A 55,248-nucleotide genomic window follows, 5' to 3' on the forward strand; every position below is an offset into this window, starting at 1 on the left:
GGCCGTCGCCAAGAAGAACGGCTTTGCCAGCTACGATGATTACAACAACGTCGTCGACAATATCAGCCTCGTGCTCGGCGGCTTTGATCCCGCGACCAAGAAATATGTCGGCACCGAAGCCGTGATCAAGGCGCAGATCGCGCAGGTCCAGGCCGACAAGAAGATGCCGGCCAAGGACAAGAAGGAAGCGCTCGACGAGCTCAACGAAGCGCTGAAGACGCCGGCGCCGGAGATCGAGAACAAGGCCAACATCGACCTCGTCGGCAAGTACTACGACAAGCTGGTCGCGGCGCTGGGTGACGATGAGAATTGAACCTCTCCTCTCACCACTGTCATGCCCCGGCTTGACCGGGGCATCCAGTACGCCGCAGCGGATGCGATGAGAGCAAGCTCCATCACGCGGGCCTCTCGATACTGGATCGCCCGGTCAAGCCGGGCGATGACATCTTTGGTGACGCGAACTTTCGCTTAACCCCATCATCACTGCCCCAACAAAAAGCCCCGGAGGCATCTCCGGGGCTTTTCGTCGTTTCTGACGTCACGCGTCGCTCAGCGCCTCACGTCCGCGTCCGCATCCGCATCATGAAGCTGTCGAAGCTCAGCTCGGCGACCTGCATCCAGGCTAGCGATTCGCTGCGGAAAGCCGTCAGGCTCGCATACATCTTGCCGAAATGCGGGTTGGTCTTGGCGAGATCGGCGTAGATCTCGTTGGCGGCGCCATAGCAGCTTTCCAACACTTCCTGCGGGAACGGCTTGAGGATCGCACCGGCTACCAGCAGACGCTTCAGCGCCGGCGGATTGACGTAGTCGTATTTGCCGGTCACCCAGGTGAAGGTATCGCGCGACGCGGCATCGACCGCGGCCTGATAGTGCTTCGGCAGCGTGTTCCACTTGTCGAGATTGATGATGTTGTGACCCTGGCCGGTGCCTTCCCACCAACCGGGATAGTAATAGTACTTCGCCACCTTCACGAAGCCGAGCTTCTCGTCGTCATAGGGCCCGACCCATTCGGCGGCATCGAGCGTGCCCTTCTCCAGCGCGGGATAGATGTCGCCCGCTGCGATCTGCTGCGGCACGCCGCCGACCTTGGCGATGATCGTGCCGGCAAAGCCGCCGACCCGGAATTTTAGGCCCTTGAGATCGTCGATCGACTTGATCTCCTTCCGGAACCAGCCACCCATCTGCGCGCCGGTCGACCCGGTCGGAATGCCGATGGTGTTGTATTCCTTCAGCAGACCATTGATCAGGTCCTGGCCGCCGCCCCACTGCAGCCACGAAATGTGCTGGCGCGTGTTCAAGCCGAACGGCAGCGACGTGCCGAACGTGAAAGCGGGGTTCTTGCCCCAATAATAATACAACGCGGTGTTGCCCATCTCGACCGTGCCATTCGCGACGGCATCGAGCACCTGCAGGCCCGGCACGATCTCGCCCGCGGCGAATGGCTGGATCTGGAAACGATTGTCGGTGATCTCGGCGACGCGCTTGGCGAAATACTCGCAGCCGCCGTAGAGCGTATCGAGCGCCTTCGGCCAGCTCGCGGCATATCGCCATTTGATCTCGGGCATCGACTGCGCGATCGCCGGCGCAGCGACAGCACTTGCGGCCAGGCCCAATCCGCCTGCCGTCAGGAATTTACGACGTTCCATGCGCTTCCCTCCGTTAAGTCGATGCTTCGACCAGGGAACGATCTTGGTGTCGTCTTGTCTTCGTCGACGCTCGACGTTTTCTGTTGAGACGTTGTGGCGTTTCCGAACGGCCCTTGAGGGCACTCGTAGATGGAATTCCGATCGTTGCGGTTCCGCGGGCGAGGATGACCGGGCGCTTCGCCGGAATCAAGTCCCACGTCTCAAGTCTCATGGGCGCCTCGCAGGTGCGAACGCCGGCGTGACGCAAGTCGTGCCTGTCAACGATCTGCTATTCACTCACGCAAAAACCAGGAGGGTTGCGAATGACAGGCAAAAAGGTCGTGGTTGCCGGAGCGAGCGGTCTCGTCGGCAATGCCGCGTTGCGACACTTCGGCAAGTCGGGCGGGTGCGATGTCATTGCCCTGTCCCGGCGGAAGCCGCGCGATCTCTACGGCGCTCGCCATGTCCCGATCGACCTGACCAGCGCAGCGGATTGCCGGCGTGCCGCCTCGGAATTGAGCGGCGCCACGCATCTGATCTACGCGGCGCTCTACGAGGCGCCGCAGCTCGTCGACGGCTGGCGTGACCCGCAGCAGATCAAGACCAACGACCTGATGCTGCGCAATCTGATGGGTGCACTCGAGCCCGTGGCGCCCGACCTCAGGCATGTCGCCCTGCTGCAGGGCACCAAAGCCTATGGCGTCCACGTTCGCCCCTTGACCGTGCCCGCCCGCGAAGGCCGCTCCGAAATGTACGAGCAGCCCAACTTCTACTGGGCGCAGGAAAACTTCTTGCGCGGCCTCCAAGCCGGCAAGAGCTGGCATTGGAGCATCCTGCGGCCGGTGCTGATCGTGGGCCTCGCCATGGGCGGCGCCATGGATCTGATTCCGCCGCTTGGCGTCTATGCCGCGATGCTGCGCGAGCAGGGCAGGCCGCTCGACTATCCCGGCGGCGCCGCGCGCGTCGCGCAGGCCGTCGATGTCGATCTCCTCGCGCGCGCCATCGCCTGGTCGGGCGAGGCCGAGGCCGCACGCAACGAGGCCTTCAACGTGACCAATGGCGACGTCTTCACCTGGGAGAACATCTGGCCTGCGGTCGCCGATGCTCTCGAGATGAAGCCGGGCAAGCCGGTCCCGCTGTCGCTCGCCAGGGCGTTTCCATCCTGGGTCGGCCCCTGGGATGCGCTGCGGCACAAGCACGACCTCATATCGCCCGCGCTGGCCGAATTCGTCGGCCTCTCGTTCCAATATGCCGATTACAGCCTGCGCTACGGCCAGACCGAATCCGGTCCGCCCTCGATCGTCTCGACCGTGAAGATCAACCGCGCCGGTTTCACCGAGATGATGGACACCGAGGACATGTTCCGGAAGTGGTTCAGGCAGGCGAAGCAAGAGCGGCTGCTGCCTTGAGGCATAACCAAAGCCGATATGTCCGGACGGTTGCTGCCCGAGAACGATCAGCGGTGGAAACGCCAGCGGCATTGTGCTGGAATCTGATATCGTCGCAGCTATGGCCTAAGCCGAAGGGCGCCTCAGCCGCCCTTGTGTCCGCTGTCCATGATAAAAGCGGTCGCCACATGAACTTGCCTCGACCGCAGCTTGTGACCCATTGCAGAGTTGGCGGCACATATTCGGTCTCAATAGCGAGGTTCAACGTGATCCCGTTTCAATGTCTCTTGGAGCATCCATTGAAGACAGCGATTTTGATCTCGCTTCTGACACTACCGTTTCAGCTATCCGCTCAGACGCGTCATGGAGAGCAGCCGTCCGTTTCTCGCTTCCGAGCTTGTGTTCGGTCGCACGCACCTGATGCTCAAGCGGCGCGGGTCCGGACACCCGACGACGCCGCGCGCTACGCCATGACGGCGTGCGTGCCCTTGTTCGGGTTGTTCTTAGATCCAAACGCCTCCTCGAAAGGGGAAGTGCTGGAGCAAGTGCTTCCTCCCGGAATCTATCGCGCGGTCCTCAGTGAGGAGTGGGGCGATTTTGTTGAGCAGGGAAACAGGCAATAGGGTTTAGCTGGCCGGCAGTTCTAGCCAACGTCGGCTATTGGGCCCGTAGCTTCCTGAGACAATGTTCAGCTTGAGTCCGCAAAGCGTCGGCCAACGGACATCGCTCAAGCCGCACCAATGAATCTCGATTTATGGGTGCTCGGCCTACTCTGCGCTTGCGAAAGCCGCTTCCATTGCCTTCCGCGTCCTGATCGTCTCGTTGCCTGCGTCGAACTCGATGTCGCTCCAGCGCACGATCTCGCCATGGGCGACGTCGTGCTTCAGCTTCAGACGATGCGCAAGACCGATCGGCAGCGCGCCGGCCTTGAGGCTCGCGGCCGCCGGCACCAGCTTGCCCCACACCGTGTAGCCGCCTTCGCCGTCCAGCATCTCGCCGGTGCGCAGGTTGCGTTTTGCCACGGCGGCGACGTCGCCACGGAAGCCGTGGGGCTGCCCGGTCGGCTCGCCCCGCAGCGCGGCCGACAGCACCGAGATGTTCAGCTCGAGGCCGATCAGATGGTAGGGCTTGTACATCGCCGCGAAGCGCCCGCTGCCGTCGGTCTTCAGGCCGTATTGCCTGAAGCAGTCGGCGGCGTAGTCGTTCGGCGCCTCCAGCACGACGTACACGCCCCAGCGCAGATCGCGAAACACCGGCCTTCCGTCGCGCTCGAGCGAGGAGACCACTTCCACGATGCCCGACCGCTCCAGCACACCGCCTCTGCTGCGCGGTCGCATGATATGCGGGAGGTCGTCGACGCCGCAGGGTGGAAACAGCAGGCCCTCCGCAGGCACCTCCAGTCCGCAGGCGTTCGCAATCGCCGCCATCTCGATCGCCGATTTGGTGCCGTCGAGGAAGGAGTTGAACATCTGCGGATTCATCCCGGCCGATTGCGCCTCGCCCGCGGTCAACCCGTAATGCTGCCAGACGCCATCCGGCGTCACGTCGTGATAGGCCGGCAGATATTTTGTCCCTTTGCCGGCGGCAACGACGTGAAAACCGGTGGCGCGGGCCCAATCCACCATCTCCGCGGTCAGCGCCGGCTGGTCGCCATAGGCGAGCGAATAGACCACGCCGGCCTTGCGGGCTTCCTCGGCGAGCAGCGGACCGGCGAGCACGTCGGCCTCGACATTGACCATGACGATATGCTTGCCGGCCGCGATCGCCGCGCGCGCATGCTTGATGCCGACGGCCGGATTGCCGGTCGCCTCCACCACCACGTCCATCGCGCCGCCGGCAATGGCGCGCGCGCCGTCATCCGTGAAAACAGTGGCGGCGATCCGCGCCGCGTCCCATCCGACCGTTCGGCAGGCCTCGCGCGCGCGGTCGCGATCGATGTCGACGATGATGGGCACCTCCAGCCCCGGCGTGTGCGGCACCTGCGCCAGGAACATCGAACCGAATTTGCCCGCGCCGATCAGCGCGACGCGGACCGGCTTGCCGGCGGCAGCGCGGGCCTGGAGGAGGCGGAAGAGATTCATGGGGATGGTCCGGTGATACAGAAATTCGTGAGGCGCGTGTCTCTATCAGTTCGTCATGGCCGGGCTTGACCCGGCCATCCACGTCTTACTGCTGGCGATCGTGTCAAGACGTGGATGCCCGGGACAAGCCCGGGCATGACGCCTGAGATGTTTGCACGACTACGCTTACTCCGCGGCCTGCCGCGGCGCACGGGCGAGCCGCACCAGCGCGTCGTCCGCCACCGTCTTGATCGGCGCGAAGTCGCGATGCGCGATGTACTCCGGCCGCGTCGGGGTGCGGATGTAGTTCGAGACCGCGTTCAGCGTCAGGTACACGATCTTGCGCGGGTAGGGCGTGATGTTGCCGGCCGAGCCATGCACCAGATTGCCGTGGAACATTAGCATGCCGCCGGGCTTGCCGGTCGGCGCCACGATGCCGCCCTGCTTGACCAGCCGCGTTACGGTCTCCTCGTCCAGCGTCCACAGCGGATAGGAGGTCGTCGCAAGGTCGTGCGAGGCCTTGAGGTCGCCGGCATTCTGGCTCTGCGGCACCAGCATCAGCGGGCCGTTGATCGGCATCACCTCGTCGAGGAAGATCGCGATGTTCATCGCGCGCGGCTCGGGCATGCCGTCGTCGCGCTTCCAGGTGCCGTAGTCCTGGTGCCATTGCCAGACGTCGCCGGTGAAGGCGGATTTTGCGTTGATCTTGAACTGGTGCATGTAGACCGGCTCGCCGAACAGCTGCTCGACCGGGTCGATCATGCGCGGATGCGCACCTAGAATGCCGAACGCCTCGTTGTAGAGATGCGCGGCAAAGGCGGTGCGCGGCGCGCCGCTCTTCTCGCGCCAGACTTCCGGCCGGTTCGCGTCATAGATGCCGACCGCCTCGCGCGCGAGGAGATCGACCTCCTCCTGGCTGAACAATTCGGGCAGGAACAGCCAGCCCTCGCGGTGGAAGAACTCCAATTGCTCCTGGGACAGTTTCATGGGTCGTCCTCCTGTTTTGTCGTTTTTTCTCCCTCGTCATGCCCGGGCTTGTCCCGGGCATCCACGTTCTTCCAGCGTCGAACAAAGTCGTGGATGGCCGGGTCAAGCCCGGCCATGACTGCGACGGAGATCGTGACCTACGCCGCCGCCTCTTCCGTCGCCCTCAATCTCTCCTCGGTCATCCGTCCCGCCGTCTGCGCATGCGCAAGCGCCGCACGTTCGGCCGCCTTCGCATCGCCTGCGAAAATGTGTCCGGCAATGTCGGCATGCTCGGCCCAGGCGCTGCCGCGATAATCGAGTTCGGACAGCACCGTCGCCATCGAGCGACGCATATGCGGCCATTGCGGTGTAATCGTCTCCTCGATCACGGGATTGCCGGCGAGCCGATAGATCGCGCGATGAAACTCGACGTCGAGCGCGATCAGCTCGGCGAGCGTGGTCTTGCCATCGATCCCGCGCCCGGCGGCGAGCGCCGTCTCCAGCCGCGCGCGGCCCGCCGCATCGCTTGCAGCGCGCTCTGCCGCGAGCCGTGCCGCCAAGGCGTCGATGGCGCCGCGCACCTCGTAGAGCTGGCGGATGCGTGCGGGATCGAGCTGGGTGACTTCAAAGCCGCGTCGGCCGCTCTCGGCGACCAGCCCCTGCCGGTGCAACAGGTGCAGCGCATGCGACACCGGCTGGCGCGACACGCCGAGCCTGTCGGCTAGCTCGTTCTGCCGGATGCGCTGGCCGGGCTGCAGCGTGCGGTCGGAGATCGCCTCCAGGATCCGCGCATAGACCTGGTCGATCAAGTTCGGAAGCGGGTCGAGAGGGATCACGCCGGCAGCTCCGAGAACCATGACAGGGAATACGGAATTCCCTATTCGAAGATACGCTGAGAAGATAAAGGCGTCAAGCGCGACCAACGGGGTGTCCGACCTCGTTTTGCGCTCGGCCAAGCCATTGATATTGCTGGGGTCGGCTACTGTGCATGGGGTTGTTTTTGAGGAAAAAGAGCGAGAGGCCTCTCAGTCCGCGAGAAACGCGCTCACCACCTCGCCGAACTCCAGCGGCGCCTGCTCGAACATCCAGTGGCCGGCATTGGGGATCACGGCCGTCGTAGCCCCAGCGATGTGCTCGGCCAGCACACGCCACATCACCGACAGGCTCCCCGTCGTCGCGCCGCCGCCGATCAGCAGCGTCGGGGTCCTGATCGCGTGCGCATCCGCGAGCGTGTAGGGCCTGCGCTGCTCGTTGATCTGGCCGAGGAAGGTGATCGCGTTGTCGCGCAATTGCTGCTTCGCCGCCGCCGGCACGCGCCGCCACGAGCCGTCGCCTTCGATGCCTTCGTAGAAGTTCTGCAGCGCGCCCTCGATGTCGCCGGCGCGGATCATCTCGACCGAGCGCGCCGTGCGCGCCGCCAGCGGCGGATGCGCGGGCGTGCCTGCAGGCACCGGCAGGCTGGCATCGAGATCGCCGCCGGGCTCTGCCAGCACCAGTTTGCGCAACAGATCCGGCCGCGACTGCGCCACGCGAAACGCGACGTGGCCGCCGCGCGAGTGGCCCATCAAATCGACCGGCGCGGGTTCGACCTGCTCGATGAAAGCGATCACGTCGGCGACGTGCTGGGCCATCTTGTAGTCGTCGCCGACGGCATCCCAGTGCTCGGGAAAGAAATGCCGCAGGCTGACCGAGATCACGCGATGCGATTTCGACAGGGGGCCGAGCACTGAATACCAAGTGCGGAAATCGCCGAGCGTGCCGTGCACGCAGACCAGCGGCGGGCCTCGTCCCACTTCGAGATAGGCCATGTCGCAACCGTTGACGCGAAATGTCTGCATGATCAGCCCGCCAGAAAATCCAGCACCACTTCAGAGTATTTCTGCGGCGCCTGCTCGAACATCGGGTGCGTTGCGTTCGGGATGACGGCCGTCCTGGAATACGGCACATGCGGTGCGAGCGCATGCAGTACTTTCGGCAGCAGGCCCTTGGTGCGTGCACCGAGGATGAACAGCGTCGGCATCTTGATGGACTCCGCGTCCGCCTTCGAGAACGGCGGGCGGTTGTCGCGGACCTGGCCGATCAGCGTGAAGGCGTTGTCACGCAGGTTCTGCTTCACCAGCGCCGGCAGCCGCGGCCAGGTGCCGGCGCCTTCAAGCGTGTCGACGAAGACGGCAAGGCCGCCGTCGACGTCGCCGGTCGCGATCTTCTCCGCCGAGGCCGTGAACCGCGCCAGCAGCGGCGAGGGACCGCCGGCATAGTCGGGATCGAGGCTCGAATCGAGCTCGCCGCCAGGCTCGGCCAGCACCAGCCGCCGAAGCAGCTCCGGCCGCCGCTGCGCCACGCGGAAGCAGATGTGGCCGCCGCGGGAATGGCCCATCAAATCGACCGGGCCGAGGTCGAGATTGTCGATGAAGGCGATGACGTCGTCGACATGCTGGGCGATCGAATAGGTGTCGCCGACGCCATCCCATTGCGCCGGGAAGAAGTGCCGCAGGCTGACGCAGATCAGCCGGTGCCGCTGGGACAGCGGTCCGAGCACGCAGCCCCAGACACGGAAGTCGTTGAGCGACCCATGAACGCAGACCAGCGGCGGCCGGCCCCGGTCTTCGCCCACGTCGAAATAGGGCATGTCGTATCCGTTTACATGGAGGCTTTGCATTCTGGGCTCGCGAAAAGGAGAGGCGGAACTCCTGTGCAAGATTCCCGGAAACCGGGTGGATCGCAACTATTTCCAAGCCTAGATTTGGGCTCAGTTCACATTGGGGGCATGCGAGGGAACGCAAGCCAGGGACCAAGCCATGACTGACCAGCATTTTGCCCTGTTCGATAGCAAGATCGGCCTGTGCGCCATTGCCTGGGGTCCGCGCGGCATCAACGGCACGCAACTGCCGATGGGCGGTGAGCAGAAGATCCGCACCCGCATCAGCCAGCGCCATGCCGACGCCAGCGAAGCCGAGCCGACCGCCGAAGTGCAGCAGGCGATCGACCGCATTACAAAACTGCTCGCGGGCGAGCCGGATGACCTCACCGATATCCCGCTCGATCTCGATGGCGTGCCCGATTTCAACCGCGGCGTCTACGAGATCGCCCGCACTATTCCGCCGGGCAAGACCGTCACCTATGGCGACATCGCCAAGCAACTCGGCGGTGTCGAGCTGTCGCGCGACGTCGGCCAGGCGCTCGGCCGCAATCCGTGCCCGATCGTCGTGCCCTGCCATCGCGTGCTGGCGGCCGGCAACAAGCCCGGCGGCTTCTCCGCGAATGGCGGCGTGGTGACGAAGCTGAAGATGCTGGAGATCGAAGGCGCGCTGGTGAACCACACGCCGAGCTTATTCGATTGAGGCGATGCGGCGGCTAGATTTTCGCTGCCGCCTTCGGCCAATATTTGTCGCGCAGATGCCGCTTCACCAGCTTGCCGGTCGGCGTGCGCGGCAACTCGGCTTCGAAATCGATCGAGCGCGGGCATTTGATCGTCGAGAGGCGGCTCTTGCAGTAGGCGATCAGGTCGGCCTCCAGCTCCCTGCCGGCGCGCTTGGGATCGTGCGGCTGCACCACCGCCTTGACCTCTTCGCCCATCTCCTCGTTCGGCACGCCGAACACGGCGACGTCGGCGACCTCCGGGTGGGTGATGAGCACGTCCTCGGTCTCCTGCGGGTAGATGTTCACGCCGCCGGAGATGATCATGTAGGACTTGCGGTCGGTGAGAAAGAGAAAGCCGTCACTGTCGAGATATCCGACGTCGCCGAGCGTCGACCAGCCTTTTGCGTTGTAGGCCTTCTTCGTCTTCTCGGGATCGTTGTGATAGGTGAAAACCGGCGCATCGGCGAAATAGACCGTGCCAATCTCGCCTATCGGCTGCTCCTCGTCGTTCTCGTCCAGAATCTTGATTTTGCCGACCACGGCGCGGCCGACGCTGCCGCGGTGCTCCAGCCATTCTTTCGAGTTGCAGACGGTGACGCCGTTGCCTTCGGAGCCCGCGTAATACTCGATCAGGATCGACCCCCACCATCCGATCATCTTGGCCTTGACCTCGACCGGGCAAGGTGCGGCAGCGTGGATCGCGCCCTTCAGCGTCGAGACGTCGTAGCGGTTACGGACTTCGTCCGGCAGCTTCAGCATGCGCACGAACATGGTCGGCACGAGTTGTGACTGCGTCACCCTGTATTTTTCGACCAGCCTCAGGAAATCTTCAGCGTCAAAGTGCTCCATGATGATGGAGGTGCCGCCGAGCACGACCGCCATCATGTTGAAGCGCAAGGGAGCCGCGTGATAGAGCGGCGCCGGCGAGAGATAAGTCGTCTCCGCGTTCATGCCGCACATGTTGGCGCAGAGCACGCGCAGAAACGCGTTCGGCTCGTCGATCGGCTTGCCCTCGAACGCCTTTTTGATGCCCTTGGGCCGGCCGGTGGTGCCCGACGAATACAGCATGTCATAGCCGGCGACCTCGTCGGCGATCGGCGTTGTCGGCTGCGCGGCGGCTTCTTTGTCGTAGGAGCGGAAGCCGGCCTGCGGCTCGTCCATCATGTAGAAGACCGGCTCGCCGGCTGCACCCCTGATCAGGGCCCTGATCTGGTCGGCGCATTTCGGCGTCGTGATCACGACCTTGGCGCCACAATCGGCGATGATGTAGTCGATCTCGTCCTGCTTCAGATAGCGGCTGATCGCGGTGTAATAGAGCCCGCTGCGTTGCGCGGCCCAGCAGATTTCCATGAAGGCGAGACGGTTCTCCATCAGCAACGCGATGTGGTCGCCGGCTTTCAGCCCCAGCGAGCGGAACAGGTGCGCGCCCTGGTTCGAGAGCTCGTCGAGCTCGCGATAGGTGATCGCCTTGCCGGTCCCGGCCATCTGATAGGCGATCTTGTCGGGTGTGGCGCGGGCGTGGATGGAGGGGTGAGTCATCGCCGAGATCTCGCAACGTAAACGGTGTCATCCCGGCCTAGTGCGCAATTGCGCACGGGGGGCCGGGATCGATAGCCACCGATCCAAACTGTTGAACGCGATGTCGCCCCTGCGCAGCTTAACCACAGGCTCGTGTGGTTATGGGTCCCGGCCTTCGCCGGGACGACACCATTAGCGACGCAGCAGCTTACAGCCGCTCCACGATCGTCACGTTGGCCATGCCACCACCTTCGCACATGGTCTGAAGGCCGTAGCGCTTGCCGCGCTGATGCAGGGCATGCACCAGCGTCGTCATCAGCTTGGTGCCGGAGCCGCCGAGCGGATGGCCGAGCGCGATGGCGCCGCCATTGACGTTGAGACGCTCCGGATCGGCGCCGGTGGTCTTCAGCCACCCCGTCGGCACCGAGGCAAAGGCCTCGTTGACTTCGAACAGGTCGATGTCGTCGATCGTCATGCCTGCCTTCTCCAGTGCGCGCTTGGTGGCGTGCAGCGGTGCATCGAGCATGATCACGGGGTCGCCCCCCATCATGGTCATGTGGTGGACGCGCGCCAGCGGCTTCACGCCAAGCTGCTTGAGGCCACGCTCGTTCACCACCATCACGCCGGAGGCGCCGTCGCAGATCTGGCTGGCGCTGGCCGCGGAAAGCTTGCCGTTCTCGGCGATCAGCTTGACGCCCTTGATGCCGTCGAGCGTGGCGTCGAAGCGGATACCCTCGTCGATGTGGTGGGTGTCCTTGGAGCCGTCGGCGCGGGTGATCTCGAGCGGCACGATCTCCTTTTTGAAGTGGCCGGCCTGCGTCGCCGCGATCGCGCGCTGATGGCTGTTGTAGGAGTACTGGTCGAGCTCGTCCTTGGAGAGGCCGTACTTCTCGGCCATCATCTCGGCACCGGTGAACTGGCTGAACACGATGTTCGGATAACGCTGCTCGATACCCGGGCTCTTGTAATTGCCAAAGCCGTTCTTGGCCGGAAGCTGCGACGACAGGCCCATCGGCACGCGCGTCATCGATTCCACGCCGGCGGCGATCACCACGTCCATCGCGCCGGACATCACGGCCTGGGCTGCGAAGTGCAGCGCCTGCTGCGAGGAGCCGCACTGGCGGTCGATCGAGGTGCCCGGCACGCTCTCCGGCAGCTTCGAGGCCATGATCGCGTTGCGCGCGACGTTGTTGGACTGCTCGCCGACCTGCATGACGCAACCCATGATCACATCCTCGACCAGCGCGGGATCGACTTTGGTGCGATCGACCAGCTCGTTCAGGACCTTCGCGGCGAGATCTGCCGGATGCCATCCGGCGAGGCGACCCCCCTTGCGCCCACCGGCGGTACGCGCAGCGGCGACGATGTAAGCCTCGGCCATGTCGGTTTCTCCCTGGATTATTTTGAACGGTTGGTTGTCGGGGCGGATTTAAGGGGTGAGTGGTTGGTTAGTCAATTGATCAATTAACTCTTGTGGGGAGGCGCTGCTTGGGCTTATCTGCGGCCGCTCTCGCGCCAAAATCAGGGATCTCCGTGACTACCAGCGTACCGAACAGGCTCCCCAGCGGAAAGAATTCCACGGCAGAGAAATTGCTCGTGGCCGCGAGCGAGCTGATGATCGAACGCTCCTCGATCGAGATTTCGCTGAGCGACATCGCCCAGAAGTCTGGCGCCAACGCCGCGCTGGTCAAATATCACTTCGGCAACAAGGACGGCCTGCTGTTGGCGCTGCTCGAGCGCGACGCGGGAACGGAACTGTCCAATCTCGAATATCTGCTGGCGCAGCCGATCACGCCGACCGCGAAGCTGAAGCTGCATATCGGCGGTATCATCCGCGCCTATCACCGGTTTCCCTACATGAACCGGCTGATCCACTATCTGCTGCACGAGAGCGTCGCCGGCTCTGCGGACGAAGTCTCGAAATTCTTCGTCGCACCGCTGCTGGATTTCCATCGCCGCCTGCTCGCCGAAGGCGTCAGTCAGGGCGAATTCCGCGCTACCGATCCGGTGCTGTTCTACACCAGCCTGATCGGCGCCTGCGATCATCTGTTCTTCGGCCGGCACGCGATGTCACGCGCGACCGGCGTCGGCCCGGTCACCGACGACGTCTGCCGGCAATACATCAAGCACATGGAAACGCTGATCTGCGGCGGCATCCTCACGAATATCGAGGAAGCTGCCGCGGCCGGATGATCCGGCCAGAACGCAGAAGTCTAGAGAAGAAACGCCCAAGGAAAGGTACAAGCGATGCAGTTGAAAGACGTAGCCGTTCTCATCACCGGCGGCGGGTCGGGCCTTGGCGCCGCGACCGCCCGCGCCATGGCCGCCAAGGGCGCCAAGATCGGCGTGATCGACCAGAGCAAGGAAAACGCCGAGAAGGTTGCCGCCGAAGTGAAGGGCATCGCGCTTCACGCCGACGTCACCAACGAGGAGCAGATCAAGGCGGCGATCGCCAAGGCGGAGGCCGCGCACGGCGTCGCGCGCGTGCTAATGAACTGCGCCGGCATCGGCGGCTCGCAGCGCATCGTCGGCCGCGACGGCGTCTACCCGCTCGAAAAGTTCGCGCGCATCATCAACGTCAATTTGATCGGCACCTTCAACTGCCTGCGTCTGTTCGCCGAGCGCCTCGTTACGATCGAGCCGGTCGGTGAAGAACGTGGCGTCATTGTCAACACGGCGTCGGTCGCGGCTTACGAAGGCCAGATCGGCCAGATCGCTTATGCGGCGTCGAAGGGTGGCGTCGTCGGTCTCACGCTGCCGGCCGCGCGCGACCTCGCGAGCCAGAAGATCCGCGTCAACACCATCGCGCCCGGCCTGTTCCTGACGCCGCTGCTGATGGGCTTGAACGAAGAGGCCCGCAAGAGCTTAGGGGCTCAGGTGCCGCATCCCGCGCGTCTCGGCGACGCCAATGAATACGGCTCGTTGGCCGTGCACATCGTCGAGAACCCGATGCTCAATGGCGAGACCATTCGCCTCGACGGCGCGATCCGCATGGCGCCGCGGTAGGACTCTTTTTCCTTCTCCCCTTGTGGGAGAAGGTGGCGCGCGTAGCGCGCCGGATGAGGGGTCTCTATCCGCGGAGACAGACCCCTCACCCAAGCGAATTCCGGGTTCGCAGCGTACATGCCCTCTCCCACAAGGGGAGAGGGCGCAGCAATCGGCACCGCGAACGGCGGCAAGCACGAGGCGCCTCATGTCCCAACCGCTGCTGATCGAGCACAATGACGGCGTCGACACCGTGATGCTCAATCGTCCCGAACACCTCAACGCGCTCGATCCTGCGCTGATCGACGCGCTCAACGTCTATTTCCAGGGCCTTCAGCGCAACCGCGACACGCGCGTCGTGGTGCTGAAGGGCGCCGGCAAGAACTTCTGTGCGGGCCTCGACCTCAAGGCCGCGATGGCGCGCCGTGCCGGGCAGCAGGAGCCGCCTGACGTCACCGAGTCGCTGGATTCGCAGCGGCGCATCGCCGACATCGTGATGCTGATGCGGCGCTGTCCGCAGCCGATCCTCGCGCTGGTACAGGGCGCGGCGGCCGGCGGCGGCTTTGCACTGGCGCTCGCCTCCGATATCCGCATCGCGGCGAGATCGGCGCGGATGAACTGCGCCTTCATCAAGCTCGGCCTTGGCGGCTGCGACATCGGCACCAGCTATTTCCTGCCACGCCTGGTCGGTGTCTCCGTTGCCTCGGAGCTGATCCTCACGGGACGCTTCATCGGCGCCGAACGCGCACTCGCGGTCGGGCTGGTCTCCGAGGTCGTTGACGAAGACAAGCTCGACGCCGCCGCCGAACCCTATGTCGACGCGCTCATCACGGCGTCGCCCGTGGGTCTGCGCCTGTCCAAGGAATGTCTCAACATGAGCGTCGATGCCGGATCGCTGGAAGCCGTGATCGCGATGGAGGATCGCAACCAGGTCCTGTGCAGCCGCTCCGAGGAATTTTCGGAAGGCATCAGGGCCTTCCTTGAGAAGCGAAAGCCTGTCTATATCAGACGCTGACAATGAAGATCCGTAAAGGACGAGAAATTCCGGGAGACGCAAAATGAGTGGAAGCGCGGCGGCGGTGATGACGAAGCCCGCCTTTCGCAAGGTCAAGTGGCTTGCGCGCGACATCGATGTCGAGCACCGCGACGACGGCACGGTGGTGCTGAAGTCGCGCATCCCGCTGCAGACCTACGAGAAGCATATCCCGGCTTCGCTGGCAAAATGGGCGAAGGAAGCGCCCGAGCGGATCTGGCTTGCCCAGCGCGACGGCCCTAACCGCGAATGGCGTAAGGTGTCCTATGGGGAGGCCAAGCGCACCGTGGATGCGTTGACGCAAGGCCTGCTCAATCTCGCGCTCGACGGCCGCCCGGTCACGATCCTCTCCGGCAATTCGATCGAGCACGCGCTGATGACGCAGGCGGCGATGCAGGCGCGCGTCCCGGCCGCGCCTGTCTCGCCGGCCTACTCCTTGATGAGCCATGATCACGTCAAGCTGAAATATCTGTTCGACCTGATTAAGCCGGGCGTGGTGATGGTGCAGGACGGCCCGGCCTTCGAGAAGGCGCTGAAAGCGCTCGATCTCACAGGCGTCACCGTCGTTCACGTCTTGCGGCCATGCGAGGGTATCGCGAGCGTCAGCTTTGCCGAGCTCGCGGCGACGGCCGTGACTGCCGATGTCGAAGCGTCGATCGCGAAGATCACGCCTGAGACCGTCGGCAAGCTGCTGTTCACGTCAGGCTCGACCGGCATGCCCAAGGCCGTCATCAACACGCAAGCGATGATGTGCGCCAATGCGGCGATGATGATGCAGGTGCGGCCGCGCGATCCCAGCGGTCCGATCTCGACCATGCTGGACTGGATGCCCTGGAACCACACTATGGGCGGCAACGCGGCGTTCCACCCGATTCTGGTCGATGGCGGCACACTCTATATCGATGACGGCCGGCCGATGCCGGGCCAATTCGATGAGACGCTGCGCAATCTGCGCGAGATCTCGCCGACCTACTACGCCAACGTGCCCGCCGGCTATGCCGCGCTCGCCGCCGCCATGGAGAAGGACGACGCGCTGTGCCGTTCCTTCTTCAAGAACCTCTCGATCATGGCCTATGGCGGCGCGCGGCTGCCGGATGATCTCTACGACCGCATGCAGGCTCTCGCCGTGAAGACCACCGGCGAGCGCATCGTGTTCTACACCGGCTGGGGCTCGACCGAGACCGCGCCGACCTCGACCGGCACCTATTGGGACACCGAGCGCGTCGGCCTCATCGGCCTGCCGTTCCCCGGCGTCGAGTTGAAGATGGTGCCGTGCGGCTCGAAATACGAGTTGCGCCTGCGTGGCGTCAACGTCACGCCTGGCTATTTCGGCCAGCCTGATCTGACGAAGAAGATGTTCGACGAGGAAGGTTTTTATTGCATCGGTGACGCCGGCGTCTTCGTCGACGACACCGATCCGGTGAAAGGCATCATCTTTGCCGGGCGCGTGGTGGAAGATTTCAAGCTGACCACCGGCACCTTCGTCCACGTCGGCTCGCTGCGCACCGATGCCATCGCGGCCGCGACGCCCGTCGTGCATGATGCGCTGGTCGCGGGGCAGGATCGCGCCTTCATCGGCCTGCTGGCCTGGCCGAACCTGCATGCCTGCCGCCAACTTGTCGGCAAGGCAGATCTCAGCTTCGAGGATGCAGTGAAGCATCCCGAGGTGATCGCCTGCTTCAGGCGCGGGCTGGAGGCTCACAACAAGGAGTGCGAAGGCGCCAGCAGCCGCATCATCGCGCGTGCCATGCTGATGGCCGAGCCGCCCTCGATCGACGGCAACGAGCTCACCGACAAGGGCTACATCAACCAGCGCGCCGGCCTCGAGCGCCGTGCCCCGCTGGTCGAGCGGCTTTATGCCGACAAGCCTGACCAGGACGTCATCGTTCTCAAGTAATCGACATCATCAACACGGATACGCGCCATGAACTTCGATTTTTCCGACGACCAGAAGCAGCTCCGCGATCAGGCGCGCAAATTCCTCACCGAGAAATGCTCGCCCAAAGCTGTACGCGCAGTCCTCGACGGCAAGGCGCCATACGACAAGGAACTCTGGAAGGGCCTCGCCGAGATGGGTTTTCTCGGTGTCGCTATTCCCGAGGATTTTGGTGGCGCCGGCGCCGGTCATCTCGAGCTTTGCGTGATCGCTGAAGAGATGGGCCGGGCGAACGCGCCGGTGCCGTTTTCCTCCACGGTGTATCTCGCTGCTGAAGCGCTGCTGATCGCGGGCAATGAGGCGCAGAAGAAGAAATGGTTGCCGGCGATTGCCTCGGGCGAGGCGATCGGCACGCTGGCGCTGTTCGAGGACAAGGGCAATCCGTCGCCGAAGACCATCAAGCTCACGGCTGCCAATGGCGTGCTCAACGGTGTCAAGAAGCCGGTCGCCGATGGCGCGATCGCCGACTTCGCGTTGGTCGCGGCACGCACGGGATCGAGCGGACGCGACGGCGACATCTCCTTGTTCATCGTTGATCTCAAGGACGGCGGCGTGGAGGTGAAAAGCCTGACCAATCTCGATCCGACCCGCGGACAGGCCGAGATCACTTTCAGGGATTGCAAGGCCGAACTGCTGGGCGCCGCCGGCGAAGGCTGGAGCATCTTGACTCAAGTGCTTGATCGCGCCGCGGTGCTCTGCGCGTTCGAGCAGGTGGGCGGCTCCGACCGCGCGCTGGAGATGGGCCGCGACTACGCGCTCGACCGCATCGCCTTCGGCCGACAGATCGGCTCGTTCCAGGCCGTCAAGCACATGCTGGCGGACATGTACGTGTCGGCGACGCTGGCGCGTTCCAACAGCTATTACGGCGCTTGGGCGCTCTCGACCAACGCCGCGGAGCTGCCGGAAGCCGCCGCCGCGGCCCGCATCAGCGCGACGCAGGCGTTCCAGCACTGCGCCAAGAACAACATTCAGGTTCACGGCGGCATGGGTTTCACCTGGGAGTTCGACTGCCACATGTACTACCGCCGCGCCAACGCCATGGCGCTCGGGCTCGGCAGCCTGTCCTATTGGGAAGACCAATTGATCGACCGCATGCGTAAGAAGAATGCGGCGTAGGCAAAGGCAACGTCATGAACTTCGACGATACCCCGCAGGAAGCTGAATTTCGCGCCACTGCTCGCGCCTGGATCGCGGCCAGTGCACCGAAGCAGTATGAGGAAGAGCTTCGCAAGTCCTCGCTCGGCCGCACGCAGTTGAAGAACGCCAACATTCTGGAAGTGGCAAAGGCCTGGCAAAAGAAGAAGGCCGATGCCGGATGGGCCTGCCTGCATTGGCCGAAGGAGTATGGTGGCCGCGGTTCGTCGCCGATCGAGCGTGTGATCTGGCAGCAGGAAGAGGGGCCGTTTGGCCAGCTATCCCGCATGTTCATCATCGGCCACGGCATGTGCGGGCCGACCATGATGGCGTTCGCGCGCGAGGAGCATAAGCGCGCCTATCTGCCGCCACTCGCCTCCGGCGAAAAGGTCTGGTGCCAGCTGTTCTCCGAGCCCGCCGGCGGCTCCGACGTCGCGGGCCTGCGCACGCGCGCCGAGAAGGATGGTGATGACTGGGTGATTAACGGCCAGAAGATCTGGACGTCGGGCGCGCACTATTCCGATTACGGCATTTTGCTCACCCGCACCGATCCGACCGTGCCCAAGCACAAGGGCCTTACCATGTTCTTCCTGGACATGAAGAGCCCTGGCGTCGAGGTGCGGCCGATCAAGCAGGCCAGCGGCGCTTCCGACTTCAACGAGGTCTATTTCACCAACGTCCGCATTCCAGATCATCAGCGCCTCGGCGAGGTCGGTGACGGCTGGAACGTCTCGCTGACCACGCTGATGAACGAGCGCAGCGCGATCGGGGCGGCCGTCTCGACCGGCTTCCCTGAGCTGTTCGAATATTGCTCGAGCCTGATGCTGGACGATGGCCCGGCAATCGAGGACCGCGCGGTGCGCTCGAAGCTGGCGAACTGGGCGGTGAAGGCGAGTGGACTGAAATACACCAGCATGCGTGCGATCTCCGCGCTGTCGAAGGGCGAGCGGCCGGGACCGGAAAATTCCATCGGCAAGCTGGTCGCGGGCTCCATGATCCAGGATGTCGCGACCTATGCGCTGGATCTGCAAGGCGCCGCAGGTGTGATCAGCGGTCCCGAGGATTCCGAACTCGCCGGCCGCTTCCAGGCGATGCTGCTGCGGGCGCCGGGCACGCGTGTTGAAGGTGGCACCGACGAGATCATGCGCAACATCATCGCCGAGCGGGTCTTGGGCCTGCCCGGCGACATCCGGGTCGACAAAGACGTGCCGTTCAACAAGATCCCGACGAAGGGAAGAGGCTGATCGTGTCCCGGACGCGGTGCGGTACGAAGTACCGCGCCGCAGAGCCGGGACCCAGAAGGCCGCGATGGGCCCCGGCTCTGCAGCGCACCGCTTCGCGCTGCGCAGCGTCCGGGGCACGAGAGAGGAGAGTTGGAAGATGAATTTCGACGACACCCCGCAGGAAGCCGCATTCCGCGAGACCGCGCGCAAATGGGTCGAGGCCAACGCGCCGAAGGAGTTCTTGGCTGAGCTGTCAAAATCCTCGCTTGGCCGCATCCGGCTCGCCAACCACGACATCGTCGATGTCGGCAAGGCCTGGCAGAAGAAGAAGGCCGAAGGCAATTGGGCCTGCCTGCATTGGCCCAAGGAATATGGCGGCCGCGGTGCGACGCCGATCGAGCGTGTGATCTGGCAGCAGGAGGAAGGCGTCTACGGCAAGCTGACGCAGCCGTTTCAGATCGGCGAGGGCATGTGCGGCCCAACCGTGATGGCGTTCGGCAGCGAGGACGCCAAGCGGCGCCATTTGCCGAAGCTGGCCGCGGGCGAGGAGATCTGGTGCCAGCTGTTCTCCGAACCGTCGGCCGGGTCTGACGTCGCCGGCTTGCGCACACGCGCGGAGAAGAAGGACGACGATTGGGTCGTTAATGGCCAGAAGATCTGGACCTCCGGCGCGCACTATTCGGACTACGGCCTTTTGATCGCGCGCACCGATCCCAATGTGCCCAAGCACAAGGGCCTCACCATGTTCTTCCTGGACATGAAGAGCCCCGGCGTCGAGGTGCGCCCGATCAAGCAGGCCAACGGCATGCAGGAGTTCAACGAGGTCTATTTCACCGACGTCGTCATTCCCGACAGCCAGCGTCTCGGCGCCATCGGCGAGGGCTGGAGCGTGTCGCTGACCACGTTGATGAACGAGCGCATGTCGATCGGTTCGCGGCTTGCGACCGGCGTCCCCGAGATGTTCGAGTTCTGCTCCAATCTGATGCTGGAGGATGGTCTCGCCATCGACGATCCCGCCGTGCGCTCAAAACTCGCGAGTTGGGCGGTGAAGTCGAGCGGGTTGAAATACACCAGCTACCGCGCGATCTCGGCGTTGTCCAAGGGCGAGCGGCCGGGGCCGGAGAATTCGATCGGCAAGCTCGTCTCCGGCATGATGCTGCAGGACATCGCAACCTACGCCATGGACCTCCAGGGCGCGGCCGGCGTTCTCACCGGCGCGGACGAGGAGACCGTGCAAGGCCAGTTCCAGCAGATGCTGCTGTCCTCGCCTTCGATGCGCATTGCCGGCGGCACCGACGAGATATTGCGCAACATCATCGCCGAGCGCGTGCTGGGATTGCCGGGCGACATCCGCGTCGACAAGGACGTGCCGTATAACAAAATCCCGACCAAAGGACGGTGACATCTCGTGTCCCGGACGCGCGAAGCGCGAGCCGGGACCCAGGAGCCACGATGGACAGGCCACAATAAGCCCCGGCTCAGCGCCGCATCACTTCGTGCTGCGTCGCGTCCGGGCACGAAAGCGAGCTTAAGCAATGGACGCTGCAGTCAATCAGAACAATCGCATCGGCGTGCTCGAAGAGCTGCTCAACGAGCGCTATTCGGTGCGCGCCTTCCTGGCCAAGGAAGTCGATCGCGCGACGATCGAATATGTGCTGACCACCGCACAACGCACGGCGTCCTGGTGCAACAGCCAGCCCTGGCAGGTCGTCATCGCCAGCGGCGAGGCCAAGGAGCGTTTCCGCAAGCTGATCTACAAGGAGGCTTCGGGCGGTCTCGGGGACGACTATGATTTCACGCCGCCGCGCGAATATCTCGGCGCCTATCTCGAACGCCGCCGCGAGAGCGGGTTTCAGCTCTACAACACGCTCGGCATCGCGCGTGGAGACAAGATGGCCTATGCCAAGCAGGCGCTGGAGAACTACAATTTTTTCGGTGCGCCGCACGTGGCCATCATCCACACCGACGAGCCGCTCGGCATCTACGGTGCGATCGATTGCGGCGCCTATGCCTCGAATTTCATGCTGGCCGCGCAGGCGCTCGGGCTCGGCACGATTCCGCAGGCGGCGCTCGCGCGCCACTCCGGCCTGATCCGCCGCCATTTCAATCTGCCTGATGATCGCCGCATCGTTTGCGGCATCTCGTTCGGCTATGCCGACAACGCCCACAAGGTCAACAGCTACCGCACGTCGCGTGCGAGCGTGGCCGAGACAGTGACCTTCGTGGACGAGTGATCGACGCGACGCAGGCTCCGCATCGCGTTTCAGACGTGATCACGTCAGACGTGCGAAGACGGCCGCTGGAAGCGGCCGCCTTCATCGCGGTCTCAGTGTCGATTGACGCCGGCCGTCAGCCGCCGCTGCCGCCGATCACGGCGCGAATGGTCTCGTCGGGTCCGAAATCCTCGGCGCCGTCGACATAGAGCAGCGCCGCGAGCTTCGAGCGCGCACGGTTGACGCGGCTCTTGATCGTGCCCACTGCGCAGCCGCAGATCGAAGCCGCATCCTCATAGGAGAAGCCGGAGGCGCCGACGAGGATCAGCGCTTCACGCTGGTCCTGCGGAAGCTTGTCGAGCGCCGTGCGGAATTCCTCGAACTCGAGATGGGCGTTCTGCGAGGGCTGTGTCTTCAGCGTCTTGGCATAGTTACCTTCGGCGTCCTCGACTTCCCGCCGCCGCTTGCGATAGTCGGAGCGGAACAGGTTGCGCAGGATCGTGAACAGCCACGCCGGCAGATTGGAGCCGGGCTGGAACGAGTCGATGTTGGCGAGCGCGCGCAACAGCGTCTCCTGGACCAGATCGTCGGCGCGATCGGCATTGCCGCTGAGCGAGATGGCGAACGCGCGCAGACTGGGCACCGCCGCCAGGATGTCGTTACGCAGGGAGTCCGTGAGAGGCATCAATCCCTCCCATTGTTGTTGTCGTTAGAACCGCCACCATTTTCCACTTGGGGTGTCGCTCCCGGCGCATCAAGTTTCTTGATCAGTTCCGCGAACCGGTCCGGAACCCCCTGCCGCACCACGTCGTCGTACATGGCGCGCAGCTGGTGCCCAATCCGGGACTGGATCTCCGGAGTGAGCCCTCCCTTACCGGGGGTCGTGCTTTTGCTGGCTTGAGACTTGAGATCTTTCATGACCTGTTCCACGTTTCCCCGAGTTAAGTAACTGTAAAATCGAGAAGTTCTCTCAACCGGGAGCCGTTCCCTGGATAGGCTCAATGCGAGCTGCGAGAAAAAGTTCCGCCCCCATGCGGAACTTTTCTCAGTCTGGGGCGTAATCAGCCCAGCAGGGGAACCCGGGCCCCCCGCCTAACGCCTGCACGTCAAGGTCGGCCCGAAGATGATATGGAGTGGGGATGTCCCGTTCACAGCTTGTTGCTGAACACTTGCCGTTGTTGCGCCGGTACGCACGCGCCCTGACGGGCAGCCAGTCCTCCGGTGACGCCTATGTCGCAGCCATGTTGGAAGCCATGCTGGGAGATCCGTCGGTGCTCGACGAGAGCCACGGGCCGCGCGCCGGCCTGTTCCGGCTGTTCACCCAGATCTGGAATTCCGTGTCTGTCAACGACGATTCCGAGGTGACGAACCTGCCGATGCCGCCGGAGCGACGGCTGTCGAACATCACGCCGTTGCCGCGGCAAGCCTTCTTGCTGCTCTCGCTCGAGGGATTTTCGGAAGAAGAGGTCGGCTATATCCTCGGCACCGACGTCGGCGAGACGCGCCGGCTTGCAGATGCCGCAGGGCGCGAGATGGCCGCCGAGATCGCCACCGACGTGCTGATCATCGAGGATGAGACCTTCATCGCCATGGATCTCGAAAGCCTGGTGAAGAACCTCGGCCACAATGTCGTCGGCGTAGCCCGCACCCACGCCGATGCGGTCGCGCTGGCAAAGAACAAGCGGCCCGGCCTGATCCTCGCCGACATCCAGCTCGCCGACGGCTCGTCGGGCCTCGACGCCGTCAACGAGCTGCTCCGCACCTTCGAGGTGCCGGTGGTGTTCATCACCGCGTACCCCGAGCGCTTCCTTACCGGCGAGCGCCCCGAGCCGGCGTTCCTGATCTCGAAACCATTCCAGCCGGCGATGGTGTCGGCGGTGGCGAGCCAGGCGCTGTTCTTCCAGCGCAACTCCCGCAACCGCGCGCCGAAAGTGCCGGCGGCGTAAGGAAGGGCCTGCGGCGTAAGCAAGCTCCCATCGTACAAGAAGACGGCGCGCCACAAGGCGCGCCGTCTTTTGTTCGTCGGCACTCAGCAGCCTCGGCAGATGCTGTTAAGTTTGGCCTTCAACTTGGGTTCGTCCGTCCATGCCCCACTCATCGGTTGCGTTCCGTCGAGAGTCATCAGGATGGTCACCTTCTGGAGGTCGTCCTTCGCCTCGGGCGGCGGCTTCGGAAATGGCTCGCTTCGCTCGACCATGCTGAGCGCTGCCGCATCCAGGGGCGGGGAGCCTGTGCTTTCCACCAACGCGTGCGAGATCAATTTGCCCGAGCGGTCGAGCACGAATGTGACACCGGCGTCGCCTCTGTGACCCATCGCCTCAGGCGGAAACGCCCTGTTGCGCCAGACATGCTCGATTACCGTCTTGCGCCACGCAGCCATGCCGTCGCCCTCGGTGAGGGCGGGACCCGGCCTGCTCAGCACTAACCCGGAGGGCGGCACCTGGAATTGGCGGCCTCGGAAGACGATGGGGACTGTGAAAGAGAACGAGCTCTCGGTCAGTTCCGAAGGCGCTTCCGGAAATGGCTGAGCGCGCTCGACGATTGCAAGCGCAGCAGCATCGAGCGATTGAGACCCGGCGCTCTCAGCCAGCGTCCGCGATATTAGTTTGCCGGACCGATCCATAACGAATCCAACCTTGGCCTCACCCGTTTGCCCCATCGCGGCAGGCGGGAAGAAGGTTCTGCTCGCGATGTGCGCAGCCAGTCTCATCTTCCAGGCCTGGACGGAATCGGTCTGCGCCTTGGGAGGGAAAAGCCGCCAGCAATCCGAGAAGCGCGGCCAGCACGGGAAATTTCATCTGCATCGGGTACGAATATTAGTCGCGGTCAGGTTGATTGCAAGGCTCGCTGCTCGTATCGCGCGGACTGGCTGTGGGCAGTTCGAACGCACCCAAAGCATCGTGCGCGCTTGACGACAACCCAATTGGCCGTTGATACCTCGGGCCGATGAACCCATCGCCGCTTCCAGCCGCCAAGAGATTTCGCATCATGGACCAGCAACTCCTCGACCGCCTCGCCATCCGCGACCTCGTCGAGAACTGGGCGGTGTGGCGGGATGCCGGCGATTGGGAGCGCTTTGCCACGGTCTGGCACGAGGAAGGCTGGATGTCCGCCACCTGGTTTCAGGGGCCGGCGCGGGATTTCATGAAGGTGAGCCAAGAGGGGTTCGCCAAGGGCGTGCGCATCCTGCATTTCCTCGGCGGCTGCAGTATCGATCTCGAGGGGGTGCGTGCCATCGCGCAGACCAAGATGACCATCTCGCAGCGCGCGCCGGTGCACGACGTGCCCTGCGACGTCGTCTGCACCGGGCGCTTTTACGATTTCCTGGAGAAGCGGCAGGGAAAATGGGGCATCGTCCGCCGCCAGCCGATATACGAGAAGGACCGGATCGATCCGGTTGATCCCGCCGCGACACTTCAGCTCGACCAGAAAGCCCTTGCTGCGCTGCCCGAAGGCTACCGACACCTCGCCTACATGCAGGAGCTGATCGGCTACAAGGTCAAGCGCGACATGCCGGGCCTCACCGGGCCTGAGGTCGAGAAGCTCTATGGGGAGGGGCGGGAGTGGCTCGCGGGGAAGGCGAACTGAACTCCAGACAAAAGTAAGGCGCGACTGGCATCACCACAGTCGCGCCCTACGTCGCCGGCTTATGGGGCAGGGGGGAATAGCCGGCTGTTGAGACGACTCCCGTCCGCGAAAGTCGTTCCAGGCGGTTGCGAAATTTTTCGCGCGGACCGTGCCCTTTTCGCACACGGTTAAGTGATCTTAACGACTGAGAACTCTGGGTCCTCTCCTCGCGTTGTTCCCGCGATCGCCATGGGGCGAGGGACCGATAGCCATGTCACAGATTCAAAAGGTATTTTTAGGCGCCGTCGCGATCGCCGCGACGCTTGGCGCCGTCCAGGTCGGCGCCGTGCAGCTGGCCTCGGGCCATGATCTGGCCGACCGCTGGCAGGCGGTCGCTGACAAGCCCGGCCATAACGTCAATCGCTCCAGCAAAGCCGATCGGCTCGCCGACATCAAGCACGCGGAGGTTCCGACCCGCACCGTGTCGATGCGGCTGAATGATCTGGCCGACACATCGGTGCTGCTGCGTGTCCCCGCGGTGATCGAGACCGGCAACGCCAAGCCGCCGCCGGTGCTGCTCCCGGACCAGAAGCAGAGCCGCAAAAAGCCGACGATCGCCTGCGAGCCGATGGTCAGCTCCCTAACCGAGGTCGCAAAACTGCTCCAGCCCGGTCGCTGTGTGACCTGATCGGCATTTGCTGCGGACAAATCGCCCTCCGCCCCGAGGGCGATCGCTGACGTCGACCTTGATCCCCTGCCCCCTCGCGTTATATCCCGGGTTTCTTCCCCTTTCGATTGACCGGGTAAACGCATGACGACGTCAGACACGGCTGTGCATACGCAGCCCTTCCAGGCCGAGGTTTCCGAACTTTTGCACCTGATGGTGCATTCCGTCTATTCCGAGACCGATATCTTCCTGCGCGAGCTCGTCTCCAACGCTTCGGACGCCTGCGACAAGCTGCGCTATGAGGCGATCGCGAGTCCGGCGCTGCTGGGCGAGGGCGACGCGCTCAAGATCCGGATCATTCCGAACAAGACGGTCGGAACGCTTGCGATCGCCGACAACGGCATCGGCATGGAGCGGCAGGAGCTGATCGACCACCTCGGCACCATCGCCCGCTCCGGCACCAAGGCCTTCGTGTCGAAGCTCAAGGAGGCCAAGGAGGGTCTCGGCCTGATCGGTCAGTTCGGCGTCGGCTTCTATTCCGCCTTCATGGTCGCCGACAAGATCGTCGTGGTCAGCCGCCGCGCCGGCGAGAGCGACGTCTGGACCTGGACGTCCTCGGGCGGCTCGGGCTTCGAGATCGCGCGCGCCAGCGAGGAGGATGCGGCCCGCGTGCAGCGCGGCACCGAGATCGTCCTGCATCTCAAGGACGATGCGAAGAAATATCTCGAAGCTTACGAGATCGAACGTATCGTCGGCGCCTATTCCGACAATATCCTCTTCCCGATCGAGCTCGTGCCTGAAGAGGGCGAACCGCGCCAGATCAATTCTGCAAGCGCGCTGTGGCAGCGTTCGAAATCCGAGCTCACGCCGGAAGACTACAAGAAGGCCTATCAGCAGATCGCCTCCGCCTTCGACGATCCCGCGATGACGCTGCATTATCGCGCGGAGGGGCGTTACTCCTACGCCGTGCTGCTGTTCGCGCCCTCGACCAAGCCGTTCGATCTGTTCGAGCCGAACCGCAAGGGGCGCGTCAAGCTGTATGTCCGCCGCGTCTTCATCACCGACGATGCCGATCTGCTGCCGGGCTACCTCCGCTTCATCCGCGGCGTCGTCGACAGCGAGGATCTTCCGCTCAACATCTCCCGCGAGATGCTTCAGAACAATCCGCAGCTCGCGCAGATCCGCAAGGCCGTGGCGACCCGCGTATTGTCCGAGCTCGAAAGCCTTGCCGAGAAGGATCCGGAGAACTTCGCGAAGATCTGGGAGGCCTTCGGTGCGGTGCTGAAGGAAGGCATCTACGAGGATTTCGAACGCCGCGAAAAGCTGCTCGCGCTGTCGCGTTTCACCACGACTGCGGGCGAGAAGCGCTCGCTCAAGGACGTCATCGCCGATTTCAAGCCGAACCAGACCGAGATCTATTATCTCGTCGGCGACAGCATCGAGCGGCTGAAGTCGAACCCCAGGCTCGAGGCGGCGACTGCGCGCGGCATCGAAGTGCTGCTGCTGTCCGATCCCGTCGATGCCTTCTGGACCTCGATGCCATCGGAGTTCGACGGCAAGCCGCTGAAGTCGCTGAGCCAGGGCGACCTCAACCTCGACCTGATCCCGCGCGTCGACGAGGCGGACGAGGCGAAGGACGAGCCGGCCGCCGACGAGGCCGCCACCATCGCAGTGATCAAGGCCGCGCTCGGCGAGCGCGTCAGCGACGTCAAGGCATCGACGCGTCTCACCAGCTCCGCCTCCTGCCTTGTTGCCGACAGCCAGGGACCGAGCCGCGAGCTCGAGCGCATCCTGGCCCAGCAGAACCGGGGCATGCGCACCAAGCCGATCCTCGAGATCAACCTGCGCCATCCGCTGGTCACAGCGATCACCAAGGCTCAGGCCGGCTCGAAGGCGGTCGACGACCTCAGCCTGCTCCTGCTCGAACAGGCGCAGATCCTGGACGGCGAGCTGCCGGAAGACCCTGCCGCGTTTGCGGCCAGGCTGAATCGGCTGGTGTTGCAGGGGCTCGGCGGGTAGCGGTCGGACCACACTCACCTTGGCGTCATGTGCGCTGAGGAACGGTCGCCTCTGCCGTGGTGTTATGCCATACGAGATCGTCGGCATCCGGGCCGCCGACATGAACGATTCGAGGATTTCTCCATGCGTTTGCCGATCCTGACCCTCACTGCGATTGCCACGCTGTTCGTGGCGGCAGATGCCAGCGCCCAGACCTACGATCCACGTTACCCGGTGTGCATGCACGTCTACATGCCCGGCGGCTTCGGCGGTGGCGGCGGCGACTATTTCGACTGCTCCTTCACCTCGCTGCCGCAGTGCCGCGCCACGGCCTCGGGCCGCTCGGCAAGCTGCGACGTCAATCCCTACTATGCGTTCGACCAACCCCCGCCGCCGCCGCGCCGGCGCCACAAGAACGTGCACTAGCGATCCGCAATGCGGCCTTCGGGGAAAATTTTCATGCGTCGCTCATTCGGCCTGATCATGACCGTCGGTGTGCTGCTCACGGCCGCGCCGTCGCATGCGCAAACCTTTGATCCGCGCTATCCCATCTGCATGCACGTTTATTCCGGTGCGAACGGCGGTGGAGGGGAGTGGTACGATTGCTCGTTCACCTCGCTGCCGCAATGCCGTGCCACCGCTTCAGGCCGCTCCGCCACCTGCGATCTCAATCCGTATTATCCGTTCAACGCACCGCCGCAGCGCTTGCGCCATCAGCGCGGCGGCTAGCGCTGCGCGGATCCAGCGCTCCCGCGTCGCGTGCAGGTGCGGTCGCTACTCCGTCCGGATGCCCGACAGCTCCACACCTTGCGCCAGCGGTCGGTCTCCGCCGTCAGCATGCCGCCGAACTCGCCTGCATTGCCGTGCAGCGGGATTGCGCCGAGGCCGGCGTGTCGTGCGGAGCGCCGACACCGTAGAACGAACTCGTCTCGTAGCCGGTGAGCGTGCCCGCGCACGCCGATCCCACGGATTAGTAAAGGATCGCTAGAGTTAATCGCGCGCTAACCCGGTTTTACCTTGTCTCTTAACACCTGGGCAGGGCGTGCGAGCTAAGCTGCCGGCAACCAGCAGACACGTTCCGAAAGAATGAACGGCATGACAATCGGCGTCATCGAGCAACCGAAAGCCGCGCGCGCACCTTCGGCTTCGAAAATCTGGCTGAACGCGATCGAGCTCACCGCAACGATCGAGACGTTGCCGGGCCGGCTGTTCGCCGACGTCGTCGATGATTGGGCGCAGCGCCAGCCCGATCGCATTGCGCTGGCCACCGATGACGCGAGCCTCGACTATAAGGGGCTTTCGAAGCGCATCAATCGTTATGCGCGGTGGGCGCGCTCGGCCGGCGTGGCCAAGGGCGACACTGTCGCGCTGATCATGCCGAACGGCATCGATTATGTCGCGGCCTGGCTCGGCATCAGCCGGGTCGGCGGCGTGGTCGCGCTGATCAACACCAAGCTCGTAGGCCAATCGCTCGCGCATTGCATCGGAGTGGCAAAGCCCGCTCACATCATTGTCGCGCACGAGCTTGCGGAGGCGCTGGATGGCGCGTCGCCGCACCTGAAGACGGAAGCGAAGGTCTGGACCCATGGCGATGCCCGCGGCGAGCGTGCGATCGATGTCGCGCTTGCCGCCCTCGATGACGGGCCGCTTTCGCCGGGCGAGCGTGGCGACGTCACCATCGACGACCGGGCCCTGCTGATCTACACGTCCGGGACGACCGGCCTGCCGAAAGCCGCCAGCATCAGCCACCGCCGCATCCTCAACTGGGGCTTTTGGTTCGCCGGCCTCACCGGCGCGACGCCGCAGGATCGGCTCTACGATTGCCTGCCGCTGTTCCATTCGGTCGGCGGCATCGTCGCGCCATGCAGCATGCTCGCCGCCGGCGGTTCGGTGGTGATCGCGGATAAATTCTCGGCCTCGAATTTCTGGCCCGACATCGTGCGCCACGACTGCACGTTGTTTCATTATATCGGCGAGCTCTGCCGCTATCTGCTCAAGGCGCCCCCGTCGGAATACGAGAACCGGCATCGCTTGCGGCTCGTATGCGGCAACGGCCTTCGCGGTGACATCTGGGACGATTTTCAGGCGCGTTTCGCCATTCCGCGCATCCTCGAATTCTACGCGGCGACGGAAGGTAATTTCTCGCTGTTCAACGTCGAAGGCCAGCCCGGCGCGATCGGCCGTGTTCCGCCGCTGCTCGCGCATCGCTTCCCTGCCGGTCTCGTCAAGCTCGACCCCGACAGCGGCGCGCCGCTGCGCAATGCAGAGGGATTTTGTATCGCCTGCGCGCGCGGCGAGGCTGGTGAAGCCATAGGCCGCATCGGCACGGCGGATGAGGGCGGCGGTCGCTTCGAGGGTTACACCGAGGCGAGCGAGACCGAAAAGAAGATACTGCGCGATGTCTTTGCCAAGGGCGATTCCTGGTTCAGAACCGGGGATCTGATGCGGCTCGACGAGAAGGGCTTCTTCCACTTCGTCGACCGCATCGGCGATACCTTTCGCTGGAAGGGCGAGAACGTCGCGACCTCGGAGGTCAACGACGCCGTGCGCGATTTCACCGGCGTGATCGACGCCACCACCTATGGCGTCAGCATCCCCGGCACCGACGGCCGCGCCGGCATGAGCGCGATCGTGGTCAACGAGGGCTTCGTCCTCGAGGGGCTGCCCGCCCATCTCGCACAGTGCCTGCCGGCCTATGCTCACCCTGTCTTTATACGCATCTCGCGCGAGCTCGATGCGACCGAGACGTTCAAGCAGAAGAAGGCCGAGCTCGCGCGCGAGGGATTTGATCCCCGCGCGGTCTCCGATCCTCTGTTCATGCTGGACCCGAAGGCTGGCACCTATGTCGCGCTGGACGCGGAGGCCTATACGCGAATCAACGAGGGTACGATCCGGCTCTAGCCGCGCCAAAATTTGGAGATAGGTCCGATTTTATCCGAATTGTCCAAGAAGCCATTTACTTCTGTCGGGTAAACAAGCGGCCAAGGGAGGCGGTCATCAAGAACCGCCGCAACACGAACGACAACAGAAGCGAGCCAGCCATGTCGGTACGGTCTAAGGTCATTGAAGCGATCCAGCAGATCGCCAAGGAGCAGCACGTCGCGCTTCCCGCACTCTCGGACGACCTGTCCCTGCACGAGACGGGCTTCGACTCGCTCGCCTTCGCCATCCTGGTGGCGCGCCTCGAGGACGAGACCGGCGTCGACCCCTTCACCATTTCCGAGGACGCAGCGTTCCCCGCCACCGTGGGCGATTTCGTGCGGGCCTACGAAAATGTCCCCGCGTGAGATCTTTGCGCTGCGCGATCATCTCGGCGCGGAGCTGACGGGACGCACGCTGTCGGACGCGCACGATGTCGTGTCGCTGACGGATATCCTGTCGCAGACGGTCCTGGGTGGCCGCCTGCGCGAGCTGTCCGGCCGCGCGGTGCTGCTGAAATTGTCCGACCAGCTCCGATCGGGCCTTGCCATGATCGAGCTCGACGGTATTGCCCGTCGCATGCTGCTGTGTCCGCCCGATCTCAACCCCGCGCATCTCAATGCGCTGATGGCAGATGCCGGGATCGATGCCGTCGTCACCGACGAGCCCGATCGGTGGCCCGAGACCGGCGCGCCGTTGGTCGTCACCGCACAGCTGCCGCTCCAAGCCACTGCGCCGGCCAGGACCGAACGCGCGTCGGAATGGCTCATGCTCACTTCGGGCACGTCGGGCGTGCCGAAAATCGTCGGCCATACGCTGGAAGCACTCACCGGCGCCATCGTCGCCGAAGGCCCGGCGCGCGGACCCGCGCCGGTATGGGCGACGTTCTACGACATCCGCCGCTATGGCGGCCTGCAGATATTCCTCCGCGCCGTCCTGTCGGGCGGTTCGATGGTGCTGTCCGATCCGCATGAGGCGCTCGGCGATCACGTCACGCGACTGAACGCGCGCGGCGTCTCCCACATCTCCGGTACGCCCTCGCACTGGCGCAAGCTGTTGATGAGCGGCTCGGCCGCGCAGTTCGCGCCGCGCTATGTCCGCCTCTCCGGCGAGATCGCCGACCAGGCGGTGCTGGACGGCCTAAAGGCGGCGTTCCCGAATTCCTCCGTCGGCCATGCCTATGCATCCACCGAAGCCGGTGTCGGCTTTGCCGTCAATGACGGGCTGGAAGGCTTTCCGGCCGACTATCTCGGCAACCGTAACGGCGTCGAGATGAAGGTCGTCGACGGCTCGCTCCGCATCCGTTCGACGCGCACCGCGCACGCCTATATCGGGCGCGAGGCGGCTGCACTCACCGACACAGACGGGTATGTCGACAGCGGCGACATCGTCGAATTGCGCGGCGACCGCTACTATTTCGTCGGCCGCCGCGGCGGCATCATCAATATCGGTGGGCTGAAGGTTCACCCCGAAGAGATCGAGGCGGTGATCAATCGTCATCCCGGCGTGCGGATGTCCCGGGCGAAGTCACGCAAGAGCCCGATCACCGGCGGCATCGTCGTTGCTGACGTGATCCTTGCTGACGGCACCGATCCGGCGCGCGCGAAAGAGATCCGCGACCAGATCCTGGATCAGTGCCGCGCGCAGCTCGCGTCCCACAAGGTGCCGGCGGTGATCCGCTTCGTCGAAGCGCTCGACGTCACCCCGGCCGGCAAACTGGCGCGCACCGATGCATAATGTTCTCGTCACCGGCGGCAGCCGCGGTATCGGCCTTGCGATCGGCCAGCGGCTTGTCGATGCCGGCTACAACGTGATCGCGGCGGCGCGGCGCGAGAGCGACGAGCTCAAGGCGGCGATTGCCGGGTCGGGGGGGCGCCTGCATTTCCGCGCCTGCGACCTCGCCGTCATCGACGCGATCCCCGCTTATGCAAAGCTCGTGCGCGACGAATTCGGCCCGATCTACGGCCTCGTCAACAATGCCGGCCTCGGCACCGAAGGCCTGCTCGCGACCATGCACAATTCCGAGATCGAGGCGCTGGTGCATCTCAACGTGCTGTCGCCGATCATTCTCACCAAATATGTCGTGCGCCAGATGATGGCCGATGGGGCCGGCCGCATCATCAACATCTCCTCGATCATCGCGACGACAGGCTATAACGGCCTCTCCGTTTATGGTGCGACCAAGGCCGCTGCCACCGGCTTCACCCGCTCGCTCGCGCGCGAGGTCGGCAAGCTCGGCATCACCGTGAACGCGATCGCGCCCGGTTTCATCGACACCGAGCTGACGCACAATCTCTCCGACGATAGCCGCAAGCGCATCGCCGGCCGCAGCGCGCTGCGCCGCCTGCCGGAGACCGACGACGTCGCGCGCATGGTGGAATATCTGCTGGGGGAGGGCGGCCGCAATGTGACGGGGACCGTGTTCACGGTCGACGCGGGCAACACGGCGTAGGCGGAACTCCACCGCCACAATTGCATTGATCCGGCGCAATGACATCATCCGGATTTGGTCGTAAGATGCCGCGCAATCGATTGGCTTACGTCAACCGATCTGCCCTAATCGATAGGGAGCAGTCCATGACCGCTTCGAACCCGGGCAAGGCGTCGGCAAAGCGCGCACAGCAAAGCGACGTTCACGGCCAGCCCGTTCACTGCGAGCCGATGTCTCATCAGAATTCCGGTGATCACGGTTACGAAATGTATCCGCAGAAATTTGTGCGTCTGGTCGGCTGCCACGACGGACCCTCATCTGCGCTGCGCAAGCGTCAGGACGAGAAGCTGCACTAGACATTCAGGTCCGGTGCTTCGGCAGGTCAATCCGTTCGTGTGAGAACTCCGGCGGGCCGTCGGTCAGGCGGCGGATCCGGCGCTCGCGTTCGTCTTCAGACAGGGCAGGATCGAGCAGTCCCTCGAGTTCATGCACCGCAAGCTCTTCGATCCTGGTGGCATCCGAAGCGAGCGGGTGCCCTGGCGGGAGTGCCGGGGGCGCGACCTTCAGGCCCAGCTCGACCAGCGTGCGGATGGCATCTGAGCGCGACAGGTGATGGGTTTCGGCCCAATGATCGACGGCCGCGGTCAGGCTTTCCGGCATCTTCACCGCGCTGATCGGATCACGCCCGGTGCGCCGGCTTACCGGAGCGATGGGGTCCTTCCTGTCGGAGTCGGACACGTCGATGTTCCCGCGCTACCATGTCAGATCATCGAGACTAGACGCCATTTGCGCGCAGCTGTTTGATGCCGATCAATGACCTTGTGTGGCATTGCAGCGCGCCCTCATCTTGTTGTCCGGTTCTATTTCGGCCAATGGTTGCAAGGGCGCGCCTGGCGAACCCGAATCGATTCTACTACGTATGTCTCTTTGGACGTGCGTCCCAACGATCTGGCATCATCCGATGACATCAGCGTTCTATAGCGGCATTCCGGTCTTTCGCGGCTTCACCAGCCTGATGGACCCTGCTTTGTATTCGCCGCTGCCCGACGACTGGAGCGTCGGCGTTGCCGACATCGTGGATTCCACCAACGCTATCGCGGCGCAGCGCTACAAGGCGGTGAACATGGCCGGCGCCGCCGTGATCGCGGCGGTGACGAACGCATTGGAGGGACGCGAATTTCCCTTCGTGTTCGGCGGCGACGGCGCGAGTTTCGCGGTCGCGCCGGGTGATCTCAACCGCGCGCACGAAGCGCTGGCCGCGACCGCGACCTGGGTGCGGGAGGATCTCGATCTGACGATGCGTGTCGCGCTGGTGCCGGTCAGGGCCATCCGCGCTCAGGGCCTCGACGTGCGCGTCGCGCGCTTCGGTCCATCGGCCAATTTGTCCTATGCGATGTTCTCCGGTGGCGGGCTCGCCTGGGCTGATGCGGCGATGAAGCGCGGTGAGTTCGCGGTCGCGGAAGCGCCCGCGGGCACGCAGCCCGATCTCTCCGGCCTGTCCTGCCGTTTCGAAGTGATGCCGGCCGCGCGCGGCCTCATCTTGTCGGTGCTGGTGATGCCGGCTCTGGGCGCCGACCCGCGGGTCTTCCGCAAGGTGATCGAGGACGTCATCCATCTCGTCGAGCGCAGCCCGGACGCCGGTCGGCCCGTGCCGCCGCAAGGGCCGCCGCTGACATGGCCGCCGCAGGGACTGGAATATGAGGCGCGCACCATGCGCGGGGGGTCGCTGCTCGCACGCCGCGCCCGGGTGCTGGCCTACACGCTTTTCGTCTACCTGATCATGCGCTTCGATCTCAAGGTCGGCGGCTTCGTGCCGAAGCTCTATACGCGGCAGGTCGTGGAGAACTCCGACTTCCGAAAATATGACGACGGCCTGCGCATGATCCTCGACTGTACGCCGGAGCTCGAGCGCGCCCTCAGCGATCGTCTCGCGACTGCCGCGCGCGACGGCATCGTGCGCTACGGTCTCCACCAGCAGGACGCCGCGATGATGACCTGCTTCACCCCGTCGCCGCTGCGCAGCGACCACGTCCATTTCATCGACGGCGCGCGGGGCGGCTACGCCTCGGCTGCGACGGCGCTGAAGGCGATGATGGCGTGAAGCGCTAGCGCCCCGCGCGCGTCCAGGTCTCGCCGCCGCAGAGCGCACCAACGCAGCCTTCGACCCGCAGCGAATCCGCTGATGTCACCGTCACGCTGCTCGCATAGGTGCTGCCGTCGTCGGCATTGTAGATCTGGCCCGACCATTTGTTCGGCCCTGAAGGCTGCATGCCGCTGAACAATGGCAAGCCGATCATCGGGCGCCTGGCGAGGGCGGGATTGGGATTCTTGCTGTCGGTGGCAGGCAGGCCGGTCGCGGTGTCGTGGGGTTCACGCAACCAGACGACGTTGCCGCAGATGTCGCCGCCGCATTTGCCGATCTTGACGCGGGCATCGCCGGCCTGGGTCAGCCAGGTCCCGTCGACGCTCTGCGCATGGGCGGCAGTCGCGCCAAGGAGCGCAGCCAGAAGGAGGATGAGAGCAGCGAATCTGGAAGTCATGGAGAGAGCCCCGAAATGGAGCGCCTCCATAGCAGCCCAGCAGGATAGTGCAACGCTGGATGGAATCACATTCCTGCGTTTATTTGCCTGCGTGTAACCTGCGCTCATTTGCCCCAGCGCACCAAGGCGACCGAGCCTGCGGTCGAAAGCCCGAACACCGCCATGGCGCCGCCGACCAGCGCGAACAGGGTCCAGGCTGGAGCCTGTGCCAGCATGAGGCCGCCGCCGCCGATCGCGACGATCAGTAGCCGCGCTGTGGAGGCGAGCACGGGACCGCCGACGCGCGCCGCGCCTTGCGAGGAGAAATACAGCGACACGCCCATGCCGAAGAACACGAAGGTCGGGCCTGCCCAGTGGAAATAGCTGTGCGCGGCGGCAGCAACGCCGGGATCCCTGGTGAAGAGCGAGACCCACAGTGACGGATCGAGCGCGATGACGAGCCCGATCAGGCCGACTGTGATTCCCGAGGCCGCGGCCGCGGTCCAGGCCACGCGACGCGCGCGTTTCACCTGTCCGGCGCCCATCGCCATGCCGACCATCGGCACCGATGCGATACCGAAGGCGAAGGTGATCGGGATCAGCAAGAATTCCAGCCGCGAGCCGATGCCGTAGCCGGCCAGCATCTCGGTGCCGAAGGTCGCCAGGATCTTGGTGAAGATCAAAATGGTAAGCACGGTCTGGAGCGGCGACAGGCAGGCGACCGCGCCGACCTTGAGGATGTCGAAGAACAACGCGCGATCGAAATGGAAGGCGCGGAAATCCAGCGGCAGCCGGCTGCGGCCGGACCAGAGATACCAGAGGAAAAAGATCGCAGCACAGGTGAACGCGATCAACTGCCCGGCAGCGACACCTGGCATGCCGAATTGCGGCACACCGAACAGGCCGAGCCCCAGCGTGCCGCCGAGCGCGATCTGGAGCACGCTCGTCCCGATCAGCGCCATCGAGGGCAGACGCATGTCGCCCGTGCCGCGGATCACCGAGGCCAGCGTGTTGACGAGCCAGATCGCGACCGCGCCGGAGAACAGCATTTGCGAATAGCCGCTGGCTTCCTCGAGCACGCGCTCGCGCCCGCCCAGCAGCGTGAAGAACGAGCGGCCGAAGACGAGCATCGTCACCGTGAAGAAAAGCCCGCCGCAGAGGCCGATGATGGCGGCATGCAGCGCCAGCGTCGCCGCACGGTTCCGGTCGCCTGCGCCGAGCGCACGGCTGATCGCAGACGAGACGCCACCGCCCATCGCGCCAGCGCTCATCATCTGGGTCAGCATGGCGAACGGAAACACCAGCGCGATCGCTGCCAGCGGGATGGTGCCGAGCCGGCCGATATAGGAGGTCTCGGCGATCGCAACCAGCGTGCTGCCGACCATCGCGATCATGTTGGGGATCGCGAGCCGCAGCAGCGTCGGCAGGATCGGTGCCGTCAGCAAGCTGGCGATGGGGGAGGTGACCGGGGCAGGCGGCGGCACGGCGTCTATGGAGGCGTCGATCGTCATGTGTCACCGCGCGGAATATTGGATGATGCTCGACATACTATATAGCGTGGAGCGCCGGCACCAGCCTCGCTTCACGCAGGGCTCACCAGGGCAGGCCGCAGAGGTCGATGGTGCCCAGCGTCGGCGCGCTGACGATATTGCAGACATAGGGCGCCATGTAGGTGAAGCGGATCCGCCCCTCCGGCTGCTCGCAATAGACCTCGCCCTTGAAGGGGAGCCAGCTGCGGGCCTGGTAGAACGCCACATTATGCGGTTCGCAGAACAGCAGCGCGAAGCGGACCGCCTCGTTGGCGCGCATGGTATGCACTGCGGCGTCGATCGCCATGGTCGCATAGCCGCGGCCGCGCCGGTCCTCCCGCGTGCAGACGCCGCCGATGCCGCCGATGTGAACCTTCTGCCCGTTCCAGGTGACGGTGCGGAAGTAGATGCCGACATGGCAGACGAGACCATCCTCGGGCGTCTCGATCAGCACGCGCAAATCGGCATTGGCCCATTTGACGTGAGCCCAGGGCTGCTTGCCGACGATATCAGGTCCGAAGACCGCCTGATGCAGCGGCTCCGCCATCCGCCACGAGGCGTCGCCGTTCAAAATGTCGATCTCGATGCTCATCGCTCGCTCTTTCGCATCTCCGCGCCGTCGGTGCGTTTCGTTCTGCCATAAGCACCTCAAAGGCAATGATATTTTGCGGCCCGGCTGAAACGCCCCACATCCTTGCGACGATTTTATGCAATCCGGCCAAGCCGCCGCGCCAGCGTTTTGGAAAATTCGCGGTATTTAACGGCCACGGAACCTTCTATAAGGGGTGACCGTTAAGTCTCGTTCCCCCATCAGTCGCGGACAACACCCATGACCTTTACGCTGCCCCCACTCCCCTACGCCTATGACGCCCTCGGGCAATTCATGTCGAAGGAAACGCTCGAATTCCACCACGACAAGCATCATCAGGCCTATGTCACCAACGGCAATAACGCGCTCAAGGGCACCGAATGGGAAGGCAAGTCCCTTGAGGAGATCGTCAAGGGCTCGTTCGGCAAGAACCCCGCGGTGTTCAACAATGCCGGCCAGCACTACAACCACATCCATTTCTGGAGCTGGATGAAGCCCAATGGCGGCGGCACCAAGCTGCCGGGCAAGATCGAGAAGAAGATCAACGAGGACCTCGGCGGCTTCGAGAAGTTCAAGACGGACTTCCAGGCGGCCGGCGTCGGCCAGTTCGGCTCCGGCTGGTGCTGGCTCCAGGTCAAGAACGGCAAGCTCGAGATTTCCAAGACCCCGAACGGCGAGAATCCGCTGGTGCACGGCGCCACCCCGATCCTCGGCTGCGACGTCTGGGAGCACTCCTACTACATCGACTATCGCAACCGCCGTCCCGACTATCTGAAGGCGTTTGTCGAGAACCTCGTGAACTGGGAATACGTCGAGTCCCTGTTCGACAAGGCCTGAGGCTTCACTCCGTCATTCCGGAGCGATGCGCAGCATCGAACATGGTGCGGGCTCCTGCACCAGAGAATCTTGAGATTCCGGCTTCGGCTTTGCCGCCCCGGAATGACATAAACGAAAAGGCGGTCGGAGGCGCGGCCGCCTTTTTGCTGTGCGGAATTCGCACTTCGCACGCATGGCCCTGCGCGAGGCGCGCATCGCTCCCGTCACCGTACTGTTTGCATCGCATCTGCGGCGCCCTTAATCAGGACGGGCATCACCCTCGAGCCGAACGCGCCCGTTGTCAGAACCTTCCCCGAGAGACCCGGCGCCCGCCGAGGACGCGGAATCCGAACCGCGGCCGGGTCGCGTGCGCAAGCCGATCGGCTGGTCCACCATCATCATCGCAGCGCTGGTGGCGGTGAGCGCGGGTTTGGTCTGGCGGCGTGACGGCACCGACGGTGTTCTCGAAATACTGACCCACGATCTCTCGCTGTTCGGCGGCATCCTGCCGCGCGTGCTGGCCGGTTGCCTGCTCGGCGCGTTCATCTCCGAGATACTGCCGCACGAAAAAGTCTCGCGCGCGCTCGGGCCGAAATCGGGCCTGAAAGGCCTTCTGATCGGCACCGCCTTCGGCGCGATCCTGCCCGGCGGTCCCTTCACCGCCTATCCCGTGGCGAGTGCGCTGCTCGCGGTCGGCGCCGATTTCGGTGCCACCATCGCCATGGTCGTGAGCTGGACCTTGATCGGCTATGGCCGGGCGGTGGCTTGGGAAATCCCGATCATGGGCACCGATTTCACGCTGTGGCGCATCGTCATCTCGCTGCCGTTGCCGGTGCTCGCAGGCGCGCTCGGCCGCTTCGTCTATGTCCGGCTTTATCCGAAGCCGGCCATCAAGGACGATGAGACTTGAGCGCCGCGCTTCTGATCGACATCCTGTTGTGGGGCTCGGTGTTCGGCGTCGGCTTGATCGCCTTTCGCCGCGGCCCACCGGTGTTCAAGGCCTCGCTGCGCGAGGGCTCGATGGATTTCATCAACATCGTGCCGCGGATCGCGCTGGGGGTGATCGGCTCGGGCTACATCGCCGCCATCATCCCGCAGGAAGTGATCAGCGGCTGGCTTGGGCCGGACAGCGGCTGGCTCGGGGTCGCGACTGCCGTGGTCGCGGGGGCCGCGACGCCCGGCGGCCCGGTGATCGGGTTCTCCATCGGGACGGTGGCGCTGAAATCGGGCGGCGGGGTGCCTCAAGTGGTCGCCTATGTCGTTGCCTGGGCGCTGTTTGCCTTCCAACGGGTGATTTTGTGGGAAATTCCGTTCATGCCGGCCCGTTTCGTCTGGTTCCGCTGTGCGGTTTCGGTGCCGTTCCCGTTCGTCGCCGCCGCCATCGCCATGGTGATTGGCAAGCCCTGAGCCCAGCGTGGACACGGGTAATGTTATAATATAACGTTTTCGGTATGGTTCCCGCCGCGTCCCAAGCCCATCATCACGACCACGCTCATGGCCATTCCCATGATCATTCCCATGACCACGGGCATTCGCACGGACACGATCACACCCACGCACATGTCCACGGTGCGGCCTCTCCGCATCCGGCTCAGGCGGCGCACTGGTCGATCCTGCGCATGACGATGGCCGCCCGCCTCGCGGCCGCGCTCGCGGTCTGCGCCGTGCTCTGGGGCGTGGTTTTCCTGGCGATGAGGTGACCATGGCGGCGCTGCATTTTCACAACGTCACGCTCGGCTATGACCGCCATCCGGCCGTGCACCACCTCAACGGGGAGGTCGCCCCGGGCGCGCTGTTGGCCGTGATCGGCCCGAACGGCGCAGGCAAGTCGACGCTGCTGCGTGGCATCGTCGGCATCCTCAAGCCGCTCGACGGCAGCATCCATCTCGGCGGGCTCGACAGCCGCGATATCGCCTATCTGCCGCAGAGTGCGGAGATCGACCGCAGCTTCCCGATCTCGGTGCTGGACTTCGTCGCCACCGGGCTGTGGCGCGGGACCGGCCTGTTCGGCGGCATCGGCAAGGCGGCGCGCGAAAAGATCCTCCGCGCGATCGCTTCCGTCGGCCTCAACGGCTTCGAAAACCGTCCGATCGGCACACTCTCGGGCGGCCAGATGCAGCGCGTGCTGTTTGCGCGCGTGCTGCTCCAGGACGCGCGGCTGATCGTGCTGGACGAGCCCTTCAACGCCATAGACAGCAAGACCACGGCCGATCTGCTGGCACTGGTGAAGCACTGGCACGGCGAGGGCCGCACCGTGCTCGCCGCGCTGCACGACATGGAAATGGTGCGCACCCATTTCAGCGAGACGCTGGTGCTGGCGCGCGGCCCCGTGGCGTGGGGGCCGACGGCGGAGGTGCTGACGCCGGAAAACCTGATGGTCGCAATGCGGATGTGCGAAGCCTTCGACGACAGCGCAGCCGCCTGCTCGGCCGATGATGCCCGCTCACGGGCGGCTTGATATCCGATGCTCTATGATGCGCTGATCGGCCCGTTCACCGAATTCGAGTTCATGCGACGTGCGCTTGCGGCCGTGATCGCGCTCTCGCTCGCGGGCGCGCCGATCGGCGTGTTCCTGATGTTGCGACGGATGAGCCTGGTCGGCGACGCCATGGCGCATGCAATCCTTCCCGGCGCCGCTGTCGGTTTCCTGCTTTCCGGTCTCAATCTGTTCGCGATGACGGCCGGTGGCCTGATCGCAGGTTTTGCCGTCGCGATCCTCGCAGGCCTGGTCGCGCGCTCGACCGGGCTGAAGGAGGATGCCTCGCTCGCGACCTTCTATCTGGCATCGCTGGCGCTAGGCGTGACCATCGTATCGATCAAGGGCACCAATATCGACCTGCTGCACGTGCTGTTCGGCAATATTCTGGCGATGGACGACCAGACGCTGCTGGTCGTCGCCTTCAACGCCACGGTGACGCTGCTGGTGCTCGCAGTGATCTACCGTCCGCTGGTGATCGAGAGCGTCGATCCCTTGTTCTTGCGTACCGTGAGCCGGGCTGGCGGGCCTGCGCATCTCGCTTTCCTCGCGCTGGTCGTGATCAACCTCGTCAACGGCTTTCAGGCGCTCGGCACGCTGCTCGCGGTCGGCCTGATGATCCTGCCGGCCGGCATCGCGCGGTTCTGGTCGCGCGATCTTACCGTCATGATCTGCATCGCGGTCGTCGCTGCCGCCGTCTCCGGCTATGCAGGTCTCGTGCTGTCGTTCCAGACCCGTGTGCCGTCGGGCCCTGCGATCATTCTGGTGGCGAGCGCGCTTTACACCGTCTCCGTCCTGTTCGGCACGGTCGGCGGCGTCGTCAGGCAACTCTTTCCCGGCCGGCATCTGGAAGCGTGACGGCGATGCGGCGCATCCTGCTTTGTGTGCTTTTGCTGATTGCCTCGCCGCTGCACGCCGCGGAGCAGCTGAAGGTCGTCGCGAGCTTCTCGATCCTCGCCGATTTCGTCCGCAATGTCGGCGACGACCGGATCAATCTGACGACGCTGGTCGGGGCCGACAGCGACGTCCATGTCTACGCGCCCGCGCCAAGCGATGCGAAGCGGGTCGCAGACGCAAAGCTGGTCATCGTCAACGGACTTGGTCTCGAGGGCTGGCTGCCGCGCCTCGTACAGTCCTCGGGCAGCAAGGCGCAGGTGATCACCGCGAGCGCCGGCATCGCGCCGCTCAAGCTCGGCTCTGCCGCCGACCCGCATGGCTGGCAGTCCGTCCCCAACGCGAAGGTCTACGTCACCGACATCGCCAATGCGCTGGCCGCGGCCGACCCTGACGATGCGGAGTTCTTCCGCGCCCAGGCCAAGGCCTATCTGGAAAAGCTCGAAACGCTCGACCGCGAGGTCCGCGAAGCCGTGGCCAAGATCCCGCCGGAGCGGCGCAAGGTGATCTCGACCCATGACGCCTTCGGCTATTTCGCCGCTGAATACGGCGTCCAGTTCATCGCGCCCTTGGGCGTCTCCACGGAAACCGAGCCCAGCGCGCGGGACATCGCCACCATCATCGGCCAGATCAAGGCCCAAAAAATCCCGGCCGTGTTCCTGGAAAATATCAGCGACGACCGGCTGATCCGGCGGATCGCGGCGGAGACCGGCTCAAAAGTCGGCGGGACCCTGATTTCGGACGGTTTGACCGGCGAAAAGGGGCCTGCACCCACTTACATTGATATGGTCAGGCACAATATAAAGGCCCTGACCAGCGCGCTTGACCACTAGGGCAGGGGCCACCCCGCCTCGCGTCGCGCGAAAAGCCCGAAGTCCGGAGTTGTTATGTCTGAAGTGACCGCCCCAAAAATTCCCGTGACCGTCCTGACCGGCTATCTCGGCGCCGGCAAGACCACGCTGTTGAACCGCATCCTGTCGGAAAACCATGGCAAGAAGTACGCCGTCATCGTCAACGAATTCGGCGAGATCGGCATCGACAACGACCTCATCATCGGCGCCGATGAGGAAGTGTTCGAGATGAACAACGGCTGCATCTGCTGCACCGTGCGCGGCGATCTCGTGCGCATCATGGAAGGTCTGATGAAGCGCAAGGGCAAGTTCGACGCCATCATCGTCGAGACCACCGGTCTTGCCGATCCGGCACCGGTCGCCCAGACCTTCTTCGTCGACGAGGACGTGCAGAAGAACGCGCGCCTCGATGCGGTGGTCACGGTTGCGGACGCAAAATGGCTGTCCGACCGTCTCAAGGACGCGCCCGAGGCCAAGAACCAGATCGCCTTTGCCGACGTCATCGTGCTGAACAAGACCGATCTTGTCACCAAGGGAGAGCTTGCCGAGGTCGAGGCTCGCATCCGCGCCATCAACCCCTATGCGAAGCTGCACCGCACCGAGCGCTGCTCGGTGGCTTTGGCCGACGTGCTCGACCGCGGCGCCTTCGACCTCGACCGCATCCTCGACATCGAGCCGGACTTCCTGAATGCCGACGATCATGACCACGACCACGATCATCACCATCATGGCCACGACCATCACCACGATCATGATCACGGCCACGGCCTGAAGCACTATCACGACGAGGACATGCAGTCGCTGTCGCTCAAGACCGACAAGCCGCTCGATCCCAACGTGTTCATGCCCTGGCTCCAGAATCTGGTGCAGGTGGAGGGCGGCAAGATCCTACGCTCCAAGGGCATCCTCGCCTTCCACGACGACGACGACCGTTACGTCTTCCAGGGCGTGCATATGATGCTGGAAGGCAACCACCAGCGGAAGTGGAAGGACGGCGAGCCGCGCGAGAGCCGCCTCGTCTTCATCGGCCGCGAATTGCCGCAAGATCTCATTCGCCAGGGTTTTGAGAGCTGCATCGTCTCGTGATGAAAGAGTTTACGCCGCCCGCCGATTCCGCCTCGATCGTCTCCGTCACCGAGCGCGTCAAACCGCTCGCGCTCGGCATGGTCGTGACCTCCGTGCATTTCCTTGGCAGCCGCGCCGCCTTCGTCGGCGGCGAGGAGAATGTCGCGTTCGTGGATGGCCAGGGCGAGATCAGCAAGGTCGCCGTGCACAGCGGCGGCATTCTGTCGGCGGCCTCGGACGGCAAGCGCCTCGTGATGGGCGGGGACGATGGAAAAGTCGTGTCGCTCGACGCCAAGGGCGAAGTGACGCTGCTTGCGACTGACCCGAAGCGGCGTTGGATCGATGCGGTGGCGCTGCATCCGGATGGGGCCTACGCCTGGTCGGCCGGCAAGACCGCCTTCTTCAAGAGCGGCAAGAGCGAGGAGAAGTCGCTCGAGGTGCCCTCGACCGTCGGCGGCCTCGCGTTTGCGCCGAAGGGGCAGCGTCTCGCGATCGCCCATTACAACGGCGCGACGCTGTGGTTTCCCAACATGGCGGGATCGGCCGAATTCCTGCCTTGGGCCGGCTCGCATCTTGGCGTCACCTTCAGCCCGGACAACAAATTCCTGGTCACCACGATGCACGAGTCCGCGCTGCACGGCTGGCGGCTTGCCGACAACAGGCACATGCGCATGACCGGCTATCCCGGCCGCGTCCGCTCGATGTCGTGGAGCGCGGGCGGCAAGGCGCTGGCGACCTCGGGCGCCGACACCGTGATCCTGTGGCCGTTCGCCAGCAAGGACGGCCCGATGGGCAAGGAGCCCGCGATGCTCGCGCCGCTCCAGGCACGCGTGTCGGTCGTTGCCTGCCATCCCAGGAACGACATCTTCGCCGCCGGCTATAGCGACGGCACCGTGCTGATGGTGCGTCTGGAGGACGGTGCCGAGATCCTTGTCCGCCGCAATGGCACGCCGCCGGTGGCCGCGCTCGCCTGGAACGCCAAGGGGACGCTGCTGGCGTTCGCCGACGAAAATGGGGACGGCGGCCTGCTGGAGCTTTAATCTGTCATCGTTCCGACCGTAGATGGGGCCATGCGGTTTCTGACGACCTTCCAGATCGCTGATTTTGCGGACACGCTGGTCAGCCTTTTCACGGCCTTCGTGCTGGGCACGCTGATCGGCGCCGAGCGGCAATATCGTCAGCGCACCGCGGGCCTGCGTACCAACGTGCTGGTCGCGGTCGGCGCCGCTGCTTTCGTCGATCTCGCCATGCACCTGGCCGGCGCCGACGGCGCGGTGCGGGTGATCTCCTACGTCGTCTCGGGCATCGGCTTTCTCGGCGCCGGCGTCATCATGAAGCAGGGCATGGACGTGCGCGGGCTCAATACCGCGGCGACGCTGTGGGCTTCGGCCGCGGTCGGCTCCTGCGCCGGCGCAGACATGGTCGCACAGGCCGCGGCGCTGACGGTGTTCGTGATTGCCGGCAACACCATGCTGCGGCCGTTGGTCAACGCCATAAACCGCATTCCGCTGAACGAGAAGACCTCCGAGGCGACCTATTACTTCAAGCTCGCGGTCGCACCGGACGCCTTGCCCGACATGCGTGACCGGCTCGTCGAGAAGCTTGAGAGCGCAAAATATCTGGTGGCCGATATCGAAATGGTCGAAACCGGGGACGATCTGATCGAGATCGTGGCAAAGCTGGTCGCGACCGCCGTCGATCCGAACGAGTTGAATGCAGTGGCGACCGATCTCCAGCATCTGCCCGGCGTCCGCCACGCCACCTGGGAAGTCAGCACCACGGATTGAGCGTGGCGATTGGGCGCGCAGCCGTTGAGTTCCGGCCGGCACGGGCAGGGAACCGCAGACCGGCGATTTCGTTGATCCCACGGATAAAGGCGGTGATCGACATGCCCGGCCAATATGACAAGCGCAGACTGAAGCTCGACCTGATGGTTGCCTGCTCGCTGTTCGCAGCCGGCGTCGTGGTGTCAGGCCTGTCGCTGGCGCAAATCCGAGCCCAGAGCCGGGTGGATTTGGCCCAGGCGACGCAGCCGCTCCAAGGCACGCCGTCCGACGATCAGAACAAGCCTGCCGAAGCCAAGCCCGGCGGCGACCGGCCGACCACGCCGGCCCCAGAGCCGGCGCGGCCCGATCCGCAGACGCAAGGCGCCGCCGGCGCGGCAAAACCAGCATTGCCGCCAGCGCCAGCCGAGAAGATCGCGCCGCCGATCGAGAGGAAGTAGGTTCCCTGTCATTCCGGGGCGCGCGTAGCGCGAGCCGGAATCCATTTGTCAGCGGATTCTGGCGCCTGATGGATTCCGGGCTCGCACCAAGTGGCGCGCCCCGGAATGACGAGCGGAGAGTTGGGTGACGGCTCTCACCGTACCAGAACGTTCCGGAACTGCCAGGGATCGCTGGTATCGATGTCCTCCGGAAATAGTCCCGGACGATCCGTCAGCGGCGTCCAGTCGGTGTAAAAACCCTTCACCGGGCCGAGATAGGGCAGCTGAATCTCCAGCAGGCGATCGAAATCCATCTCGTCGGCTTCGACGATGCCTTCGTTCGGGTTTTCCAGCGCCCACACCATGCCGCCGAGCACGGCGGAGGTCACCTGCAGGCCGGTGGCGTTCTGATAGGGCGCGAGCTTGCGGGTCTCTTCGATGGAGAGCTGCGAGCCGTACCAGTAGGCATTGTTGTCATGGCCGAACAGCAGCACGCCGAGTTCGTCGATGCCGTCGACGATCTCGTTCTCGTCAAGGATGTGATGCTTCTCCTGCATCTTCGCGGCGCGGCCGAACATTTCGTGCAGTGACAGCACGGCATCATCAGCCGGATGATAGGCATAGTGGCAGGTCGGCCGGTAGACCGCGGTGCCCGATGCATCGCGCACCGTGAAGTAATCGGCGATCGAGATCGACTCGTTGTGGGTGACGAGGAAGCCATACTGCGCGCCGCGCGTCGGGCACCAGGTGCGCACGCGGGTATTGGCGCCGGGCTGCATCAGATAGATGGCAGCGCCGCACCCGGATTCGTGGGTGCGCGCATTCTCGGGCATCCATTTTTCGTGGGTGCCCCAGCCGAGCTCGGAGGGCTGCACGCCTTCCGACAGGAAACCTTCCACCGACCAGGTGTTGACGAAGACATCCGGCTCTTTCGGCTTCTTGGAGCGCTGGGTGTCGCGTTCAGCGATGTGGATGCCCTTGATGCCGGCCTGTCGCATCAAGTCCGCCCATTCGGCTTTGGTCTTCGGCTTGGGGGCATTGAGCTTCAGGTCGGCGGCGACGTTGAGCAGCGCCTGCTTGACGAAAAACGAGACCATGCCGGGATTGGCGCCGCAGCAGGAGACGGCCGTCGTCGAGCCCGCGGGGCGCGCCTTCTTGGCGGCCAGCGTCGCTTCGCGAAGGGCGTAGTTGGAGCGGGCTTCCGGACCCTTCGACGAATCGAAATAGAAGCCGAGCCAGGGCTCGTTGACGGTGTCGATATAGAGAGCGCCGAGCTCGTTGCAGAGCTCCATGATGTCGGTGGAGCCGGTGTCGACCGAGAGATTGACGCAAAAGCCCTGGCCGCCGCCTTCGGTGAGCAGCGGGGTCAGCAGCTCCCGATAATTGTCCCTGGTCACTGCCTTCTGGATGAAGCGCACATTGTGCTTCTCGCAATGCGCCTTGCGACCCTCGTCCTTGGGATCGATCACGGTGACGCGCGACTTGTCGTAGTCGAGATGCCGCTCGATCAGCGGCAACGTGCCTTTGCCGATGGAGCCGAAGCCGACCATGACGATGGGACCGGTAATCTTCGCGTAGATCTGCGAGGCGGGGCTCATGGGATGGTTTCTCCGGAACGTGCTGGCGGGCAAAGGGTGGGTGGATCAGGCGCTGCGGCGCTTGGCGGTGACTTCGATCTCGACCTTCATCTCGGGCTTGGCGAGGGCGCTGACGACCAGCAAGGTCGCGGCCGGCCTGATGTCGCCGAGAACCTCGCCGCAGACGGCGAAATGGGCATCGATGGTGCTGGCGTCGGTGACGTAGTAGGTCGCACGGGCGATGTCGGCCATCTCGAAGCCGCCCTCCTTCAGGGCAGCTTCGATGGTCTTGAAGCAGTTGCGTGACTGGCTCGTGACATCGGCCGGCATCGTCATCGTGGTGTAGTCGTAGCCGGTGGTGCCCGCGACGAAGGCGAACTCGCCGTCGATCACGGCGCGGCTGTAGCCGGCGGTCTTCTCGAACGGGGAGCCGGTGGAAATCAGGCGGCGGGACATGGTCGTGGCCTCGACTGAAGAGGAATTTCGTGGGGTTTACGGGCAATTTGCCGGCCTGCGCAACCCCAAAGGAATGGAGCTTAACGCAGGCCCAGCCGGGCGTTGCCGCTTAACGCGGCTCGGTCGTCGCCATCATGGCGATCTCTTACGCCGCGTGCGCCTGGAGGGCGCGAACTACCCTCCGTTTGGGCAAGGCTGCGCCGGTCGGGACAATCATCCCGGCGGCGTCATCCAGTGCGCCGGCATGGAATTCGATCGCCAGCAGGCGGTCGCGCTCGAACGGGCCGGGCAGCGACAGCTCGCCGGTCTTCTCAGGCGAGAAGCCGAAGCGGGCGTAATAAGGGGCATCGCCGAGCAGGATCACGGCGGCATGCCCGCGCGCCCGGGCGGCAGCCAGCGCTTGTTGCATCAGCGCGGCGCCGATCCCGAGCTCGCGGCAGGCAGGGTCCACCGCCAGCGGTCCGAGGACCAGAGCGGGCCTGCCTCCGGCGCTGACGTGCCACAGCCGCACGGTTCCCACGAGCTTCCCCTCGCGCATCGCGGCCAGCGCAAGGCCGGCGGCGGGTGCGCGTCCGTCGCGCAGGCGCTGACAGGTGCGGCCATGGCGGTTCTCGCCAAAGGACGCATCGAGCAGCGCTTCACGCATCGCAACGTCGCCAGCACGCTCCGCACGGATCGCGAACGGAGCGGCTTTCGAGGTGGGTTCAACCTGTGTCTTCCGAAGAGCAGTCATGGCGCGTCAGTCCCCGCTTGAAACCGACGTGCGCAAAGCACGCCGGTCCAAGGCGTCGTCAGAAATCGAAATGTCAGGGAGGGAGCCGGCAAGCCGGCTCCCGGGTTCGTCAGGCCTCGGAAAGAGAGGCGATCAGATGTGGTAGGTCTTCAGCGGCGGGATGCCGTTGAACGCCACCGCCGAGTAGGTCGACGTATAGGCCCCGGTGCCTTCGATCAGCAGCTTGTCGCCGATCTCGAGCGTCACCGGAAGCGGATACGGGTTCTTCTCGTACAGCACGTCGGCGCTGTCGCAGGTTGGCCCAGCGAGCACGCACGGCGTCATGTCCGCACCGTCATGCGGGGTGCGGATGGCGTAGCGAATCGACTCGTCCATGGTCTCGGCGAGACCGCCGAACTTGCCGATGTCCAGATAGACCCAGCGCACCTCGTCCTCGTCGCTCTTCTTCGAGATGAGCACGACCTCGGACTCGATGATGCCGGCATTGCCCACCATGCCGCGGCCCGGCTCGATGATGGTCTCCGGAATCTGGTTGCCGAAGTGCTTGCGCAGCGCGCGGAAGATCGAGCGCCCGTAGGTCACCACCGGCGGCACGTCCTTCAGGTACTTGGTCGGGAAACCGCCGCCCATGTTGACCATGGTCAGGTTGATGCCGCGCTCGGCGCAGTCGCGGAACACCTGCGAGGCCATCGCCAGCGCACGGTCCCACGCCTTCACCTTGCGCTGCTGCGAGCCGACATGGAAGGAGATGCCGCACGGCTCCAGGCCCAGACGCTTGGCAACGTCGAGCACGTCGACGGCCATCTCCGGATCGCAGCCGAACTTGCGCGACAGCGGCCATTCGGCGCCGGCGCAGTCATAGAGGATGCGGCAGAACACCTTTGCGCCGGGCGCGGCACGGGCGACCTTCTCGACTTCGGCGGCGCAATCGACCGCGAACAGCCGAATGCCGAGCGCGAAGGCGCGCGCGATGTCGCGCTCCTTCTTGATCGTGTTGCCGAAGGAGATGCGGTCGGGCGTCGCACCGGCGGCCAGCGCCATCTCGATCTCGGCAACCGTCGCGGTGTCGAAGCAGGAGCCCATGGAGGCGAGCAAAGCCAGCACTTCCGGCGCCGGGTTCGCCTTGACGGCATAGAACACGCGGCTGTCGGGCAGCGCCTTGGCAAAGGTCTGGTAATTGTCGCGCACGACTTCGAGGTCGACGACGAGGCACGGCTCGGTGTCGAGGCCCTCGCTGCGGCGGTTGCGCAGGAATTCCTGGATACGGTCAGTCATAGCACTCTCCCAAACGGCCCAGCGACGGGGATCCGTTCAAAAAATGACGTCGGATAAGAGCGCTCCGGCCAGATCGCGCGATGGAGGCGCGACGAGCCAAAGACTCAGATCAGACAGTGCTGCCGTGGATTGGTTGGGAATGTTCCCGCCCGCACACCTGGCAATGAAGGACAAGCCTTTTCAGTAGCCCGCGCCGGCGTTGGACTGCCGGTAGAGACCAAAAAAGCCCGATCCGTCGTTGCTTTAAGTCGCGTCCCCCGTTGAGAGCGGGGTGCGCCGGTTCGCCTCCGGCTGCCAGTCACGGTTGCAAAGAGCAAAGTCACCTTCGACAAGGCATCCCTTTGAGAGAGATGCTGGACTCCGGGTTTGCTTTCGTCTTCCGGCTATGAGCCTTCCGACTTCCACACTTCCGAAGAGCCCCTCGGCTTCTTCACCCCTTGGCGGCTGTCCGGCCTCTTGTCCGGATACCTACCGACTGACACACGACCACAGGCACGTGCGAAATTGGGCAATCCGCACATAAGTGTTTTGACTCTGCTTCGCAAGAGATTTTTTAGGCTGCGAACAGAATTGCCTAACATCTGCTTGCGCAGTGTTGCGCGAGCGACGCGGAAGATGAACGCGCGTTAAGTTTTCAGCGCGCGTGTCTCTCGCGCGCGTATACGCTTCAGCCGCGCTTCGTGAACGGCTCGACGCGCTGAGCGGCGCGGATGAAGGCAGTCATCACGAGCACGCCGAGCGCAAACAGCGCGGCCTGAAGGATGTGCGTGCCCTGCTCGCCCAGCCCGAACAGGATCGCGAGCGCCCAGCCGCCGGCAAACGCCGCGCCGAACACCTCGGCGCCGATCAGGATGGCGGCGCTGATGACGGTGATGACGCTCGGCCAGACGATCCGACGGGAAGACGAGGAGGTCGCGTTCATGATCTCAGGGGTCCTAGGCTTGAAGGGCCGCAATCTCCCCGAAAAGGCAGCCGGGAGCAAGGGCAAATGGCCCAAAAAAGCCCCATCGCGTGCTATAGCTGGCCGCAACAATCGAGCCACAAATCCGGGACTTGTAATGTCAGAACCCCGCCAAACTACGGACTCCGAGACCAACCCGCTGCTGAAGGCGTGGGTGACGCCTTTTGCGACCCCGCCCTTCGACGAGATCAAGCCGGAGCACTTCCTCCCGGCCTTCGAGCAGGCCTTCGCCGACCACTCCGCCGAGATCGCGGCGATCACCAACGACCCGACCGCGGCCGACTTCGCCAACACCATTACGGCGCTGGAGCGCTCGGGCAAGCTGCTCAGCAAGGTCGCGTCGGTGTTCTACGACCTCGTCTCGGCGCATTCAAACCCGGCCATCCTGGAGATCGACAAGGAGGTTTCCTTGCGGATGGCGCGGCACTGGAATCCGATCATGATGAACGCCGTGCTGTTTGGCCGCATCGCCCAGCTGCACGAGAACCGCGCCAATCTCGGTCTGACACCGGAACAGCTGCGCCTGCTGGAGCGCACCTACACCCGCTTCCACCGCTCCGGCGCCGGCCTCTCCGAAGAGGCCAAGACGCGGATGGCGGAGATCAACGAGAGGCTAGCCCAGCTCGGCACCGGTTTCAGTCATCATCTGCTCGGCGACGAGCAGGAATGGTTCATGGAGCTCGGCGAAGCGGACCGCCAGGGCCTGCCGGAGAGTTTTGTCGCCAGCGCCAAGGCTGCGGCGGAAGAACGCGGCATGGCCGGCAAGGCCATCGTCACGCTGTCGCGCTCCTCGGTCGAACAGTTCCTGAAGAGCTCGGCCCGGCGTGACCTCCGCGAGAAGGTCTACAAGGCTTTCACCGCGCGCGGCGACAACGGCAATGCCAACGACAACAACGCGACCATCGTCGAGGTCCTGAAGCTGCGCGAAGAGAGCGCCAATCTCCTGGGCTACCCGACCTTCGCGGCCTACCGGCTCGAGGATTCCATGGCCAAGACGCCGGAAGCTGTGCGCGGCCTTCTGGAGCGGGTCTGGAAGCCCGCCCGGGCGCGGGCGCTCGCCGACCGCGACGACATGCAGACGCTGATCACGGAGGAGGGCGGCAATTTCAAGCTGGCCCCCTGGGACTGGCGCTTTTATGCCGAAAAGCTGCGCCTTCAGCGCGCCAATTTCGACGACGCCGCGATCAAACCGTATCTCGCGCTCGACCACATGATCGCCGCCGCCTTCGACTGCGCCACGCGCCTGTTCGGCGTCACCTTCGAAGAGCGCAAGGATGTGCCGGTCTGGCATCCCGACGTCCGGGTCTGGGAGATGAAGGGGCGGGACGGCAAGCACAAGGCGCTGTTCTATGGCGACTACTTCGCCAGGCCGTCGAAGCGCTCCGGCGCCTGGATGACCTCGCTGCGCGACCAGCAGAAGCTCGACGGCGAGGTCGCGCCGCTGATCCTCAACATCTGCAACTTCTCCAAGGGCGCGGATGGGGAACCCTCGCTGCTGTCGCCCGACGACGCCCGCACCCTGTTCCACGAGTTCGGCCACGGCCTGCACGGCATGCTTTCCAACGTGACCTATCCCTCGCTGTCGGGCACCTCCGTGTTCACCGACTTCGTCGAATTGCCCTCGCAGCTCTACGAGCATTGGCAGGAGCGGCCGGAGGTGCTGCAGCAGTTCGCCCGCCATTACCAGACCGGCGAGCCGCTGCCGGACGATCTGCTGCAACGGTTCCTGGCCGCGCGAAAATTCAACCAGGGTTTTGCCACCGTCGAGTTCGTCTCCTCGGCGCTGATCGATCTCGAATTCCACACCCAGCCGGCCTCCGCCGCGCAGGATGTCCGCGCCTTTGAGAGACGCGAGCTGGAGAAGATCGGCATGCCCGAGGAGATCTCGCTGCGTCACCGTCCCACGCAATTCGGTCACATCTTCACCGGCGATCACTATGCCGCCGGCTACTATAGCTACATGTGGTCGGAGGTGATGGACGCCGACGCCTTCGGCGCGTTCGAGGAAGCCGGCGACATCTTCGATCCCGCCGTCGCAAAGCGCTTGCACGACGACATCTACTCGAGCGGCGGATCGGTCGATCCGGAAGCCGCCTATGAGGCGTTCCGCGGCCGGCCGCCGGAGCCCGACGCGCTACTGCGCCGCCGCGGCCTGCTTGACGCCCCGAAGGCGGCCTGATGGGCATGCGCGCCCTGTTCGGACTGCTGCTCGCCGTTGCCCTGTCGCTCGCGGCAGGCGCGGCGCGGGCGCATCCGCATGTCTGGATCACCGCGACCAGCGAGCTGCTTTACGCTCCCGACGGCACCATCACCGGCGTGCGCCATGCATGGACCTTCGACGACATGTTCTCCGCCTATGCGGTGCAGGGGCTCGAGAGCAAGACCAAGGGCGCCTATTCGCGCGAGGAGCTCGGGCCGTTGGCACAGACCAATGTCGAGTCGCTGAAGGAATATGCCTACTTCACCTTCGCGCGAGCCGACGGCAAGAAGGAGCGATTCCAGGAGCCGGTCGACTATTTCCTCGACTACAAGGATACGGTCCTGACCCTGCACTTCACGCTGCCGCTGAAGAACCCGGTCAAGCCCAAGCAATTGATGCTCGAAGTGTTCGATCGCTCCTTCTTCATCGACTTCCAGATGGCCAAGGACAACCCGGTCAAGCTGGTTGGCGCGCCCGCCGGCTGCCAGATGAAACTTGACCGGCCGAGCGACGGCACCGCGAGTGCCCAGAAGCTCAACGAGCAGACCTTCATGAACGGCGAGAATTCGAATTTCGGCATGATGTTCGCCAACAAGATCACGGTGGATTGTCCTTGAAGCCGAAACTCACGCCTCTCGGGCGCGGGCTCGCCGTCTGCGCCAGCGTTCTTCTCGTCGTGGGCGTGACCGATGCGGCGCTCCACGATCTCCTCGCGCAGAACCCGTTCGGCGCGCCGCGTTCGCCACAAGCTGCCCAGCCCGAGGCCGGCGGCCTGATCGGCTGGCTGTTGGCAAAACAGTCGGAATTCTATCGCCAGATGTCGGCGACCATCCGCGCCGCCAAATCCGACGGCTCGGCGGTGTGGACGCTGCTCTTCATCTCGTTCGCCTATGGCATCTTCCACGCGGCCGGCCCCGGTCATGGCAAGGCGGTGATCGCCTCCTATCTCGTCGCCAATCGCGAGACCGCCCGGCGCGGCATCGTGCTGTCGTTTGCCTCCGCGCTGATGCAGTCGCTGGTGGCGATCTTGATCGTCGGTATCTCGGCCTGGGTGCTGAATGCGACCGCCAAGACCATGTGCAAGGCGGAAGGCGCGATCGAGATCGCAAGCTATGCGTTGATCGCGCTGTTTGGCCTGCGCTTGGTCTGGGTCAAGGGCCGCACCTTCATCCGTGCGCTGCAGGCGGTTCAGCCGGTGCCCGCGATCGCGGGCGTGCCGCATGACCATCATGATCACGGTCACCACCATCACGATGCGAACGATCATCGTCCCCACGACCACGCGCACGCCCATCATCACCACCAGCATGACCACGTTCACGACGAGCATTGCGGCCATTCCCACGGCCCCACGCCGAGCGAACTCGCCGGCCCCGGTGGCTGGGGACGCGGCTTTGCCGCGATCCTCACCGTCGGCATCCGTCCCTGTTCGGGCGCGATCCTGGTGCTGGTGTTTGCGCTGGCCCAGGGCCTGTTCTGGGCCGGCATCGCCGCGACCTTGCTGATGGGGCTTGGCACCGCGATCACGGTCGCAGCCATCGCGGTGATTGCCGTCTCCGCAAAGGACATCGCCGCCCGCCTGAGCGCCGGACGCGACGGCAGCGGCGCACTGTTCATGCGCGGCATCGAATTCGCCGCCGCCGGCCTCGTGCTGCTGTTCGGCGCGGGCCTGTTGTTGGGTTACATCGCGGCCGAACGGACGACGTGTTTTTGAGCGGCAGGCGTTGTAGCCCGGATGGAGCGAAGCGCAATCCGGGACAGTGCCGCCGCGGAGGGGACCCCGGATTACGCTTCGCTCCATCCGGGCTACGGTTTCACGAACTCACACCGGCAAGAACTGCTTCAACGCCGGCATGAAGAAGATCCCGAGATTGATCGCAAAGCCGATGCTCCAGAGGATCGAGCGCAACGTCGGGCGGTTGCCGAGATAGGTCAGCACATAGGCGATCCGTACGATCAGGAACAGCACCGCCAGCTCGTCGATCAGGCGCTGCGGCGACTCCCTGTATTCGGCAAGAAGCACCGCGAAGGCGAAGAACGGAAAGGTCTCGATGCCGTTCTGGTGCGCGCCGAGCGCGCGC

58 protein-coding genes (2 of these 58 cut by a window edge) are annotated in these 55,248 nt (G+C 64.4%); 37 read left to right on the top strand and 21 right to left on the bottom strand.

Annotated features, from left to right (window positions below):
* A protein-coding gene (locus tag GWG67_RS19475; RefSeq protein WP_275170952.1) for a hypothetical protein crosses the window boundary here: on the top strand, positions 1 to 313 show its 3' portion. Its footprint begins 278 nt before the window's first position; 313 of the gene's 591 nt are visible here — the last part of the coding sequence; its start codon lies off the left edge, out of view; it ends in the stop codon at positions 311 to 313.
* A gap of 244 nt (positions 314 to 557) precedes the next feature.
* Here GWG67_RS19475 and GWG67_RS19480 read toward each other — a convergent pair whose 3' ends face one another.
* Positions 558 to 1,646: a TRAP transporter substrate-binding protein gene (locus tag GWG67_RS19480; protein ID WP_275170953.1), complete on the bottom strand. Its 1,089-nt coding sequence runs from the start codon at positions 1,644 to 1,646 to the stop codon at positions 558 to 560.
* 302 nt (positions 1,647 to 1,948) lie between these two features.
* Here GWG67_RS19480 and GWG67_RS19485 point away from each other — a divergent pair, with 302 nt between their 5' ends.
* Complete coding sequence (locus GWG67_RS19485; protein WP_275170954.1) at positions 1,949 to 3,034, top strand: SDR family oxidoreductase; 1,086 nt, start codon at positions 1,949 to 1,951, stop codon at positions 3,032 to 3,034.
* A 746-nt stretch (positions 3,035 to 3,780) separates the two neighbouring features.
* On the opposite strand, the gene GWG67_RS19490 is transcribed toward GWG67_RS19485, so the two are convergent.
* The 5 genes from GWG67_RS19490 to GWG67_RS19510 all read right to left on the bottom strand — a co-directional run bounded on the left by GWG67_RS19490 (position 3,781) and on the right by GWG67_RS19510 (position 8,698).
* Positions 3,781 to 5,094 (bottom strand): NAD(P)H-dependent oxidoreductase, encoded by a 1,314-nt coding sequence (locus GWG67_RS19490; RefSeq protein ID WP_275170955.1) that lies wholly within the window; start codon positions 5,092 to 5,094, stop codon positions 3,781 to 3,783.
* A 165-nt stretch (positions 5,095 to 5,259) separates the two neighbouring features.
* Entirely contained in the window at positions 5,260 to 6,060 is an 801-nt protein-coding gene (locus GWG67_RS19495; RefSeq protein ID WP_275170956.1) for a phytanoyl-CoA dioxygenase family protein, read from the bottom strand.
* A gap of 137 nt (positions 6,061 to 6,197) precedes the next feature.
* Positions 6,198 to 6,875 carry a GntR family transcriptional regulator gene (locus GWG67_RS19500; protein ID WP_275170957.1) on the bottom strand — a complete coding sequence of 226 codons (678 nt, stop codon included), beginning with the start codon at positions 6,873 to 6,875 and terminating at the stop codon, positions 6,198 to 6,200.
* A 189-nt stretch (positions 6,876 to 7,064) separates the two neighbouring features.
* On the bottom strand, positions 7,065 to 7,877 hold the full coding sequence (locus tag GWG67_RS19505) for an alpha/beta fold hydrolase (protein WP_275170958.1): 813 nt from the start codon (positions 7,875 to 7,877) through the stop codon (positions 7,065 to 7,067).
* A gap of 2 nt (positions 7,878 to 7,879) precedes the next feature.
* Complete coding sequence (locus tag GWG67_RS19510; RefSeq protein ID WP_275170959.1) at positions 7,880 to 8,698, bottom strand: alpha/beta fold hydrolase; 819 nt, start codon at positions 8,696 to 8,698, stop codon at positions 7,880 to 7,882.
* Between the two features lie 139 nt (positions 8,699 to 8,837).
* Here GWG67_RS19510 and GWG67_RS19515 point away from each other — a divergent pair, with 139 nt between their 5' ends.
* Positions 8,838 to 9,380 (top strand): methylated-DNA--[protein]-cysteine S-methyltransferase, encoded by a 543-nt coding sequence (locus GWG67_RS19515; protein WP_275170960.1) that lies wholly within the window; start codon positions 8,838 to 8,840, stop codon positions 9,378 to 9,380.
* Between the two features lie 13 nt (positions 9,381 to 9,393).
* Here GWG67_RS19515 and GWG67_RS19520 read toward each other — a convergent pair whose 3' ends face one another.
* Together GWG67_RS19520 and GWG67_RS19525 are read right to left on the bottom strand one after the other, a co-directional pair.
* Positions 9,394 to 10,938 carry an acyl-CoA synthetase gene (locus tag GWG67_RS19520; protein WP_275170961.1) on the bottom strand — a complete coding sequence of 515 codons (1,545 nt, stop codon included), beginning with the start codon at positions 10,936 to 10,938 and terminating at the stop codon, positions 9,394 to 9,396.
* 187 nt (positions 10,939 to 11,125) lie between these two features.
* A complete protein-coding gene (locus GWG67_RS19525) occupies positions 11,126 to 12,298 on the bottom strand; it encodes an acetyl-CoA C-acetyltransferase (RefSeq protein ID WP_275170962.1) in 1,173 nt (390 codons plus the stop codon).
* Positions 12,299 to 12,507: 209 nt separating this feature from the next.
* Between GWG67_RS19525 and GWG67_RS19530 the strand changes: the two genes are divergently transcribed.
* From GWG67_RS19530 to GWG67_RS19565, 8 genes are all read left to right on the top strand, one after another.
* Entirely contained in the window at positions 12,508 to 13,110 is a 603-nt protein-coding gene (locus tag GWG67_RS19530; RefSeq protein WP_018453285.1) for a TetR family transcriptional regulator, read from the top strand.
* 54 nt (positions 13,111 to 13,164) lie between these two features.
* On the top strand, positions 13,165 to 13,923 hold the full coding sequence (locus GWG67_RS19535) for an SDR family NAD(P)-dependent oxidoreductase (RefSeq protein ID WP_106940975.1): 759 nt from the start codon (positions 13,165 to 13,167) through the stop codon (positions 13,921 to 13,923).
* Positions 13,924 to 14,110: 187 nt separating this feature from the next.
* A complete protein-coding gene (locus GWG67_RS19540; RefSeq protein WP_275170963.1) occupies positions 14,111 to 14,917 on the top strand; it encodes an enoyl-CoA hydratase/isomerase family protein in 807 nt (268 codons plus the stop codon).
* 43 nt (positions 14,918 to 14,960) lie between these two features.
* On the top strand, positions 14,961 to 16,832 hold the full coding sequence (locus GWG67_RS19545; RefSeq protein WP_275170964.1) for an AMP-binding protein: 1,872 nt from the start codon (positions 14,961 to 14,963) through the stop codon (positions 16,830 to 16,832).
* 27 nt (positions 16,833 to 16,859) lie between these two features.
* On the top strand, positions 16,860 to 17,987 hold the full coding sequence (locus GWG67_RS19550; RefSeq protein ID WP_275170965.1) for an acyl-CoA dehydrogenase family protein: 1,128 nt from the start codon (positions 16,860 to 16,862) through the stop codon (positions 17,985 to 17,987).
* A 14-nt stretch (positions 17,988 to 18,001) separates the two neighbouring features.
* The gene (locus tag GWG67_RS19555) at positions 18,002 to 19,249 is read left to right on the top strand and encodes an acyl-CoA dehydrogenase (protein ID WP_275170966.1); all 1,248 of its coding nucleotides are present in this window, start codon (positions 18,002 to 18,004) and stop codon (positions 19,247 to 19,249) included.
* A gap of 136 nt (positions 19,250 to 19,385) precedes the next feature.
* A complete protein-coding gene (locus GWG67_RS19560; protein WP_275170967.1) occupies positions 19,386 to 20,630 on the top strand; it encodes an acyl-CoA dehydrogenase in 1,245 nt (414 codons plus the stop codon).
* 133 nt (positions 20,631 to 20,763) lie between these two features.
* Positions 20,764 to 21,462 carry a nitroreductase gene (locus GWG67_RS19565; protein WP_275170968.1) on the top strand — a complete coding sequence of 233 codons (699 nt, stop codon included), beginning with the start codon at positions 20,764 to 20,766 and terminating at the stop codon, positions 21,460 to 21,462.
* A gap of 115 nt (positions 21,463 to 21,577) precedes the next feature.
* Here GWG67_RS19565 and GWG67_RS19570 read toward each other — a convergent pair whose 3' ends face one another.
* Together GWG67_RS19570 and GWG67_RS19575 are read right to left on the bottom strand one after the other, a co-directional pair.
* Positions 21,578 to 22,126: a sigma-70 family RNA polymerase sigma factor gene (locus GWG67_RS19570; RefSeq protein ID WP_007597240.1), complete on the bottom strand. Its 549-nt coding sequence runs from the start codon at positions 22,124 to 22,126 to the stop codon at positions 21,578 to 21,580.
* Positions 22,126 to 22,359, bottom strand: a complete 234-nt coding sequence (locus tag GWG67_RS19575) for a NepR family anti-sigma factor (protein WP_007597239.1) — start codon at positions 22,357 to 22,359, stop codon at positions 22,126 to 22,128. Before GWG67_RS19575 ends, GWG67_RS19570 begins: the two co-directional genes overlap by 1 nt.
* A gap of 221 nt (positions 22,360 to 22,580) precedes the next feature.
* Between GWG67_RS19575 and GWG67_RS19580 the strand changes: the two genes are divergently transcribed.
* Complete coding sequence (locus GWG67_RS19580; RefSeq protein WP_007597237.1) at positions 22,581 to 23,387, top strand: response regulator; 807 nt, start codon at positions 22,581 to 22,583, stop codon at positions 23,385 to 23,387.
* A gap of 83 nt (positions 23,388 to 23,470) precedes the next feature.
* Here the strand turns inward: GWG67_RS19580 and GWG67_RS19585 are convergent, their stop codons facing one another.
* Complete coding sequence (locus GWG67_RS19585; RefSeq protein ID WP_275170969.1) at positions 23,471 to 24,151, bottom strand: energy transducer TonB; 681 nt, start codon at positions 24,149 to 24,151, stop codon at positions 23,471 to 23,473.
* Positions 24,152 to 24,429: 278 nt separating this feature from the next.
* Between GWG67_RS19585 and GWG67_RS19590 the strand changes: the two genes are divergently transcribed.
* The 10 genes from GWG67_RS19590 to GWG67_RS19635 all read left to right on the top strand — a co-directional run bounded on the left by GWG67_RS19590 (position 24,430) and on the right by GWG67_RS19635 (position 33,379).
* Positions 24,430 to 25,029 carry a nuclear transport factor 2 family protein gene (locus GWG67_RS19590; RefSeq protein WP_275170970.1) on the top strand — a complete coding sequence of 200 codons (600 nt, stop codon included), beginning with the start codon at positions 24,430 to 24,432 and terminating at the stop codon, positions 25,027 to 25,029.
* A gap of 250 nt (positions 25,030 to 25,279) precedes the next feature.
* The gene (locus GWG67_RS19595; RefSeq protein WP_275170971.1) at positions 25,280 to 25,696 is read left to right on the top strand and encodes a hypothetical protein; all 417 of its coding nucleotides are present in this window, start codon (positions 25,280 to 25,282) and stop codon (positions 25,694 to 25,696) included.
* A gap of 123 nt (positions 25,697 to 25,819) precedes the next feature.
* Positions 25,820 to 27,694: a molecular chaperone HtpG gene (gene htpG / locus GWG67_RS19600; RefSeq protein ID WP_275170972.1), complete on the top strand. Its 1,875-nt coding sequence runs from the start codon at positions 25,820 to 25,822 to the stop codon at positions 27,692 to 27,694.
* A gap of 123 nt (positions 27,695 to 27,817) precedes the next feature.
* The gene (locus GWG67_RS19605) at positions 27,818 to 28,099 is read left to right on the top strand and encodes a DUF3551 domain-containing protein (protein WP_275170973.1); all 282 of its coding nucleotides are present in this window, start codon (positions 27,818 to 27,820) and stop codon (positions 28,097 to 28,099) included.
* A gap of 33 nt (positions 28,100 to 28,132) precedes the next feature.
* Entirely contained in the window at positions 28,133 to 28,402 is a 270-nt protein-coding gene (locus tag GWG67_RS19610) for a DUF3551 domain-containing protein (RefSeq protein ID WP_275170974.1), read from the top strand.
* A 357-nt stretch (positions 28,403 to 28,759) separates the two neighbouring features.
* Complete coding sequence (locus GWG67_RS19615; RefSeq protein ID WP_275170975.1) at positions 28,760 to 30,574, top strand: long-chain-acyl-CoA synthetase; 1,815 nt, start codon at positions 28,760 to 28,762, stop codon at positions 30,572 to 30,574.
* Between the two features lie 140 nt (positions 30,575 to 30,714).
* Positions 30,715 to 30,960 (top strand): acyl carrier protein, encoded by a 246-nt coding sequence (locus tag GWG67_RS19620; protein WP_007597226.1) that lies wholly within the window; start codon positions 30,715 to 30,717, stop codon positions 30,958 to 30,960.
* A complete protein-coding gene (locus GWG67_RS19625) occupies positions 30,947 to 32,329 on the top strand; it encodes a class I adenylate-forming enzyme family protein (protein ID WP_275170976.1) in 1,383 nt (460 codons plus the stop codon). The genes GWG67_RS19620 and GWG67_RS19625 overlap by 14 nt, the downstream gene beginning before the upstream one ends.
* Positions 32,322 to 33,044 (top strand): SDR family NAD(P)-dependent oxidoreductase, encoded by a 723-nt coding sequence (locus GWG67_RS19630; protein WP_275170977.1) that lies wholly within the window; start codon positions 32,322 to 32,324, stop codon positions 33,042 to 33,044. Before GWG67_RS19625 ends, GWG67_RS19630 begins: the two co-directional genes overlap by 8 nt.
* 125 nt (positions 33,045 to 33,169) lie before the next feature.
* Entirely contained in the window at positions 33,170 to 33,379 is a 210-nt protein-coding gene (locus GWG67_RS19635; RefSeq protein WP_275170978.1) for a hypothetical protein, read from the top strand.
* 4 nt (positions 33,380 to 33,383) lie between these two features.
* Here the strand turns inward: GWG67_RS19635 and GWG67_RS19640 are convergent, their stop codons facing one another.
* Positions 33,384 to 33,761, bottom strand: a complete 378-nt coding sequence (locus GWG67_RS19640) for a ribbon-helix-helix domain-containing protein (RefSeq protein ID WP_275170979.1) — start codon at positions 33,759 to 33,761, stop codon at positions 33,384 to 33,386.
* A gap of 223 nt (positions 33,762 to 33,984) precedes the next feature.
* On the opposite strand from GWG67_RS19640, the gene GWG67_RS19645 reads away from it, so the two are divergent.
* Positions 33,985 to 35,124 carry a DUF3095 domain-containing protein gene (locus tag GWG67_RS19645; protein ID WP_275170980.1) on the top strand — a complete coding sequence of 380 codons (1,140 nt, stop codon included), beginning with the start codon at positions 33,985 to 33,987 and terminating at the stop codon, positions 35,122 to 35,124.
* Positions 35,125 to 35,128: 4 nt separating this feature from the next.
* Here GWG67_RS19645 and GWG67_RS19650 read toward each other — a convergent pair whose 3' ends face one another.
* From GWG67_RS19650 to GWG67_RS19660, 3 genes are all read right to left on the bottom strand, one after another.
* Entirely contained in the window at positions 35,129 to 35,563 is a 435-nt protein-coding gene (locus GWG67_RS19650; protein ID WP_275170981.1) for a DUF2147 domain-containing protein, read from the bottom strand.
* Between the two features lie 104 nt (positions 35,564 to 35,667).
* Positions 35,668 to 37,053: an MATE family efflux transporter gene (locus GWG67_RS19655; RefSeq protein ID WP_275170982.1), complete on the bottom strand. Its 1,386-nt coding sequence runs from the start codon at positions 37,051 to 37,053 to the stop codon at positions 35,668 to 35,670.
* Between the two features lie 82 nt (positions 37,054 to 37,135).
* Positions 37,136 to 37,663: a GNAT family N-acetyltransferase gene (locus GWG67_RS19660; protein WP_275170983.1), complete on the bottom strand. Its 528-nt coding sequence runs from the start codon at positions 37,661 to 37,663 to the stop codon at positions 37,136 to 37,138.
* 237 nt (positions 37,664 to 37,900) lie between these two features.
* Here GWG67_RS19660 and GWG67_RS19665 point away from each other — a divergent pair, with 237 nt between their 5' ends.
* From GWG67_RS19665 to GWG67_RS19715, 11 genes are all read left to right on the top strand, one after another.
* The gene (locus GWG67_RS19665) at positions 37,901 to 38,497 is read left to right on the top strand and encodes a superoxide dismutase (protein WP_007597204.1); all 597 of its coding nucleotides are present in this window, start codon (positions 37,901 to 37,903) and stop codon (positions 38,495 to 38,497) included.
* A 277-nt stretch (positions 38,498 to 38,774) separates the two neighbouring features.
* On the top strand, positions 38,775 to 39,386 hold the full coding sequence (locus tag GWG67_RS19670) for a permease (protein ID WP_275170984.1): 612 nt from the start codon (positions 38,775 to 38,777) through the stop codon (positions 39,384 to 39,386).
* Positions 39,383 to 39,883, top strand: coding sequence for a hypothetical protein (locus GWG67_RS19675; RefSeq protein ID WP_148775145.1), 501 nt, complete (start codon positions 39,383 to 39,385; stop codon positions 39,881 to 39,883). Before GWG67_RS19670 ends, GWG67_RS19675 begins: the two co-directional genes overlap by 4 nt.
* A gap of 44 nt (positions 39,884 to 39,927) precedes the next feature.
* Complete coding sequence (locus GWG67_RS19680; protein ID WP_275170985.1) at positions 39,928 to 40,176, top strand: hypothetical protein; 249 nt, start codon at positions 39,928 to 39,930, stop codon at positions 40,174 to 40,176.
* A 2-nt stretch (positions 40,177 to 40,178) separates the two neighbouring features.
* Positions 40,179 to 40,934, top strand: a complete 756-nt coding sequence (locus GWG67_RS19685; RefSeq protein WP_275170986.1) for a metal ABC transporter ATP-binding protein — start codon at positions 40,179 to 40,181, stop codon at positions 40,932 to 40,934.
* Positions 40,935 to 40,940: 6 nt separating this feature from the next.
* A complete protein-coding gene (locus GWG67_RS19690) occupies positions 40,941 to 41,810 on the top strand; it encodes a metal ABC transporter permease (protein WP_275170987.1) in 870 nt (289 codons plus the stop codon).
* A 5-nt stretch (positions 41,811 to 41,815) separates the two neighbouring features.
* Complete coding sequence (locus GWG67_RS19695; protein ID WP_275170988.1) at positions 41,816 to 42,679, top strand: metal ABC transporter solute-binding protein, Zn/Mn family; 864 nt, start codon at positions 41,816 to 41,818, stop codon at positions 42,677 to 42,679.
* 54 nt (positions 42,680 to 42,733) lie between these two features.
* Entirely contained in the window at positions 42,734 to 43,783 is a 1,050-nt protein-coding gene (locus tag GWG67_RS19700) for a GTP-binding protein (RefSeq protein WP_275170989.1), read from the top strand.
* The gene (locus GWG67_RS19705) at positions 43,783 to 44,802 is read left to right on the top strand and encodes a WD40 repeat domain-containing protein (RefSeq protein ID WP_275171085.1); all 1,020 of its coding nucleotides are present in this window, start codon (positions 43,783 to 43,785) and stop codon (positions 44,800 to 44,802) included. Before GWG67_RS19700 ends, GWG67_RS19705 begins: the two co-directional genes overlap by 1 nt.
* Positions 44,803 to 44,832: 30 nt before the next feature.
* On the top strand, positions 44,833 to 45,549 hold the full coding sequence (locus tag GWG67_RS19710) for an MgtC/SapB family protein (RefSeq protein ID WP_275170990.1): 717 nt from the start codon (positions 44,833 to 44,835) through the stop codon (positions 45,547 to 45,549).
* A gap of 101 nt (positions 45,550 to 45,650) precedes the next feature.
* Positions 45,651 to 45,986 (top strand): hypothetical protein, encoded by a 336-nt coding sequence (locus tag GWG67_RS19715; protein WP_275171086.1) that lies wholly within the window; start codon positions 45,651 to 45,653, stop codon positions 45,984 to 45,986.
* A 134-nt stretch (positions 45,987 to 46,120) separates the two neighbouring features.
* Here the strand turns inward: GWG67_RS19715 and GWG67_RS19720 are convergent, their stop codons facing one another.
* From GWG67_RS19720 to GWG67_RS19740, 5 genes are all read right to left on the bottom strand, one after another.
* Positions 46,121 to 47,563: a homospermidine synthase gene (locus GWG67_RS19720; RefSeq protein WP_275170991.1), complete on the bottom strand. Its 1,443-nt coding sequence runs from the start codon at positions 47,561 to 47,563 to the stop codon at positions 46,121 to 46,123.
* A gap of 45 nt (positions 47,564 to 47,608) precedes the next feature.
* Positions 47,609 to 47,998, bottom strand: a complete 390-nt coding sequence (locus GWG67_RS19725; protein ID WP_275170992.1) for a RidA family protein — start codon at positions 47,996 to 47,998, stop codon at positions 47,609 to 47,611.
* Positions 47,999 to 48,143: 145 nt separating this feature from the next.
* Entirely contained in the window at positions 48,144 to 48,731 is a 588-nt protein-coding gene (locus tag GWG67_RS19730) for a GNAT family N-acetyltransferase (protein WP_275170993.1), read from the bottom strand.
* A gap of 132 nt (positions 48,732 to 48,863) precedes the next feature.
* Positions 48,864 to 50,006, bottom strand: coding sequence for a type III PLP-dependent enzyme (locus GWG67_RS19735; RefSeq protein ID WP_018453321.1), 1,143 nt, complete (start codon positions 50,004 to 50,006; stop codon positions 48,864 to 48,866).
* 667 nt (positions 50,007 to 50,673) lie between these two features.
* Complete coding sequence (locus tag GWG67_RS19740; RefSeq protein ID WP_007597166.1) at positions 50,674 to 50,928, bottom strand: hypothetical protein; 255 nt, start codon at positions 50,926 to 50,928, stop codon at positions 50,674 to 50,676.
* Between the two features lie 136 nt (positions 50,929 to 51,064).
* Between GWG67_RS19740 and GWG67_RS19745 the strand changes: the two genes are divergently transcribed.
* From GWG67_RS19745 to GWG67_RS19755, 3 genes are read left to right on the top strand one after another with little or no spacing between them, the layout of a single operon-like run.
* Positions 51,065 to 53,146, top strand: a complete 2,082-nt coding sequence (locus GWG67_RS19745; RefSeq protein WP_275170994.1) for a M3 family metallopeptidase — start codon at positions 51,065 to 51,067, stop codon at positions 53,144 to 53,146.
* Positions 53,146 to 53,784 (top strand): DUF1007 family protein, encoded by a 639-nt coding sequence (locus GWG67_RS19750; RefSeq protein ID WP_275170995.1) that lies wholly within the window; start codon positions 53,146 to 53,148, stop codon positions 53,782 to 53,784. Before GWG67_RS19745 ends, GWG67_RS19750 begins: the two co-directional genes overlap by 1 nt.
* Positions 53,781 to 54,881 carry a nickel/cobalt transporter gene (locus GWG67_RS19755; protein WP_275170996.1) on the top strand — a complete coding sequence of 367 codons (1,101 nt, stop codon included), beginning with the start codon at positions 53,781 to 53,783 and terminating at the stop codon, positions 54,879 to 54,881. Before GWG67_RS19750 ends, GWG67_RS19755 begins: the two co-directional genes overlap by 4 nt.
* A 108-nt stretch (positions 54,882 to 54,989) precedes the next feature.
* On the opposite strand, the gene GWG67_RS19760 is transcribed toward GWG67_RS19755, so the two are convergent.
* Positions 54,990 to 55,248: the 3' portion of an MAPEG family protein gene (locus tag GWG67_RS19760; protein WP_275170997.1), read on the bottom strand. Its footprint extends 140 nt past the window's final position; 259 of the gene's 399 nt are visible here — the last part of the coding sequence; its start codon lies beyond the right edge, outside the window; the stop codon is at positions 54,990 to 54,992.

It is taken from the genome of Bradyrhizobium sp. CSS354 (assembly GCF_029051725.1).
Lineage (GTDB): Bacteria > Pseudomonadota > Alphaproteobacteria > Rhizobiales > Xanthobacteraceae > Bradyrhizobium.

Coding starts and splice junctions, on each gene's coding strand:
- GWG67_RS19650 (WP_275170981.1), bottom strand. CDS start 35,563: ATGACTTCCAGATTCGCTGCTCTCATCCTCCTTCTGGCTGCGCTCCTT.
- GWG67_RS19545 (WP_275170964.1), top strand. CDS start 14,961: ATGAGTGGAAGCGCGGCGGCGGTGATGACGAAGCCCGCCTTTCGCAAG.
- GWG67_RS19590 (WP_275170970.1), top strand. CDS start 24,430: ATGGACCAGCAACTCCTCGACCGCCTCGCCATCCGCGACCTCGTCGAG.
- GWG67_RS19685 (WP_275170986.1), top strand. CDS start 40,179: ATGGCGGCGCTGCATTTTCACAACGTCACGCTCGGCTATGACCGCCAT.
- GWG67_RS19510 (WP_275170959.1), bottom strand. CDS start 8,698: ATGCAAAGCCTCCATGTAAACGGATACGACATGCCCTATTTCGACGTG.
- GWG67_RS19620 (WP_007597226.1), top strand. CDS start 30,715: ATGTCGGTACGGTCTAAGGTCATTGAAGCGATCCAGCAGATCGCCAAG.
- GWG67_RS19565 (WP_275170968.1), top strand. CDS start 20,764: ATGGACGCTGCAGTCAATCAGAACAATCGCATCGGCGTGCTCGAAGAG.
- GWG67_RS19700 (WP_275170989.1), top strand. CDS start 42,734: ATGTCTGAAGTGACCGCCCCAAAAATTCCCGTGACCGTCCTGACCGGC.
- GWG67_RS19550 (WP_275170965.1), top strand. CDS start 16,860: ATGAACTTCGATTTTTCCGACGACCAGAAGCAGCTCCGCGATCAGGCG.
- GWG67_RS19555 (WP_275170966.1), top strand. CDS start 18,002: ATGAACTTCGACGATACCCCGCAGGAAGCTGAATTTCGCGCCACTGCT.
- GWG67_RS19625 (WP_275170976.1), top strand. CDS start 30,947: ATGTCCCCGCGTGAGATCTTTGCGCTGCGCGATCATCTCGGCGCGGAG.
- GWG67_RS19710 (WP_275170990.1), top strand. CDS start 44,833: ATGCGGTTTCTGACGACCTTCCAGATCGCTGATTTTGCGGACACGCTG.
- GWG67_RS19645 (WP_275170980.1), top strand. CDS start 33,985: ATGACATCAGCGTTCTATAGCGGCATTCCGGTCTTTCGCGGCTTCACC.
- GWG67_RS19525 (WP_275170962.1), bottom strand. CDS start 12,298: ATGGCCGAGGCTTACATCGTCGCCGCTGCGCGTACCGCCGGTGGGCGC.
- GWG67_RS19680 (WP_275170985.1), top strand. CDS start 39,928: ATGGTTCCCGCCGCGTCCCAAGCCCATCATCACGACCACGCTCATGGC.
- GWG67_RS19665 (WP_007597204.1), top strand. CDS start 37,901: ATGACCTTTACGCTGCCCCCACTCCCCTACGCCTATGACGCCCTCGGG.
- GWG67_RS19610 (WP_275170974.1), top strand. CDS start 28,133: ATGCGTCGCTCATTCGGCCTGATCATGACCGTCGGTGTGCTGCTCACG.
- GWG67_RS19605 (WP_275170973.1), top strand. CDS start 27,818: ATGCGTTTGCCGATCCTGACCCTCACTGCGATTGCCACGCTGTTCGTG.
- GWG67_RS19695 (WP_275170988.1), top strand. CDS start 41,816: ATGCGGCGCATCCTGCTTTGTGTGCTTTTGCTGATTGCCTCGCCGCTG.
- GWG67_RS19515 (WP_275170960.1), top strand. CDS start 8,838: ATGACTGACCAGCATTTTGCCCTGTTCGATAGCAAGATCGGCCTGTGC.
- GWG67_RS19635 (WP_275170978.1), top strand. CDS start 33,170: ATGACCGCTTCGAACCCGGGCAAGGCGTCGGCAAAGCGCGCACAGCAA.
- GWG67_RS19720 (WP_275170991.1), bottom strand. CDS start 47,563: ATGAGCCCCGCCTCGCAGATCTACGCGAAGATTACCGGTCCCATCGTC.
- GWG67_RS19575 (WP_007597239.1), bottom strand. CDS start 22,359: ATGAAAGATCTCAAGTCTCAAGCCAGCAAAAGCACGACCCCCGGTAAG.
- GWG67_RS19495 (WP_275170956.1), bottom strand. CDS start 6,060: ATGAAACTGTCCCAGGAGCAATTGGAGTTCTTCCACCGCGAGGGCTGG.
- GWG67_RS19750 (WP_275170995.1), top strand. CDS start 53,146: ATGGGCATGCGCGCCCTGTTCGGACTGCTGCTCGCCGTTGCCCTGTCG.
- GWG67_RS19630 (WP_275170977.1), top strand. CDS start 32,322: ATGCATAATGTTCTCGTCACCGGCGGCAGCCGCGGTATCGGCCTTGCG.
- GWG67_RS19485 (WP_275170954.1), top strand. CDS start 1,949: ATGACAGGCAAAAAGGTCGTGGTTGCCGGAGCGAGCGGTCTCGTCGGC.
- GWG67_RS19490 (WP_275170955.1), bottom strand. CDS start 5,094: ATGAATCTCTTCCGCCTCCTCCAGGCCCGCGCTGCCGCCGGCAAGCCG.
- GWG67_RS19560 (WP_275170967.1), top strand. CDS start 19,386: ATGAATTTCGACGACACCCCGCAGGAAGCCGCATTCCGCGAGACCGCG.
- GWG67_RS19585 (WP_275170969.1), bottom strand. CDS start 24,151: ATGAGACTGGCTGCGCACATCGCGAGCAGAACCTTCTTCCCGCCTGCC.
- GWG67_RS19520 (WP_275170961.1), bottom strand. CDS start 10,938: ATGACTCACCCCTCCATCCACGCCCGCGCCACACCCGACAAGATCGCC.
- GWG67_RS19715 (WP_275171086.1), top strand. CDS start 45,651: ATGCCCGGCCAATATGACAAGCGCAGACTGAAGCTCGACCTGATGGTT.
- GWG67_RS19655 (WP_275170982.1), bottom strand. CDS start 37,053: ATGACGATCGACGCCTCCATAGACGCCGTGCCGCCGCCTGCCCCGGTC.
- htpG (WP_275170972.1), top strand. CDS start 25,820: ATGACGACGTCAGACACGGCTGTGCATACGCAGCCCTTCCAGGCCGAG.
- GWG67_RS19540 (WP_275170963.1), top strand. CDS start 14,111: ATGTCCCAACCGCTGCTGATCGAGCACAATGACGGCGTCGACACCGTG.
- GWG67_RS19505 (WP_275170958.1), bottom strand. CDS start 7,877: ATGCAGACATTTCGCGTCAACGGTTGCGACATGGCCTATCTCGAAGTG.
- GWG67_RS19570 (WP_007597240.1), bottom strand. CDS start 22,126: ATGCCTCTCACGGACTCCCTGCGTAACGACATCCTGGCGGCGGTGCCC.
- GWG67_RS19580 (WP_007597237.1), top strand. CDS start 22,581: ATGTCCCGTTCACAGCTTGTTGCTGAACACTTGCCGTTGTTGCGCCGG.
- GWG67_RS19480 (WP_275170953.1), bottom strand. CDS start 1,646: ATGGAACGTCGTAAATTCCTGACGGCAGGCGGATTGGGCCTGGCCGCA.
- GWG67_RS19745 (WP_275170994.1), top strand. CDS start 51,065: ATGTCAGAACCCCGCCAAACTACGGACTCCGAGACCAACCCGCTGCTG.
- GWG67_RS19535 (WP_106940975.1), top strand. CDS start 13,165: ATGCAGTTGAAAGACGTAGCCGTTCTCATCACCGGCGGCGGGTCGGGC.
- GWG67_RS19595 (WP_275170971.1), top strand. CDS start 25,280: ATGTCACAGATTCAAAAGGTATTTTTAGGCGCCGTCGCGATCGCCGCG.
- GWG67_RS19735 (WP_018453321.1), bottom strand. CDS start 50,006: ATGACTGACCGTATCCAGGAATTCCTGCGCAACCGCCGCAGCGAGGGC.
- GWG67_RS19660 (WP_275170983.1), bottom strand. CDS start 37,663: ATGAGCATCGAGATCGACATTTTGAACGGCGACGCCTCGTGGCGGATG.
- GWG67_RS19730 (WP_275170993.1), bottom strand. CDS start 48,731: ATGACTGCTCTTCGGAAGACACAGGTTGAACCCACCTCGAAAGCCGCT.
- GWG67_RS19725 (WP_275170992.1), bottom strand. CDS start 47,998: ATGTCCCGCCGCCTGATTTCCACCGGCTCCCCGTTCGAGAAGACCGCC.
- GWG67_RS19615 (WP_275170975.1), top strand. CDS start 28,760: ATGAACGGCATGACAATCGGCGTCATCGAGCAACCGAAAGCCGCGCGC.
- GWG67_RS19690 (WP_275170987.1), top strand. CDS start 40,941: ATGCTCTATGATGCGCTGATCGGCCCGTTCACCGAATTCGAGTTCATG.
- GWG67_RS19740 (WP_007597166.1), bottom strand. CDS start 50,928: ATGAACGCGACCTCCTCGTCTTCCCGTCGGATCGTCTGGCCGAGCGTC.
- GWG67_RS19705 (WP_275171085.1), top strand. CDS start 43,783: ATGAAAGAGTTTACGCCGCCCGCCGATTCCGCCTCGATCGTCTCCGTC.